Origin of the sequence: Methylohalobius crimeensis 10Ki, assembly GCF_000421465.1 — a bacterium.
GTDB lineage: Bacteria > Pseudomonadota > Gammaproteobacteria > Methylococcales > Methylothermaceae > Methylohalobius > Methylohalobius crimeensis.
Genome location: NZ_ATXB01000001.1, coordinates 1,653,980 through 1,709,093, shown reverse-complemented (window position 1 = coordinate 1,709,093; position 55,114 = coordinate 1,653,980). Strand labels below are relative to the sequence as shown.

Here is a 55,114-nt window from a genome sequence, read left to right as displayed (position 1 = left end):
CGCGCCTCCGGCCAGGACTTCGACGTACGCCGCAACGCGGCTTATCCCCCCTACGATCAGTTGACGGTCAAGGTGCCGGTGGAGGAAAGCGGGGATGTGGGTTCGCGTTTTTGGGTCCGCTACAAGGAGATCCGGATCGCGATGCGCCTGTTACGGGTCCTGCAGGGGCGGCTTCCCGACGGGGCGACCCGCACGAAATGGCGCCCCCCTGAGGCCGGCGCCGAAGGCTTGGGTATCGTGGAAGGCTGGCGGGGCGAAACCGTCGCCTATGTCCGCTTCGGCGAAGGCGGCCTGATCGACCGATATTTCCCGCGCGATCCCAGTTGGCTCAACTGGCCGGCCCTGGAACAGTTGATCCTGGACAACATCGTGCCGGACTTTCCGGTATGCAACAAATCGATCAACGGTTCCTATTCGGGCGCGGATTTGTAGAAAGAGTATCCAGGATCAATCAAGAGAACCCTCATGCGGCTACTTTACCCGAAAATCCTCAAGACCGGCATCAAGACCGAATCGGTCAAAAAGCTGTTGCGCGACCCGGAGGTGGAAACCCTGGGCATCGAAGTCAAACGCCGGGTGGACCGGAAATTCGCCGGCAGCCTGGCCATCCGCGAGGTGGATGCCGGCTCCTGCAACGGCTGTGAATTGGAAATCCACGCCCTCAATAACGTGTATTACGACATCGAACGCTTGGGGGTTCATTTTGTCGCCTCTCCTCGCCATGCCGACATCCTTTTGGTGACCGGGCCGGTTTCCCGGCATATGGAGGCGGCCCTCAAACGAGCCTACACCGCCATGCCCGCTCCCAAATGGGTGATCGCCTGTGGCGACTGCGCCGGGTGCGGCGGCGAATTCGGCGTCTCTTACGCCAGTTGCGGCGCGGTGGAAAACGTCATCCCGGTGGACGTCAAAATACCCGGATGCCCGCCTTCGCCTGCGACTTTACTGGCGGGAATACTTTCTGCGATCGACAACAACGGAAAGAAATGTGACCAACTTTTGGAAAAATCACTTGGGCCGTAAAATCGATTCATTTTTCAATCGATAATCTGGAACTCGTGAGACTTTTACTTTATCGGCCGATTCTGATCAGCGGCGCGATTCTAACCTTAGCGCTCCTGCTGGTGCTCACCGCCTTCGTCGCGTTGACCTGGCGCAATCTGGAACGAATCCACCAGGTCGAACAAACCGTCGGCCAAGTCAATCGCCTCCAAGCCATCGAACATCGTCTCCAGCAACTATCATCCGACACCATCCACTCAGCCGAACGGGACCGCCTGCAAGCCGAATTATCGAAATTGGCGAGGGGAAGGTTGCAACTACCGGTTTCGCCCATGCAACGCCTTCTGGAACGCCCCACCCAAGAGCGGCTGGAAGCGGCGATACAAGGTCTTCAAAACTTACTGGAACAGGAAAACACCAACGAACGCAACCTCTTGGCCAAGGTGGTTTACGATACCCACCTGGAACTGGAAGCAGCCTTGATGGGAACCGCCGCATTGATCGTGCTCCTGGGGCTGGGGATCCTGCTGGCCAAACATTGGGTGTTTACTCCCCTCAAAAAAATGAGCAAGCTCCTGCTCCGTCTCGAGGAAGGTCGCTTCGAACCGATCCCGATTCCGGAAAAGGTCCCGCCCTGGAGCACGCTCATCTCCAATTACAACCGCATGGTGACCCGCTTGGCCGCCCTGGAGCAGGCCCGTCAGGCACATACTCGCTCCCTGGAGGCGCAAGTCAGCGCCGCCGCCCGCACTTTGCTGGCCCAAAGCCAGGACCTGGCCCGGGCCGAGCGTCTGGCGGCGGTGGGCGAAGTGGCCGCCGGCATCGCGCATGAGCTGCGCAATCCCTTGGCCGGCATCCAATTGGCGCTCCACAATTTGCGCGCCGAGTGCGCCGACCCGGAAAACCAACAACGTTTCAATCTCATCATTACCGAACTGGATCGCCTGGGACGGCATCTGAATCAATTGCTGGATCAAGCCCGCCATCAACCCGAACCGATCAAGGAGATCCATATCGACTCGGTTATCCGCGAGATATTAGCGCTCCTTCGATACCAAGTCCCCGACGCAATCCGACTTCATTATAGCGGCATGCCGGAGGTAAAAGCCCGCCTGCCGGAGACCGGCCTGCGCCAGGCCTTGATCAATCTGGTGTTGAACGCCGCCCAGGTTCTGAATGAGAAACCGGGCAATATTTGGATCGAAACCCACCAAAACCAAGATCGACTGGTCCTTACCGTCAGCGACGACGGCCCCGGTTTCCCGGAAGAGCTATTAAAGAACGGTATTCGCTCCTTCGCCAGCGGTCGCGCCGGCGGCACCGGTCTCGGTCTGCTGATGGTCAAGCGATTCGTCTCCTCCCTTGACGGTCGCATGCAACTGGCTCCCTCTGAACCGCAAGGGGCTCGAGTCATCGTGGAGATACCATGCGCAATTCACTCCTGATCATCGAAGATGAAATCCTGCTCGGCAAAGAACTGGCGCACCATTATCGAAAGCTGGAGTGGGAGGTTTGGCTGACCCGAAATCTGCGCGAGGCCAGACAGCTGCTGGACGATCAACAACTTGAGCCCTTGGTGGTATTGTCGGACATGAATCTGCCGGACGGGAACGCCCTGGACTTTTTCGAGAAATTGGGCGGACACCATGCCGGATGCGAATGGATCTTTCTTACCGGTTACGGCACCGTCGCCGACTCGGTGCGCGCCTTACGCTTGGGCACCTACGATTTCCTGGAAAAACCCTGCGATCCCAGCCGCCTGCAGCTCCTGTTGGAGAGCGCCGCCCGCAGCGCTCACGCCCAACGGCGCCTTGCCTTCGAAGCCGCCCAAGGCAATGCCCGCTACACGCCGGCGGTGTTCGCCGGCGCCAGCCCCCGCACGGTAAAATTGCGCCAGTTGCTCGAACGTCTCGCCCAGCTTCCCTTCTCTTCCCTGGTCATCCAAGGCGAGACCGGGAGCGGTAAGGGGTTGGCGGCACGGGTGCTTCACCACAACGGACTGCGACGGCAGGGACCCTGGGTCGAGCTCAACTGCGCCGCCCTTCCTCGAGATCTGGTGGAATCGGAGCTTTTCGGTTACGAGCCCGGGGCCTTCACCGGTGCCAAAAACCGCCATCACGGCTTGCTGGAACAGGCCGACGGCGGCACTTTGTTTCTGGACGAAATCGGCGAGCTGGATCCGGGAATTCAGGCCAAATTGCTCAAGGCGGTGGAGGACAAACGCTTCCGGCTGCTGGGAGGCGAGCGGGATATCCAAGTGGACGTTCAGATCATCGCCGCTTCCAACCGGGATTTGGCCAAAGAAGTGGAAACCGGACATTTTCGAGGGGATTTATATCACCGCCTCACGGTCTTTCAAGTGGAAATCCCACCCCTCAGGGAACGCAAGGAAGACCTGCAAATACTGGTACCCATGCTGGTGGAAGAATTCAACGCCAAAGCCGGCAAACGCGTCCGAGAGATTCCGGAAGCCGCCTGGTCGGCCTTCGAACGTTACCATTGGCCCGGCAACGTGCGTGAACTTCGCAACCTGATCGAACGCTGCGTCCTCCTCGCCGAAGACGAAATTTTCCCCCACCAATGGCTGGGACTCCCGGGGACGACACCTCCCCTGGACGACGACAGTACCGTTCGCCTTCCCCTGGACGGCAGCCTGTCCCTGGATGAGATGGAACGGCGCATCATCGAAACCGCCCTGACTCAGACCTCCGGCAACGTCACCGCTGCCGCCCGCCTGCTTAAGACGACCCGCGAAACCCTGCGCTACCGAATTCAAAAATACCATTTGGAGCACGTCGTCAAGTGATCGCCTATTCGCCGGCTTAGAACCTGTTTACCGGCTCCTAGGCTCAATTTTTGTGGCTATCGCATAAATGACGTTGGTCTCAATCTCTGCTACTCGCTCTTCAAAGAGGCGGGACAAATTACCTTGGCGCACACGCTGGAAGGCATCCGTGTCCAGTTGCTCCAGCGTGCCCCGATAGCCGCTACCCATCGCGATCTTCCACCAATCTTCCGGTTCGTTCAAAGGATGCTTGCCGGATTCGGTCAGGAGGTCAACCTCATGTATCCCGGCTTCCGCCAGCATCTGTCTAAGGCCGTCCGGTTCCGAGATGCGATCCCAGGGATTGAAGGCTCGATGCAGATCGGGACGTTCGCCTGCAATGGCCTCCCAGAAAGCGCCGTTGGCCGGCTCGAACAAATTCGGTCCCCAGGTGGTGATAGCCAGCCGGCCACCCGGTTTAACCATACGCCATAATTCCCTGACCGCCTCGCTCATGTCCGGCACGAAGAAAATGCCGAATACGCAAACAACCGCATCGAAGCTGTGATCGGAATAGCCCAACGCCAGCATGTCGTCGACCCGAAATTCGATGTTGTTCAGGCGCTGGTCTTCGGCCTTGGCTCTGGCCAGATCGATCAGACGTCCGGCGAGATCGGCCGCCACTACGGCGCCGTCAACGCCAACCTTATTCGCCGCCGGTAGTGCCGAACCGCCGCTGCCGCAGCAAACATCCAGCACCCGTTCGCCGGCTTGTAGATCGAGCCGTTCGACCGTTCGCCGGCCAAAGCGGTGCCAAAACGAACTGACCGGATGGTCGAAGTGATCGGCGGCGGCATTGTAGGTCATTGCGGCTTTGGTTTTTGCGTCATCACTGTGCATGACGTTAGTCACGGTTTGACGAATCATTTTTTCTCCTTCGTGTTGAAAAACCCGGATGATTTTTTCGGTGTGCTTCATGCTCGTCAGTCTGGGTTTGAACTAGCGCACAGCGGGTATCAACAGCACTGGCACCGGCGCCTTGCGAACGATGTTGTGGCTGACGCTGCCGAGAAAGACTTCGGAGATGAAGCCGCGCCCCTGACTGCCCATCACAATCATTGAATAAGCGTTTTCCGCGACCACACGCAAGAGTTCCCGGGTTGCCGAGCCGTAAGGAATTTCGATGAAGACCTCTTCGGCGCCTTTTGCCAGCAAGCGTTCTTTCAAGCGCTCCATACGGGCTTGGTCGATCGCATTGAATTCAGCGAGTCTATCCTTCAAATATTTGTCGATCCGCTCTTGTTCCTGAACATGCAACAATGTGACTTTTTTGCAGCCGCTTTCGACCAGTTTTTCGACATAAGCGAAGGCTCTTTCGGCATTGTCGGAGAAATCGGTCGGATGAATAATATGCGTCAGCACTTCCTCGCAGACCAGCTCGCATTGGCCATGAGCCGTTTTCGCCTTCATCACCAGCACCGGTAGTTCGGCATGTTGAATGACTTCGTAAGCGACCCCGCCGACGAAGGTATCGTCGAACAATGACTCGCTGGTCATGTGCACGGCGATCAACGAAGCCTGCTTCTCGCGAGCGAGCCGGTTGATTTCATAAGCCGGAAAGCCCAGCAGCACTTCGATCTCGACCGAGAAGCCCATGTCTTCGAGGATTTTCTTTTGTTCTTCGAGCATGGGTTCGGCCATCTTGCGCAACTGGCTGTACAAACTGCCGACATCACGGATATTCATCGCATGGGCCAGAATGGCTTCCGTGGCGCCGGCCTGGCGCAGGTCTTTCAGGCAACACAGGGTTTTACTGGAAGTTTCGCTAAGGCTGGTGCCGACGATAATTTTGGAAAACATGGTTAATCTCCTCGACCGTAGCGGCTAACGCGCGCCGCTTGAATTAATATGATTTTGATTTTGTAAAATCCATTTTCATTGGGTGTTACTTCGAGCCGCCGGCTTGCGCTTCGATTCGCTCGACCAGCTCCACGACCGCCGCTTCGCCTTTCTCGTAGGCCGCATGAATTTCTTCGCGCGAAGGCACCTTCATTGTCGCCGCTTCGCGTTCGACCGGGCTGACCCAACCCGCCCCGGCTTCCTCGGCGCCGGCAAACCATCCTTTCGTTTTTTTGCAGAAACCGACCAAGGCCAGCATCAACGGCACTTCGATCAAGACGCCGACGACGGTCGCCAGCGCCGCGCCGGACGACAAGCCGAACAACATCACGGCGGTCGCGATCGCAACCTCGAAATGATTCGACGCGCCGATCAACGCCGATGGCGCCGCGTTTTGATAACTGAAACCCCACAGTTTCGCGGCCAGATAGGTGATCGCAAAGATCAGCACGGTGTGAATCGTCAGCGGAATCGCAATCCACAGAATCGTCAACGGATTCGCGGTGATCACCTCGCCCTTGAACGAGAACAACAAGATCAGCGTCAGCAGCAACGCACCGATCGTGACCGGCGTCAATAGATGCAAGAATTTCTGCTCGAACCAAACAAGCCCTTTGCTGGCTATAATCCATTTGCGCGAATAATAGCCGGCGAACAGCGGCAGCGCGACATATATACCGATCGACAGCAGCAGCGCTTCCCAAGGCACCGGCAATTCGCCGACGCCGAGCAAAAAGCCACCGATCAGGCCATACAGCACCAGCATCACCAACGAATTGATCGCGACCATCACCAGCGTGTGGCCGGCATTGCCGCGCGCCAGATAGCCCCAAACCAGCACCATCGCGGTACAAGGCGCGATGCCCAACAAGATGCAACCGGCCAGATAGCTGCGCCAGAGCGGCACTTCGAGCATCTTGACGCCGTCTTGCAACACCACGGTACTCGAACCGTATTCACTGCCGACCGGCAAATCCAGACCAAACGGCATCTTGACCAAATCGACCGCATCGGCGCCGATCAACTGCTGAAACAGCACGCCTAAAAATAGATAGGCAATTCCATACATGGTGAACGGCTTGATCGCCCAATTGACGAACAGCGTCAGCGACACCGGCTTGACGCTCTTGCCGGCCTTGACCACCTCGGCGAAATCGATCTTGACCATGATCGGATACATCATGAAGAACAGGCAGACGGCGATCGGAATGGAGACCACCGGCGCGCCGTTGACATCGATGCTCATGCCGTCCAGCGTCTCCGCGAATTCCGGCGCGAACGCGCCGAGCACAATGCCGGCGACGATGCACAGCGCCACCCACAGTGTCAAATAACGTTCGAAGAAGCCGATATCGTGTGTTTTTTCGGTCATAACCTCTCCTCGTCGGCTCTCAAGCCGTCAATTGGCCGATTTCGTTGAGTTTCCGGGTCAATTCATCGCGCGGCATCGTTTCCAACGGCAATTCCAGCAGGGTCTTGACGCGCAATTCCAGCGTCGCGAAGGTTTGCTCGAACGCGGCGATTTTTTCTTCCTCGGTGCCTTCGACATGCCCCGGATCGGACACGCCCCAATGCGCCCGCACCGCCTTGGTCAGATAGACCGGACAGGTTTCGCCGTGCGCACTGTCGCAAACCGTGATCACGATATCCATCGGCTGATGCTCGAAATCTTCCCAAGACTGGCTTTGATAGCCTTCGGTCGGCAAGCCGTGGCGTTTCAAAGTCGCCAGCGCGCCCTGGTTGATCCGGCCGATCGGATGACTGCCGGCCGAAAAGGCCCGAATGCGGCCCTGGCCGTGATGATTGAACAGGGCTTCGCCCATGACGCTGCGGCAGGAATTGCCGGTACAAATCACAAATACATTCAACATGCTGAATTCCTGGTTAGTTTAGATTTTGTAAGAATGCCTGCGTACAACGGCAACACGGCGCCAGAACACACCGCCAGCAAGGTGCCGGACTCGGTTTTCCAGAATGCATTCATGGGCTTATCCTCCGGCCGACAAGTGGAAATGACAGCCTGGTCTCTAGCCACAACAAGATGATTCGATATTTTCAGTCGTAGGATTGGGGCAACAGCTCGACGACGACTTTTCAGCCGGGCGGCACACGAATGGATTTTCGCCGTCGGAGGCGGCTTTCGCGTCGTTGAAAGTCGGAATCTCTCTCAAGGAATGAAAGGATTCCCAAGCAATGCCTTGCGGGTCGGTGACCCAGTATTTGTCGGATCGTGCATAGCAGCAGGCCGCGCCTTCCTGAGCCTCGATCGGCGCTTGCGTCGCGTCGAGCTGCCGCTTGATCGCCGCGAGTTCCTGCTCGTTCTCTGCTTGTATGCCTAGATGATCGAGACCGAGTTGTTGGCTGCGGTTCGAAATCGCGAAATTGACGCGCGGATCGTCGAGCAACCATTTTGCATAATCCTCGTGCCGCACGGCCGGCTCACTGCCGAATAGCGTGCTGTAAAACGCGATGTTTTTTTCCAGATCATCGACCGACAGGTGAATATGTAACCTTTTCATTGCAAATCCTCATTTTGATAAATTGATATTCGAATATGCATATATAATGAACAAAATTTTTAGCCGCAAACCGCCATGTCCGGACGGCAATCCATTTGCCTCAGGCGATCCAGATCGTTTCCGAAGGATTCACTCGCTTGCACCGCCTTCAATGCATCATCGAGCAGCGGATAGGCCCACCATGGCAAATTCGGGTTGATCCGGTAATAAACCCACTGCCCTTCGCGGCTGTCGAGCAACAGACTGGATTGACGCAACAAGGCCAAGTGCCGCGAGATTTTCGGCTGCGACAGAGCCAGCGCCGTCGTCAACTCGCAGACGCATAACTTACCTTCCTGATGCAGCAACGTCACGCAGCGCAGACGCGTATCGTCGGAAAGACATTTAAAAAATTGTACCAGTGACAGCATGGTAACTTATTTATTAATATACGGATATTCGAATATATCCACATATATACCCTATTGTCAATCTATAATATTCGCACTACGATGATTTAAAGGTTATCCACCGAAAGACCGAAATGGTCCATAATCTGATGGTCGTCCTATTTCAAATGAATCATTGTCAGTGGCCGATTTTGTCGAAAACCGTAAGTTTCTGTTCAAATGCTCCCGCTAGTCCAAGTCGCCGCTGTCATCCAGCAGTTTTTTGACATAGCTTGTTTTCCATGGAATACACAAGCCGGTAATTCCCGGTCCGCACGCGGTAAGTGTGATCGGTTCCCATGAGCTTTCTGGTTCCAGGCGAGTATGGGTTATCGGTGAGTAATTCGGCCAGAGCCACTAATCGGGCTATGGCGACTTTTGGCAGTTCACGTAATTCCCGTTCGGCGGATCGCTTCCAAATCAGCCTATAGGCGGCCATCGGCTTTGAGCCTGGCTACGACTTCGGCGTGATCGACCGTTTCTTCGTCGCGACGTTCATCGGCCGCAGCCAAATCCTCCAGGTCATCGAGCAACTCTTGGTATTCATCTAGGGGAAGGACCACGGAGACGCGATTGCCGGTTTCGTCGATGATGTACTGGTGGGACATGTGTTTCTGCCAATCTGCTTACACAGCGCTTACATGGCGTCTCAAGGCAAGAATGGTTGATCGGGAAACTTCATCTAACCCTTTGATCTAATTGGCGCGCCTGGCAGGACTTGAACCTGCAACCCTCGGCTTAGAAGGCCGATGCTCTATCCGGTTGAGCTACAGGCGCGGGAAATGGTCGGGGCAGAGGGATTTGAACCCCCGACATCCTGCTCCCAAAGCAGGCGCGCTACCAGACTGCGCTATGCCCCGTAAAGTAGCCAAGTAATTATATACTGTTTGGACTTCAGTTCAAATTAACCCCGCAGTTATGGGCGCTTACATTCCTTCTTCCTTCAAGCCGGCATGGTGGCTACCCTCCCCCCACTGCCAAACCCTTTGGCCGTTTTTGCTACGACGCATTGATGCGCCACCCCGCAGGCATGAGATCTATTCCACTCCGGACAGGGATGTATTGGAGCTGGAGTGGTGCGGGGATCGAGGTCCCTTGGTGTTGATTCTCCATGGATTGACCGGAAGCGCCGACTCTCATTATGTCAAAGGGCTGCAATGGGCTCTGCACAAGCAGGGTTGGCGCAGTGTGGTATTGAATTTCCGCGGCTGCGGCCGAACGCCCAACCGTACCGCCCTTTGTTATCATTCCGGCGAGACGGGCGATTTGAATTTGGTTTATCGAATGATCCGTCAACGCGAGCCGGAAACACCATTGGCTGTGGTGGGCTATTCGCTGGGCGGCAACGTGCTTTTGAAGTGGTTGGGAGAACATGGCGCGGAACTTGATTTATTCGCCGCCTGCGCGGTTTCCGTCCCGCTCTTATTGGATAAGTGCGCCACGGCCATGGACCGAGGGTTGGCCCGCATTTACCGCAATCATTTGTTATCGGAACTCAAGCGATACCTTCGAGCCAAGATTTCTTATTTGGAACGCTTGCAAATGCGGTCGGAAGCCAAAAAGCTCAAAGCGTTGGGGCATTTGGAATCCATCCGCTCATTCTGGAAATACGACGACCGGGTGATTGCCCAACTATATCCCTTCCATGATGTGCATGATTATTATGCGAAATGCAGTTCCCGACAATTTTTACCGCACATCGAAATTCCGACGCTAATCATCCAGGCACGTGACGATCCTTTCACAACCCCGGAAGTCATTCCCACGGCGGAGGAAACCGCCCCATCGGTATTATTGGAAATTACGCCCAGGGGTGGCCATGTGGGGTTTGTCGAAGGCCCGTTACCGGGCAAAGCGAAATACTGGTTGGAACGACGCATCCCCGAGTTTCTCGCAACCCAATTTATTTGGCGATCTTCTGATATTCCGGGACATCGGTCTCAACGATGAAATATTTCGCCTTTTTACCTTCGGGCAGATCGATCACATTGGTATAGGAACGCACTTCACCGCGCTCCAGGACATCCAGGGTGGGCACCCCCTCTTCATCCAAACCGATCACGGAACTGGCCACTTGAATCCCCAATTGATCGAAAAAAAGGACTTTAATAATGGGATGAACGGCGGTCAATTGTTCGTTTTTTACGCTGACTTTGTACTCGTAACTCCGATCCGATTCCTTGCCAATCAGGGTAAAAATAATGTTTCGGACGTACTTCTTCTCGACCGAAATCACCTTGTCGAACTCGAGGGGATAAAGCCCCGGCAATCGGCCCTGGACCAATTCGGAGAGCTCATCCTCGAGCTGCTGGATTTGCGGACGCAGTTGGACCAATTCCCGTTCCTGACTGTTCAGAATCATCGTCTGATCGTTGACTTCTTTCGCGTACATGCTGAGTTGAATCGCGGTGAACAAGAGCAGCAAAAAAAGTACGCCGGACACCGCCCCCAAACCGTAAATCAAACCTTTGTAGCGATGATGGTGGTAATGCCTGACACCGTTGGTCCGCCGGCGAGCGGTTTTGCGCCTTTCAGGCAACCCCGAGGCTACCGGATCATACGTTTCCGGTTTAACTGCTGCTGTACGATCTGATTTATTTTTATTCATAGCGCAAATCTTCAAGCAATCTCCGCGCCAAAAATAAAAACCATAGCACTGACAAACAGTTACAAAATTTCAACTGCGGGGGTCCGATGGCGCCGCGTAAATTGTAAAAATAGTTGACAATCGTAAAATAGAATCATCTTGCATCATACATTGAAATTCATGTCGACGCTCCCATCCCAACCCAATTGCACGGATTTCTTCGACCCCCGAACGATTTCGGTCACGACCGCGCTCAATCGCATTCTCGACCGCCTCCGACCGGTCAAGGGCTGTGAAACCGTTTCTTTGGATATTGCTTTGAATCGCGTCTTGGCCGAACCGTTGGTGTCTTCCTTCGACGTCCCCCTTCATACCAACGCCGCGGTGGACGGTTTCGCCATTCGAAGCCGGGATTTGCCGCCATCCGGCCAAACGGCCGTCTTCCAAGTCATCGGAGAAGCGCTGGCGGGCCACCCTTTTTCCGACGACATCGCCCCCGATCAGTCCGTGGCCATTATGACCGGCGCCCCCCTTCCCGACGAAACGGATACGATCTTAATGCAAGAGCACGTGAAAGCTCTAGAGGGAAATCGAATATTGGTGGGAGACCGTCACCATGCCGGTGAAAATGTGCGCCGGGCCGGCGAAGATATTCGCCAAGGAGAAACCGTCCTGAAACCGGGGAGATTGCTGACGCCTGCCGACTTGGGGTTGATCGCCTCCCTGGGCATCATCGAAATCAAAGTCAAACGCAAACTCAAAATAGCGGTCCTTTCCACGGGAGACGAAATCCTCCCTCAAGGCGTCCCTCGCAAGCCGGGAAAACTTTACGACAGCAACCGTTTCTCGCTCATGGCCGTTTTGCGAAAACTGCCGGTGGAAATTCTCGATTACGGCATCGTTCCGGATGATCCATCCCTTCTCCGCCAAGCCTTTGAGGATGCAATCGATCGCAGCGACGTGATCATCAGTTCCGGCGGCGTCTCGGTGGGTGAGGCCGATTACACCCAAAAAGTTCTCGCGGAACTGGGGACAATCGACTTTTGGAAAGTGGCGATCAAACCGGGGCGCCCCCTCGCCTTCGGCCAACCGGGCAATTCCGCTTTCTTCGGTTTGCCGGGCAACCCGGTGGCGGTGATGGTGACTTATTATCGGTTCGTTTTACCGGCGCTGTATCATATGGCCGGCACCGATTCCCCGCCGTTGATCCCCGCTTTTCCCGCACGCACCGTGGAAGCGCTTCGCAAAAAACCCGGCCGGACCGAATTCCAGCGCGGCATCTTGAGCGTCGACGCGGAAGGCCGCTGGCAAGTCGAAACCACGGGTCAGCAAGGTTCGGGAATCCTCAGCTCCATGAGCCTGGCTAATTGCTTTATCGTGCTGGAGCACGAACGGGCGCGGGTGGAAGCTGGCGAAACGGTCACGGTCTGGCCTTTTTCGGCGCTTATGTAGGAGAGATCAACCCTATTCTTCCAGCGCGCCGGCACTCAACATGATCATTTCGATCTCTTCGGTAATTTCTTCCTGGCGCAGGACGTTGCGGCGAATGGCGAGATTTCGGCAATTCTCATCGAGCCGGTCGATGGCGCCGGAAAGGTGCTGAACGCGCCGCTGGTGCTCGGCCAGCAAGGCTTCGAAAAACATCGTATTGAGCAGCGCAAATAGGTAGTGATCCACCAACCCTTCCAATAATACCCCCGGTTCCAGATACAAGAGAGGTTGCCCGGCTAAAGTTTCGGTTTTGGTCTTCAACTGCTGGAACGGCGGCAAAAGCGAGGTAAGCCGGGAGGAGAAGCTGCCGTCATTGTGACTGTCGCTATGATGCAAACCGAACCAGGCGGCCGGTTGCCCTTCTTTGTCCAAACGATTGATTACCGTCACCACCTCTTGGAGCACCTCGGGTACCTCTTCCGCCACCGTGGCCCCCGCCATGGAGTGAAGCAACCGGGAGTCTCCTCTCAATTGGTCTTCCAGGCGGCTTCCCACCGCCACCAACCGTGCCCGGCAGTGCATTCTCCGGCAGTGGTTCTCCACCGCTTCCAACAGCTTTTCGTTGTAATCGCCGCAGAAACCCCGCTCCGAGCCGATCACCACAAAAGCAATCCGGGTGGGAACGGATTGGGAAAAGTATTCCGGCCAGCCGCTCAAAAAATCCGTCGCCGCCCGTTCGATGGTCGCCACCGCAAGGCGCTGGTAATCCATGAACCGGCCAAGTTTGCGCGTTTCCATGAAGGCCAAATTCTTCATCGCCGCCATAATCTCGCGCATTTCCCCCAGGGCGGTCAGGCGGCTTTCCACCTCACGGCGACGGCTCATGCCAACCACCCCCTGAGATGGTGGAGCCACACTTCGCGATCGGTCTCCAATCCCAAACCGGAAGTTGCCACCGCTTTCTCCAGAGAAGCGATCCGTTCCGGCACCTGGTCCAATGCGATCGAGTCGATTAATCCTTCATTGAAGGCGATCAACCACGCCAGTTGAAATTCGATGGGCAAGGGATGCAAACGCTCTTGCTTCAGGATTTCCCGAAGTATGCGCCCGCGCCGGATCTTCCGCGCCACGCTTTCCTCCAACTTGGCCCCGAAGCGGGTGAAGGCTTCCAAGTCCAGAAACTGCAGATAATCCAGTTTCATTCGCCCTGCCTCGGCTTTGATTTTGGGATGCTGGGCTTTGCCGCCGATCCGGGAGACCGATTTGCCGATGTCGATGGCGGGGCGGAAACCGGCGGCGAACAACTGCTGATCCAGATACACCTGCCCGTCGGTAATGGAGATCAGATTGGTGGGAATGTAGGCGGCGATTTCCCCTTGCTTGGTTTCGACAACGGGGAGCGCCGACATACTCCCCCCTCCGTGGTCGGCATTCAGACGCGTGGACCGTTCCAAAAGGCGCGAATGAAGGTAAAACACATCCCCCGGATAGGCTTCGCGTCCGGGAGGGCGACGCAGGAGCAGGGACAATTCCCGGTAGGTCGCGGCATGGGTGCTGAGATCGTCGTATATCACCAGGGTATCGCGGCCACGTAGCATCCAATATTCGGCGATGGCGCAGCCGGCCATGGGCGCCAAATACTTCAAGCCGGGCAAGGCAAAGGCCTCCCCCACCACCACCACGGTATAGTCCATGGCGTCGAACCGGCGCAGGGTCTCGATGGTGGCGACCACGCTCGAGCGCTTCTGGCCGATCAGCACATAGACACAAAGGACATTTTGATGGCGCTGATGAATCACCGCATCCAGCGCCAGGGAGCTACGCCCGGTCCCCTCGTCGCCGATGATGAGCTGACGCTGACCGCGTCCGAGGGGGATCATGGTGTCGATGCTCTTGCAACCGCTATACAGGGGCGTCTCGACGAAATCCCGCGCGACGATCGGCGGCGACAAAGCGTCCAAGGGCCGACGAGCATGACAAGAAGGGGGCTCCAAGCCGTCCAGGGGATAGCCCAAAGGATCGATCACCCTTCCCAGAAGCGCCTGCCCCACCGGGATACTCAAGATCCTGCCGGCGCGCTGAACCGTGGTCCCGGCGGTCAAACGGTCGCTCTGCTCCAGAAGAATCGCTCCCACCCGATCGGCCCGCAAGTCGAATACCACGCCCCGGCTGCCTTCATCGAACTGGAGAAGATCGTCCAACGCCGCCGACGGCAGCCCCTGAATCCAGGTGATCCCGTCTCCCACCGAGACGACTTCCCCCTGCTCGGTCAGGTGCGGCTCGAATCGGTAACCCTCGAGCCGGTGGCGTAACGTTTCAAATGCGTCCCCGCCGGTGGACCAATCAATGGAATCTTTCATCACCGACGCTCGATTCTTCTCCATGGGCAAAAAATTTCAGCTCGTCGCGCAAATTGGCGCGCAGGATATATGCGCCCAAATCGACGTGTACCCCCGCGAGCAGATCGGTATCGACCGCAAATGTCGCTTCGGGTGCTTCATCCAAGAGCTGCTTCAAAAGGGTATGGATCGTGCGCCGACGGGTTTCTTCCAGAGGGAAAGCCGAGGTCACCGTGACCGGGACGGGATTATTGCGCCAACCTCGACGAAGCGACTCGATTCGATCGCCGGACCAGCTCTCGAGATCTTCCTTGAGAAGCTCTAATAGGCGATCCTGGAGATGCCGGTCGGCCAAACGCTCCAGCAATTTGGCGGTAAAGGAAGCGCCCAGATTCAGGGCTGCACGCTCCAAATGATGGTGCTGTTCCCTTTTTTCCTGCTCCCATAATTTTCGGGCTTTTGCGTGTTCGGCCGCGATCTCCTTTTCCAGCGCTTCGAGACGGCGTTGGCGTTCGCTCGTCAATTCCCGGCCCAAGGATTCGTAATGTTTTTGCTTTTCCTGCTCCCATTCCGCCAACCGGTTCTCGTAACGGGCTTGCATCTCCTCGGCCTCCTGATGCAAACGATCGGCCTCGGCCAACCGTTCTTCGATCGCTTTTCGTCGGCGATCCACGGTTTGGCGTACCGGCCGGTAAAGGAATCGGTGGATCAACCACACCAGGACCAGAAAGTTGACGATCTCCAAAACGAAGGTGGACCAGTTCAATTCCATCCCTTTTATCCCACCACATAACTCAGCAAGGGATTGCGAAACAAAATGATCAGAATGATCACCAGGCAATAAATCGCCAGGGATTCGATCATCGCCAGGCCGATGAACAACATCCGCAGCAGGGATTTCTCCGCCTCCGGCTGTCTGGCCAGCGCATCCAGGGCCTGCCCGATGGCGCGCCCCATGGCCATTCCCGGCCCCAACACGCCGATTCCGATCCCCAACGCCGCCGCCACCGTCGATGCGACGACGATCCAGGTCATATCATTTGTCATTGGCTATCCTCTTTGTCTTGTGGGTGGGACTCGAAACGCCGCGGCGAGGAATGAATCCCTCCGGCGATATACATCAAGGCGAGCATCCCGAAAATGTAAGTCTGCACCAGCGCCTCCACGATATGGAGCATGAGGATCGGCACCGGAACCAGAAATCCGGCCAGCATCAGCACGATCAAGGCCACCAGGTCGAGGCTCATCATATTGCCGAACAACCGCACCGCCAAGGCAACGGTTCGGGTGATTTCACTCACCAAATGAAACGGTAGCAAAAACGGAAACGGCTTTAGATAATGACTCAGATAGCCTTTCCAGCCTTCACTGCGAATGCCGAACCAATGAACCGACAAAAACACCAGCAGCGCCAGGGCCGAAGTAATGGAAAGATCGCGGGTGGGCGAATGGAGCCCCGGAATCAAGCCGATCAGATTGGCCAGAAGCAGAAACCACCAAAGCCCCATGATGAAAGGCCCCACCTGCGCCACATGGGCCGGCAGCACTTGCCGAATCGATGCCTCCATCGCCAGCACGATGCCTTCCACCGAGGTCTGTATCGGCCCGGGATCCTGCTTGAGTCGGCGGGAAAACAACACGCTTCCCAGCCAGATAACGACGGTCAGACCGAAAGCGGTCAGCAGGGTATCGGTCAGCTCCAATGGTCCCAAATGGAATACGACGATCGGGAAGATCTCTCCGTCCCGCACGCTTTATTCTCCCTTGAACAATAGCCAAAGATTGACCAGGCCGAGCACCAAGCCCAGAAAAATCAAACTCAGGGTCCATTGAATCGAATAACCGGGAAGCTTGCTGTCGATCCAATTACCCAAATAAGCACCGGCCACCATGGGCAATACCAACACCAACCCCGCGGTTCCCAGGTAAGCAAGCTGGGCCAAGAGGGTGCGCTCTTCATCCGAGGAGCGGCGAAAGTCGCGTACCTGGCGCCGGACTGCCACCAACCAGTCCCGGTGACGGGGCGCGATCATTTGCTTTCCCTCCCCAACTGCCACAAACGTTTAAACATCGCTTCCTCCATTTTACGCAACGAGGTTTTGATGTCCTTGAACTGGCGTTCCTCTTCGGAAATTTGTGTCTCGAGCGCCTGTTCAATGGTTTCCAGGTTTCGGCCCCGCACAAATTTCCGGCAGCTCAAAAATAATTGGCCTCCGGAGCGGCTGGATTCATCCGGGACGAAATACAATACCGCCCCCGGCAAAGCCAGATATTCCCAGCTTCCCTCCTCGCACCGGAAGCGGGCCAAACCCAATTCCAGCACGGTCAGCATTCGTACATGACCCGGCCAGATGGCGAAGGCGCCGGAGGCGTCCTTGCCCCAGAACGAGACGACGCCCTCGATACGATCGGACTGGGTCGCCCCCTGGAGATGAAGAATGAATGTGAGGCTCATTCGCTCATCGTGCCGCGCATGTAACAATCATCTTCGGATAAATCGTCATATTCGCCGTTCAGAAACGCCTCGCAATCGTTCAAGGTTTTTTCCAACGGCACCGATGCCCCCGGTATACCGGTGAATTGGGCGGTGACATGGAAAGGCTGGGTCAAATAACGCTGCAAGCGCCGCGCCCGATGCACGATTTGCCGGTCTTCCGGGGACAACTCTTCCAATCCGAGCATGGCGATCACATCCTGAAGTTCGGCATAACGGGCCAGATGCTCGCGCACCCCTTCGGCGATGGTGTAATGCCGGTCGCCGAGAAAATGCCGATCCATCATTTTGCTTCCGGAACGCAATGGATCAACCGCCGGATAAAGGCCTTGCGCGGCGATGGCGCGCGATAAAATGACGGTGGTATCCAAGTGGCTCAGGATGGTGCTCACGGCCGGATCGGTCATATCGTCGGCGGGCACGTAAACCGCCTGCACCGAGGTGACCGCCCCTTGGCGGGTGGACAGAATACGCTCCTCGATTTCCGCCACTTCGGTGCCCAAGGTCGGTTGATAGCCCACCGTGGCCGGCATCCTTCCCAGGAGGCTGGAAATCTCGCTACCGGCCTGGACGAAACGAAAAATATTGTCCACCAGGAAAAGGACTTCCTTGTGCAGGCGGTCGCGCAGATATTCGGCATAGGTCAAGGCGGTCAACCCGACGCGGAAACGCACCCCCGGCGATTCGTCCATCTGTCCGAATACCAGAAGGGACTTCTCCATGACTTCCGCCCGCTTCAGCTCCATCCACAGTTCATGACCTTCGCGGATCCTTTCGCCCACCCCGGCGAATACCGAGACCCCTTGATGGAGGGAAATCACCGCGTGCATGAACTCCATGATCAACACCGTCTTGCCCACCCCCGCGCCGCCGAACAAGCCGGTCTTGCCGCCACGCACGAAAGGGCACAACAGATCGATCACCTTGATTCCGGTTTCCAGAATCCCACTGATTCCGACCGCCTCGCTCAGGGGCGCGGGAAGGGAATGGATGTTGCGGTATTCCGTATCCTCCAGGGAAGCGCCGCCATCCAGGGGCTGGCCGAAAACATTCACCAACCGGCCGAGGCAGTGCTCGGTGACCGGGACGTGAAGCGGTGCGCCCGTATCGTACACCGGCATGCCTCTTCTAAGTCCCGAAGTCCGGTGCAAGGTGACGGCGCGGACGTGGGTTTCGTCCAAATGCTGATGGACCTCGAATATATATTCTTCGTGATCGAACGCCGCACTCAGCGCCTGGCGCAAAGCGGGCAGACGTTCGCAAGCGATCACCACCACCGGCCCGTGGACTTCGACGATCGTACCGATCTGACGGTCGCGTTTAGACATGGGAGCAACGGGAAAACATACTAAGGCTCTGGAGCGTCGCAATCCTCAAAAGGTTAGATTACCATGAAGCCATGTCAACCGGTTTACGCCGCACGGCTTTTAGTCTTCTCGTTCTGCTGGCGCTGGCCCTGGTCTTCTGGTACGCCAACCGTCCCCGCCCCATTCCGGTCCGGGTCCATACGGTCGCCTATGGAACGGTGGAAGAAACCGTCGCCAACACGCGCGTGGGCAGCGTCAAGGCTTGCCGGCGCAGCCGCCTTTCTCCCGAAATCGGCGGACAAATCGAACGCCTATGGGTCGAGGAAGGCGATTCGGTCAAGCAGGGTCAGCTCCTTTTGAGTCTGTGGAACCGGGATTTCCAGGCCCAAGTGGCCTTGGCCAAAAACGAAACCGAGGTGGCCCGCGCTTCGGCCGACGCCGCCTGCCTGCGTGCCGAAAACGCCCGTCGCCAAGCCGCCCGCTTGCCTCCCTTGTATAAACGCAACTTGGTCTCCGAAGAGGCGGTGGATCAGGCCGACACCGAAGCCAAGGCCTTGACCGAGGAATGCCGCGCGGCCAAAGCGGCCATCACTGTGCGGGAGGCGCGCCTGGCCTTGGCCGAAGCCCAACTGGCCAAGACGCTTCTTTATGCGCCTTTCGACGGCTTGGTGGCGGAAGTTTACGGCGAGGAAGGCGAATACGCCACCCCCTCGCCGCCCGCCGTTCCCACGCCGCCGGCGGTCGATCTGATCTCCGCGGAATGTTTTTATATCTCGGTCCCCATCGACGAAATCGACAGCGGACACCTGACCCCCGGTCTCGAGGCGCGCATTCACATCGACGCTTTCGGCGAGCGGCAATTTCCGGGCCGCCTCAGGCGCATCGCTCCCTATGTATCGGAAGTGGAAAAGCAAGCCCGCACGGTGGAGGTGGAAGTGGACTTCCTCCAGTCCGAAGACGAAGCGCTGCAACGCCCCGGCTACAGCGCCGACGTGGAAATCATCCTGGCTCGCCGGGGAAACACCTTGCGGATTCCCACCGAGGCGGTCAGGGAAGCCGATCAAGTGTTGGTATTGGAGCAGGATCGCCTGGTGGAACGCCGCCTCGAAACGGGCCTGAGCAATTGGGACTGGACCGAAGTTCGGCAAGGTCTCAGCGCCGGCGAAGAAGTGGTGCTTTCTCTCGATCGAGAAGGTGTGCAGGCCGGCGCCGAAGCCTATGCCGAGGAGAAATAATGCACGACTCGCATCGCCGCCAAGTGATATTACGGGATATCGAACGCACTTTCCAGGTGGGAGAGGCCATCGTCTACGGCCTCCGGAATGTCCATTTGAACATCGCCTCCGGGGAGTATCTTGCGGTGATGGGTCCATCCGGGTCCGGCAAGAGCACCCTCCTCAACGTGCTCGGTCTCCTCGACCGACCCGACCAGGGGAGCTATCGCCTCTCGGGTATCGAAACCACCTCTTTGGACGAAGAAAACCGTGCCCGCTTGCGGCGTGACCAAATCGGCTTCGTATTCCAGGTGTTTCACCTGATCCCGCGCCTGACCGCGGCGGAAAACATCGAGCTTCCCATGACCCTGGCCGGAATACTTCCCTCACAGCGACACCGGCGAGTGACCGAACTGTTGAATGCGCTGGGACTGGCCGATCGCGCCCGCCACCGCCCGGCCGAACTTTCCGGGGGACAGCGCCAGCGGGTGGCCATTGGTCGCGCGGTGGCCATGGAACCCGCCTTGATCCTCGCCGACGAACCCACCGGCAATCTAGATCAGGCTTCCGGTCGGGAAGTGATCGGCGTGCTCGAAAAATTGAACCGGCAGGGATTGACCTTGATCGTGGTCACCCACGACCGAGAATTGGGCGCCCGGGCCGCGCGCCGGATCGAAATGCGCGACGGCGCCATCATTCAGGATGCCAGGCAGTCATGAATTTACCCGACCGGTTTCGTTTCGCTTTCCAGGCGATCGCCGCCAACCCCTTGCGGAGCGGATTGACCTTGTTGGCCATGGGCATCGCTACTTGTGCGGTGATCTTGCTGACCGGCCTGGGCGACAGCACCCGCCGGTACGTGGTGGACCAGTTCGCCGGACTGGGGACCCATTTGCTGATCGTTCTGCCCGGACGCAACGAAACCCGCGGCGGCCCCCCGCCCTTATTGGGGGAAACACCGCGCGATCTGACCCTGGACGACGCCCTCGCTCTGCTCCGAAGCTCCGCCGTCGAGAAGGTCGCACCGATCGTGGTGGGCGCGGCGCCGGTTCAGTACCGGGGCCGCAGCCGGGAGGCCAATATCCTGGGGACCACCTCCCCTTTTTTGGCTATTCGGCATCTGGAGATGGCCCGAGGTCAATTCCTACCCCCGGACGATCCCCATCATGGGCGCCCGGTGGTAGTCCTGGGCCAAACCTTGAGACGAGAGCTGTTCGCGGGTGAATCGGCTTTGGGAAAATGGCTTCGCATCGGCGACCGCCGCTTCCGGGTCATCGGAATCCTCCAAAGCACCGGTCACGCCTTCGGCGAGGAAGTGGACGAGATCGCCCTGATCCCGGCGGCCTCGGCGCAAATGCTGTTCAACACCCCCGGATTATTTCGAATCGTGGCCCAGGCCCAAAGTCGAGCCGCCATTCCCCGGGCCCAACAGGACATCGAAACGATCATCCAAACCCGCCATGAAGGCGAAAAAGACATCACCGTTCTGACTCAGGACGCGATCCTATCCGCCTTCGGACAGATTCTCCAAAGCCTGACCCTGGCGGTGGGCGGAATCGCCGCCATCAGCCTGGTGGTGGCGGGTATCTTGATCATGAACGTGATGCTGGTGGCGGTGGCCCAGCGCACTTCGGAAATCGGTCTGCTCAAAGCATTGGGCGCATCCACCGGCGAGATATTGAAAATTTTTCTCGCCGAAGCGCTGCTGCTTTCCCTTCTGGGCACCGCCTGCGGAACCTTACTTGCGATGGTGGCGCTGGCCGGCCTCGACCGGCTTTGGCCGCAAATCTCCTTCCAGGTGGCGCCCTGGTCGCTGCCCGCCGCAGGCGCGGTGGCCATCGGCACCGGTTTGATCTTCGGTCTCCTGCCGGCGCGCCGCGCCGCCCGCCTGGACCCGGTGGTCGCGCTCCATCCTCACTAGCGAGGTGTTTGCATTGAGCAAATTCAAAGTCTGTTTCAAAACGCGTGCAAGGGTCAAGGTAATCGCGAATGCCATCATCTCCCTTGTATGTTTTGTGTTGCTGGACAGTGGTTGTTTGAGTAGGTTTATGTCTGGCCCGGTGCGGCAGTTCGAAACTCCCTTGGGACACCAAGCCCGTGGGAAAGCGATGAGCGTCGCACCGGTTTTCATGGATAACCCGGACGGTTGCTTGGGCAGATAAGCCCGTATTTTTGCAAGGTTGGGAATCATGAACGAAATGAATGCAGAACAGTTTGTTGGTATTGACGTGTCGAAAGCGACGCTGGATGGGGCGGTCGAGCCTCAAGGTCAGGTATGGCAGGTGGCCTACGATGCCAAGGGGATCGATCAGCTGGTTTTGCAGTTGCAAGAGATCGGGCCGACCTTGATCGTCATCGAGGCCACCGGCGGTTTGGAAACCCAGATTGCGTCTGCCTTGGCGGGTAAGGAATTGCCGGTGGCGGTGGTCAATCCGCGCCAGGTGCGCGACTTTGCCAAGGCCAGTGGCCGGCTGGCCAAGACCGATCGGGTGGATGCCGGGGTGCTGGCGGCGTTTGCCCGGGCCATCCGTCCCCAGGCGCGTCCGCTCAAGGATGCGGACACCCGCGCTTTGGACGATCTGGTGGATCGGCGGCGGCAGTTGATCGGCATCCGGGTTCAAGAGGTCCTCCGATTGAATGGGGCCACGACGAAACCGCTGCAAACCAGTCTGAAAAAGCATATCACCTGGCTGGACAAGCAGATTGACCAGAACGACCGGGACCTGACCCGGCGGTTGCGCGAGTCGGACGCCTGGCGGGCCAAGGACGATCTGCTCAAGAGCATTCCCGGCGTCGGTTCGGTGACCATTGTCACGTTGCTGGCAAAATGCCCGGAGCTGGGCACCCTCAACCGGCGCGAGATTGCCGCGCTGGTCGGCGTGGCGCCGATGGCCAACGACAGTGGCCAGTATCGCGGCAAGCGCTTCATCTGGGGTGGTCGCTCCGAGGTTCGCGCCGTGCTATACATGGCCACGATCTCGGCGATACGCTGTAATGCGGTCATCCGCGCCTTTGCAGAACGCCTCAAAAACGCCGGCAAACCGCCCAAGGTCGTCATCGTCGCCTGCATGAGGAAGTTGCTCACCATCATGAATGCCATGTTGAAAAATAATACCCCTTGGCAGCCACAAAACACTTGACTTTAAACACGGTTGCTCTCCCGCTGGCGGGAGAGGGTTTTCGAACCACCCTCAACCTTGCCTTCTCCCGCCAGCGGGAGAAGGGACTCTATTTGAGTCATTTGGTGCTTCGCCATTTCCGGCTCTTCCCGCAGATGCCGACAAAAGTAAATAATTCCTAATCCATGCGCTTCCCCGATTACCTTCACCTTGTTTCGGCTTCTCTTCGGGCTTACGGAGGCCGCAGCTTTTTGACTGGTCTGGGGATCGCCATCGGCATCGCCACGGTGGTGTTGCTCACCGCCATCGGCGGCGGCGTGCAACGCTTCGTGCTCAATCAATTCACCCAGTTCGGAAGCCATTTGATCGCGGTGACGCCGGGGCGTACCCAAACATTCGGCGTCTCCGGAGGACTGATCGGAACGGTCCGGCCCTTGACGGTGGCCGACGCCGCAGCGATCGGACGGCTTCCCCAAGTGCTGGGCGTGGTGCCGATGGTGATGGGCAACGTGGAGGTCAAGGGTGCCGGACGCAGTCGCCGCACCACCTTGTTCGGGGTGGGTCCCGACCTGCCCCGGGTCTGGCGCCTTCCCCCTACCGCCGGCCGCTTCCTCCCCCCCGGAAACCGCCCGTTCACCACCTTGGGCGCCACCGTCCGTCATGAATTGTTCGACAGCGGATCGGTGCTGGGTCGACGACTGACCATCGCCGGCGAGCGCTACCGTATCATCGGGATGATGACCCCCAAGGGAAGAATGCTCGGCTTCGACCTCGACGACGCGGTGTATGTGCCGGTGGAACGCGCCTTGGGATTGTTCAACCGGGAAGGGGTGATGGAAATCGACATTCTCTATGCCCCCGACGCCGACAGCGCCAAGGTGGCGGAAAAGATACGCGCGCTTTTGCAGCGTCGCCACGGACGCGAGGACTTCACCCTCATCACCCAGGATCAAATGCTGGAGACTTTGGGCTCGGTCTTGGAAGTCCTGACGCTGGCGGTGGGTGCCTTGGGCAGTATCTCCCTGATCGTCGGCGGCATCGGCATTCTCACCATCCAAACGGTCGCGGTCAGCGAACGGCGGGGCGAAATCGGCTTGCTGCGTGCATTGGGCGCCCGCCGCCGGCAGGTCATTTTCCTCTTCCTGGGGGAAGCCCTGCTGCTGGCGCTGCTGGGAGGAATCGCCGGACTGGTCCTGGGCGGGGGCGGCGCCTGGCTGATAGCCCTCTTGATTCCGGAACTGCCCGCCCGCATGCAATGGGATTACGCACTTTTGGCCGAGGCGGTCGCCGTCGCCGTGGGCCTTGCGGGGGGCGCGATTCCCGCCTGGCGGGCGGCAAGACTGGATCCCATCGTGGCGTTGCGCGCGGAATGAAATTGATATTTCTCAATGCCGCGCTTGATCCCGCCCACTACACTCGAAATCAATTTCCATCGAAAGGAGGCTGAATAAGGTGGCTAGCAATCCAAGAAAATCTTCCGAGTCGGTCTCCATGTTCGGGAGCTACCGCCTGTTTCGTCTCTTCGGTTTCGAGGTCAAGTTGGATCTGAGCTGGTTGCTTTTGGCGCTGCTCATTACCTGGACCTTGGCCGCGGGGATGTTTCCCGCCGATTATCCCGACCTTTCCAAAAAAACCTATTGGTGGATGGGCGTCGCCGGCGCGGTGGGCATTTTCTTCTCCATCGTGTTCCACGAACTGTCCCATTCGCTTGTCGCACGGCGCTACGACTTGCCGATCAGGGGGATTACTCTGTTCATCTTCGGCGGAGTCGCGCAAATGGAACACGAGCCTCCCAGCCCCAAGGCGGAATTTTTCATGGCGATCGCAGGTCCCCTGGCAAGTTTTCTGCTCGCGTTTCTTTTCTTCCAACTGGAAACTCTGGCCACTTCGGGAGCGTGGCCGACCGCGATCATCGGAATCGCCCACTACCTGGGGATCGTCAACATGGTGGTCGCGGTGTTCAACCTGGTGCCCGCCTTTCCTCTGGACGGCGGTCGCATGCTGCGCGCCTTGCTATGGCAATGGAAGAAGAATCTGCTGGATGCCACTCGCCTTTCCAGTCAGATCGGCGCCGGATTCGGGCTGGTGTTGATGATTCTGGGCGTTCTGGCCTTCATTCAAGGCAATTTCATCGGCGGCATGTGGTGGTTTTTGATCGGCGCTTTCCTGCGCGGCGCCGCCCGGACCTCATACCAGCAAATGGTTTTGCATGAAATGATTCAAGGGGAACCCGCCAGCCGGTTCATGCGGCGCGAACCGGTCACCGTCCCCCCCTCGATCAATGTGCGGCAATTGCTCGAAGATTACGTCTATCGCTATCATTTCAGGATGTTCCCGGTGGTGGAAGACGCCAAGCTGTTGGGTTGCATCACCCTGGAGGACGTTAAGAAAATACCTTCCGAACAATGGCCGCAAAAACAAGTAAGGGATCTGTCCACCCCCCCCTCGTCCGCCAACACAATCTCCCCCGATATGGATACCGCCAAGTTGTTGTCCGCCATGAATCGACCCGACGCACCCGTGTGTTTCATGGTGGCGGAAGATGAACGCCTGGTGGGCGTCATTTCGCTGCGGGATTTGAGGGAGATCATCGAACTCAAATTGGAGATCGAACAATCCCCCGGCTGAACACGTCTCCTCAACGCCGCCAATACACACGCAAGAGTCCGGCTTCATCGGTGTACTGGATTTCCAACTCCCCCTCGTAGGCACGCTCGATCGCCTCGCCCACGCCGCGCGGAAGATGGATATCGGTAAAGGTGATCACCGTCTCGCCATCCTGATCCTCGATAGCCATCAAGCGTTTCATGGGATGTTGGGCTTTCTGTTCTTCCACCTTATTGTGGACCAGATGGAGGATTTCATCCCGATGGGCATGGAAAAACTCCCCGCCCAAGGTTAAGAACCCCGCCGGCACTTTATCATGGACGCGCAGGCACGCCGGGCATACGGTGTCATGGATACCGGACGGCGGAGTGGATTGCCATTGCCACCTTCCGCCGCTGAATACCACGCCGCATTCCTTGCACACACTGGGCTCGGCCGGCTTGCTGCGCGTCATGTAAGGATCGTGGATCCGCTCCTTGATCAAGCGATCCCGCCGACCTTGCTTTCCGACATCACCTTCTTTTCCACTCATTTTTCACTCCCTCACAGAACCATCACAAAATTTCCCGTCTCAGCCGTCGATCTCAGCGGCTTCGTCCTCTTCCAAACACGCCCCTCAGACATTGGCATTACGCGGTTGATCGACATGCTGACCGGGCGCCAAATCGGTGCGGTCGGCCGTCACCAGACACTTCGGCTTACCGTTTTCGATGTCGAAGGTATTCTTCCAATGAAAGGGATACAAGTTGTCCCCAACGTCTCCGCCTCCGGCTTCCACGTTCTCGATCCTCCAACCGTATTCCAATTCCGAATTATATTGATGCCGGTTGAGCCACGCACCGCATTGATCCTGACGCCATTCGGTCGGATCCCGATCCGGGGTTACCCGGCCCTTTTCCCATACGGCCTGAATCTTGTTTTCGCTATATGCCATTCGTTTTGCCTGCCAGTTAATCCCTGGAAATACAATGATCAATCAGGTTTCTCACCTTATATTCAATCCAAAACGATAAAAGACGTCATTGCGATTCATCAATGAAAATTCCGCGCCGATGGTATATTTAAAAAATTGGCGTGAATGGGAAATACATATGCATCCGCTCCGCATCAAACGCGCTTATGATCCCCCGACCGAGGAAGACGGCGCGCGCTATCTAGTGGACCGCCTGTGGCCGCGGGGAAAACGCAAGGAGGCATTGCAATTGACGAGCTGGATCAAGGAAGCCGCCCCCTCCGCCGCGCTTCGGCGATGGTTCGGGCACGATCCCGACAGATGGGAAGCTTTCCAAAAGAAATATTTCGACGAACTCGAGCACAATCCGGAAAGCTGGCGCCCGCTATTGAACGCCTTGGAAAAAGGCGCCGTAACTCTGGTTTACGCCGCCAAGGATACCGACCGCAACAACGCGGCTGCGCTGAAAGCGTTCCTGGAGTCGCGCCTCAGCGATAAAACTCCACCTGAAACCGAACCGGGCCCATAGCTTCCACTTCGTGGGGCACCTCCGGTTCAATGACGCCGGGACGGTCCGGATCGAGCAGATGCTCCTCCGGTTTACCGGCGCCTTCCACCGGGTCCGGCAAAATCCGGTATTTAAGGGTGCCTTCCCGTACCCGAATGACGCCCCACACCCCGGCAGCCGTTCGATGAGAACGGGTCAATCCGGGCGGCATGGTTTGTTCGGTAAATTCCGGGGTTTTCTTGTAGCAGACAAGGCCATCGGGTAAGGGTCGCATGTCGCGCTCCTTTAAATAAAAAAGCAGGCTTCCCTGCCTGCTTTTTTAATATTTCCGGTCAGTCCTCGGACGCCTGTTTGACGCCTTTTTTGCTCAATCTCACCCTTCCCTGGCGATCGATTTCGAGTACCTTGACCCGGACCACGTCGCCTTCCTTGAGGACATCGCGGACGTTTTCCAAGCGCCGGTCGGTGATCTGGGAAATATGCAGAAGGCCGTCCCGGCCCGGCAAGATATTGACGAAGGCGCCGAAATCCATGATCCGGACCACCTTGCCTTCGTATTCCTTGCCCACCTCCACGTCGGCGATGATTTCCTCGATCCGGCGCCGCGCTTCTTCGCTGGCGCTCTTATCCACGGATGCGATCTTGACCATCCCGTCGTCGCTGATGTCGATGCTGACGCCGGTCTCTTCGGTGATGCTGCGGATGGTGGCGCCGCCCTTGCCGATCACGTCGCGGATCTTGTTCGGGTCGATCCGGAAGGTGGTGATGCGCGGCGCATAGTCGGACATTTCCTCGCGGTGCGACGGCAGGACTTCGTTCATCTTGCCGAGAATATGGAAACGTCCGGTCTTGGCCTGTTCCAGCGCGGTACGCATGATCTCGGGGGTAATCCCTTCGATCTTGATATCCATCTGCAGCGCGGTCACCCCGCTGTCGGTACCCGCCACTTTGAAGTCCATATCGCCCAGGTGATCCTCGTCGCCCATGATGTCGGACAGGACCGCGTACCGATCGTCTTCCTTGATCAGCCCCATGGCGATCCCCGCCACCGGCGCCTTGATGGGGACCCCCGCATCCATGAGCGCCAGGCTGGTGCCGCAGACGCTGGCCATGGAGCTGGAACCGTTGGACTCGGTGATTTCCGACACCACGCGGATCACGTAGGGAAATTCATCCTCGGTGGGCATCACCGCCACCAGCGCCCGTTTGGCCAGTCGACCGTGACCGATCTCGCGGCGTTTGGGCGCCCCCACGAAGCCCGTCTCTCCCACGCAGAAGGGCGGGAAATTATAGTGGAGCAAGAAAGATTCCAAATACTCCCCTTCGATGGCGTCGATCAACTGGGCGTCCCGTCCGGTTCCCAGGGTGGCGATCACCATGGCCTGGGTTTCGCCGCGGGTAAACAGGGCCGATCCGTGCGTGCGCGGCAGGACGCCGGGCCGAATGCTGATCGGCCGAATGTCTTCCAAGCCCCGCCCGTCGATGCGATCGCCGTCGCTGAGGATTCTTCCGCGGACCATTTTCTTTTCCAGGGTCTCCAACACGGATTTGACCTCAAGCGGCGTGTATTGCTCGTCCTCGGTCAATGCCTCGATCACCGCGCTGCGAATTTCCTTGAGCGTTTGGGAGCGGGCTTTCTTTTCCCGAACCCGATAGGCCTCCAGCAATCCTTCCCGAGCTTGGGCGGACACTTTTTCCTCCAACTCGGCATCGGTCTCCGGAGCGGTCCATTCCCAAACGCTGGGATTGACCTCGGCGGTCAATTCCTTGATCGCCTCGATGGCGGTCTGCATCTGTTCGTGGCCGAACAGAACCGCATCCAGCATGACGTCCTCGGGCAACTCCTTGGCCTCCGATTCCACCATGATGACCGCATGCTCGGTACCGGCTACCACCAAATCGAGTTGCGAATCAGCGAGTTCAGTGGCGGTGGGATTGAGCAGATATCGGCCGTCCCGATACCCGACCCGCGCCGCCCCGATGGGCCCCTGGAAGGGCAAACCGGCAACCGACAAGGCGGCCGACGCACCGATCAGCGCGGGAATGTCCCCATCCACTTCGGGATTGGAAGACAGCACCGTGGCGATGACTTGAACCTCGTTATGGAATCCGTCCGGAAACAAGGGACGGATGGGGCGGTCGATGAGGCGCGAAGTCAAGGTCTCCTTTTCCGAAGGTCGACCTTCGCGTTTGAAAAAGCCGCCGGGAATGCGTCCGGCGGCATAGGATTTTTCCTGGTAGTTGACGGTGAGGGGAAAAAAATCGGTGCCTGAGGCCGCTTCCTTTGCTCCCACCACCGTGACCAGCACCACCGTGCCGTCCATCTGAACCAGCACCGCGCCGTCGGCCTGACGGGCGATTTCGCCGGTTTCCAGAACGACCTCATGGTCACCGTATTGGAATGCTTTACGAATTGCGTTCATGCCGTACCTCCCTGCACGCCACCCTGCGGACGCACTAAAGTGCGTAAAAATTCTCTGTCCTGATAATGTTTCATCGGGAATATTACTTACGTAGTCCTAGACGTTCGATTAGATTGCGATAGCGTTCGATGTCTTTGCGTTTGAGATAACTCAGAAGCTTGCGCCGCTGATTGACCAACCGCAACAAGCCACGGCGAGAATGGACGTCTTTTTTATGCTGCTGGAAATGAGGGGTCAATTGCGTGATCCGGGCGGTCAGCAAGGCCACCTGCACCTCGGGGGAGCCGGTGTCCCCTTCGCCGCGTTGATAATCCTGCATGATCTGGCGTTTTTCTTCAGCGCTCAAAGGCATGGTTGTCACTCCTGATAGACTGATGGTTGAAAATTTTCAGCTACGCGGTTTGTTCCGTAGCGTTTCGATTCGGCCTCGAGAAGACCAGTTTGAACAAGCGGCGAGGCGCAACCCGACCATCATCGAGTACTTCGCCCACGCCCAGAAAGGTTCCCTCCCGATTATACAGGCGAACGCATCCCTGCGCCTTAAGTTTGGGAATCATGACCGGCTGCCCCCGCATGACGTAAAAGGCCATATCATCGGAAAGACTGACCGAAGGAAACGCAAGCACCGCCCGATCGATGGGAAGCAACAACCGGCGGCGCTCCTCCAAGGACATTGCCGTCAGCCGATCCAGGGTGACGGCGTCATCGATGACGAAATCCCCCACCCGCGTCCTTCGCAATGCCTCCACATGCCCGGCGGTGCCGAGTTCCTTGCCGATGTCCTCGGCCAATGTCCGGATGAACGTTCCCTTGGAGCAAAAAATTTCCAACTTGAGAAAATCCGAACCGAACTCCAATAACTCAAGCGAGTGGATGGCCACTCGCCGTGGCGGGCGTTCCACTTCGATCCCCTGCCGGGCCAAATCGTAGAGACGCTTGCCGCCCTGCTTGAGCGCCGAATACATGGGCGGAATCTGATCGATTTCTCCCCGGAAGCGCGCCAAAGCCGGTTCAATCGTCGGTTCATTCAGAGCCGGCACGGGACGGCGGTCGGTAATCTCTCCTTCCACATCGCCGGTCGCGGTCGCCGCTCCCAAGCGAACCGTCACCCGATAACGCTTGTCGCTGCCCAGCAGAAACGGCGAAATTTTGGTCGCCTCGCCGAGACAAATCGGCAAAAGTCCCGAAGCGACCGGATCCAGGCTGCCGGTGTGCCCCGCCTTGCGGGCACCGAGCAAGCGTTTGACCTTCTGCAGGGCATGATTGGAGGTCACTCCCTGCGGTTTGTCTAAAAGCAAAATGCCGTGGATATCGTCTCCCCGGCGGCGTCTGGGTTGCTTACTCATCCGATTCTCCTTCAGAGCCGGTCGGCTTCGAATCTTTCCTCCCCTCTTGCTCGGCAATTCGATCCAATAAGCGCGTCATTCTCAAGCCGCTTTCGATCGCGGTATCTCGATAAAAACGCAATTCCGGAATGAAACGCAGCCGCAGGACTTTGCCCAATTCCCGACGCAAGAAAGGCGCCGCAGACTTGAGCGCCTCGAGGGTCGCTTCCAGTTGACTCTCTTCGAGCGTACTGACATAAATCTTGGCCACCGATAAATCCCGACTCACGTCCACGTCGTCCACAGTCACCCACCCCAGGCGCGGATCCTTGAGCTCGTCGCGGATGAGCACCGCCAATTCTCTTTGCAGCTGCGAAGCCACCCGCCGAGCGCGCTCATATTCTTTGGTCATGGTTCAGCCTTCGGCCTCCACTTCCACCCGCTCGTAGACCTCGATCTGATCGCCTTCCCGGACGTCGTTGTAGTTCTTGACGCCGATCCCGCATTCCATGCCGGCCTTGACCTCGGCGACGTCGTCCTTGAAGCGGCGCAGGGACTCCAAATGACCTTCGTAGATCACCACATTGTCGCGCAACACGCGGATCGGGAGATTGCGACGCACGAAACCTTCCTTGACCATGCAGCCGGCAATCTGGCCCAGTTTGGGATGACGGAAGACCTGGCGCACCTCGGCCAAGCCGACGATCCGTTCCTTCATCTCCGGCGCCAACATCCCCTTGATGGATTTCTTGACGTCGTCGATGACGTCGTAAATCACGCTGTAATAGCGGATTTCCACCCCTCGTTCCTCGGCCAGCTTGCGACCGCCGGCATCGGCGCGAACATTGAAGCCGATGATAATCGCCTCGGAAGCCAAGGCCAGGTTGACGTCGCCCTCGTTGATCCCGCCGACGCCGCCGGAAATCACCCGGACTTGCACTTTCTCGGTGGACAACTTGGCGAGAGAATCGCGCAAGGCCTCCAGGCTTCCCTGCACATCGGCCTTGATGACCAGGTTGAGATCCACCGCCTCGCCTTCTTCCATCCGCGAGAACACCTGTTCCAACTTGGTCGCTTGTTGTGCCGCCAGTTTTTTGGAGCGGCTCTTCTCGGTGCGCAATTCGGCGATTTCTCTGGCGATTTTTTCATCTTCCATCGCGGTCAATTCGTCCCCCGCGTTGGGTACCCCGGAAAGCCCCAGGATTTCCACCGGCGCCGACGGTCCCGCCTCCTTGACCTGACGACCGTGCTCGTCGAACATCGCCCGAATCCTGCCGTAATGTTCGCCGCACAGCACCATGTCGCCCTTATTCAAGGTACCGGCCTGTACCAAGACGTCGGCCACCGGCCCGCGCCCCCGATCCAACCGGGATTCCAATACCACCCCGCGCGCACTGCCCTTGGTCGGCGCTTTCAGCTCCAACAATTCGGATTGCAATAAAATCGCTTCCAGCAGGTGATCGATCCCCTGACCGGTCATCGCCGACACCGGAACAAACTGGGTATCCCCGCCCCATTCTTCCGGCACCACTTTCAGGGCCGACAATTCATTTTTGATCCGATCGGGGTCGGTATCCGGCTTATCGATCTTATTGACGGCCACCACCAGCGGCACCCCCGCCGCGCGGGCGTGCTCCACCGCTTCCTTGGTCTGCGGCATCACGCCGTCGTCGGCGGCCACCACCAACACGACAATATCGGTCGCCTGGGCGCCGCGGGCCCGCATCGCGGTGAAAGCGGCGTGGCCGGGCGTGTCCAGGAAGGTAATCCGACCGTGATCGGCCTTTACCTGATAAGCGCCGATATGCTGGGTAATCCCGCCGGCTTCTCCGGCCGCCACTCGAGTCCGGCGAATATAGTCCAATAGGGAGGTCTTGCCGTGATCCACGTGTCCCATGATGGTCACCACCGGCGACCGGCTTTTCTCCTTGGACAAGGAAACGGTCGCCCGGGACAGAAGATCCCCTTCCAGATCCTCGGGACTTTGCAATTTGACCTTATGCCCCATTTCCTCGACGATGATCGCCGCCGTTTCCTGATCGAGATCCTGGTTGATGGTCGCCATGATGCCCAGTTTCATCAACTGCTTGATCACTTCGGTGGCTTTGACCGCCATGCGTTGGGCCAGATCGGAAACGGTGATCGATTCGGGGACCGCCACCTCGCGTACCGTTTGAGTGACCGGCGGACGCGGCTTTTCGGCCTTCGCCTTTTTCTTGCGGCGCGCCTTGGCGGCCAATACCTTCTCCGAAGCCTCCAGCTTTTTGCGTTCGGGGCGTTCCTTTTTCTTCGCCTTTTTCTCTTCCCGGGCTTTGCGGGAAGGCGCCGGCTTTTCCGCGGGAGGCGCCGTCTCGACGGGCGCTTTTTCCTTGGCTTCGACCTCAGCCGCCTCTTTGGCCGCTTTTTCCTCGCGGCGCGCCGCCTCCTCCGCTTCGCGGCGGACCTGCTCCTCGGCTTCCTGTCGACGACGCAACTCTTCCTCGCGGCGCTTGTCTTCCTCGGCGCGACGGGCGGCTTCGGCTTCCTCGCGGCGTTTGTCTTCTTCCAGGGCCTCCTGGCGGCGTTGCTCCTCCAATGCCTGGCGGGCCTTTTCCGCCTCCACCTGCTCCGGCGTCAAGCCGCTGACCGCGCTGCGCTTGACATAGGTGCGGCGTTTGCGCACCTCCACGCTGACGGTCTTGGTTCCGCGCCCCGGTACCCGACCTTGACGAAGCTCTTTGACTTCCCGGCGCTTCAGCGTCACCCGGCGCGGTTCCGCGGTTTCATCCGTGTCGCCCTTGCCGTGACTCTGGCGCAGATACGCCAATAAGCGCACCTTTTCGTCATCGTTCAAAATATCATTGGCATCGCTTTTAGGCAGGCCGGCTTCGGTCAATTGACTCAGCAGGCGTTCCGGTGGAATACCGATGGTATCGGCCAATTGTCTAACGGTCACTTCACTCATATATTCTCACCCCCTTTTTACTCACCTGCCTGACTTTGCTCCGCGAACCACGGTTCACGCGCCTTCATGATCAATTGCGCGGCCTTATCCTCGTCCAGACCGGCATTGACTTCCCGCAGTTCGTCCACCGACATTTCGGCCAGATCGTCCACGGAGACGACGCCGGTTTTCGCCAATTGATGCGCCAGCGCTTCGCTCATGCCTTCCAATGCCAGCAATTCGGGTTCCGGCGCTTGGGTGGCATCGGCCTGCTCCTCGGAGGCGATCGCCTTCAACAGCAAGGCATCGCGGGCACGCTTGCGCAACTCGTCCACCAACTCCTCGTCGAAGGCTTCGATCCCCAACAGTTCCTTGGCCGGTACGTAGGCCAATTCCTCCAGGGAAGTAAATCCTTCCTGGACGAGCGCATCGGAAAGATCCTCGTCGATATCCAGTTGCTCCATGAATTTTTGTTTGATCAATTCCGACTCGGAGCGGTGTTTTTCCTCCATTTCCGATGCCGACATCACATTCAGCTCCCAACCGGTCAGCAGGCTCGCCAAGCGCACGTTTTGCCCGCCCCGACCGATCGCCTGGGACAGATTTTCGTCGGCTACCGCGATATCCATGGCATGGGCGTCCTCGTCCACCACGATGGAAACGATATCGGCCGGCGCCATCGCATTGATGACAAATTGGGCTTCGTTTTCATCCCAGAGGATGATATCGACCCGTTCCCCGTTGAGTTCGTTGGAAACCGCCTGCACCCGAGAGCCGCGCATGCCGATGCAAGCGCCGATCGGATCCAGGCGCGGGTCATTGCTTTTCACCGCCAGCTTGGCCCGCACGCCGGGCTCGCGGGCGGCCCCCTTGATTTCGATCACATCCTCGCCGATTTCCGGCACTTCCAGCCGGAACAGCTCGATCAACAGTTCCGGCGCGGTGCGGCTGACGATCAACTGAGGACCGCGGCCTTCCTCGCGGACTTCCTTAAGATAACCGCGCACCCGATCCCCGATTCGGAAAGATTCGTGAGCAATGGTTTCCTCGCGGGGGATCAAGGCTTCCGCGTTTTCGCCCAAATCCAAATAAACGTTGCCCCGCTCGGTCCGTTTGACCACTCCGGTGACCAATTGCCCGACCCGGTCCTTATACGCTTCCACGACTTTGCGCCGCTCCGCTTCGCGCACCTTCTGCACGATGACCTGCTTGGCGGTTTGCGCGGCGATCCGGCCGAAGGCGATGGATTCGATGGGACGCTCCACGTATCCCCCCAGCTCGGACTCCGGGTCGATATCGCGAGCTTCTTCCAGGATTATTTCCCGCTCCGGATCTTCCAACTGATCCGATTCCACCACTTGCCAGCGACGGAAAGTTTTGTACTCGCCCGTTTCCCGATCGATCTCCACCCGCACATCGATTCCGCCTTCGCGCTTCTTGGTCGTGGCGGTGGCCAGGGCGGTTTCCAGGGCTTGAAAAATGGTCTCCTTGTCGATGTCCTTTTCGTGGGAAACCACGTCGACAACACGTAGAATCTCTTTGTTTGTCATCGGCTTTATCCTTTCAGTATCGCTTTGTAATCGGGCACCAAGCGGGCTTTATCAATGTTGTCAATCGGGAGGGCGATCTCATCGCCGCCGTCGGTTCTGAGAATCAAGCAATCGTCCTCGGTGCCGGCGATCACCCCTTTGAAGCGACGCTGGCCGTCCCGCGGTTGTCTGAGCCTGAGCTTTACGGCTTGATCGACGAAACGGCGGAAATGGTCCAAGGTAAACAAGGGACGGTCGATTCCCGGGGAGGAAACCTCCAGCAGATAACTTCCGGAGACCGGATCCTCTACATCCAATAGTGCGCTCACCTGGTTGCTGACCCGTTCGCAATCGTCGACGGTGATTCCATCCTCGGCATCGATATAGATGCGCATGACCCGATGTCCGCGGCTGTCGGAATCCCATTCGATCCCGATCAACTCGTATCCCAGGCCGGTAACCACCGGCGCCAGCAATTCGCTTAATTGATCTGACACCCTGCTCATAAAAATTCGATGAAACTCTCGGCCATAAAAAATGGGCCCAAGGCCCATTTTGTTGTTCTTCGCATCCTGCGCAAAATAAAAAGCCCCGCTTACGGGGGCTGAATTGGTTGCGGGGGCAGGATTTGAACCTGCGACCTTCGGGTTATGAGCCCGACGAGCTACCGAACTGCTCCACCCCGCGATCGATAAAAGTCATTATACAAACATCCGCCCGCCTTTGCAATGGCCATATTCAACTCCTGGCATTTCAATTAGGGCGATGCGTATAAATCGAAATAGTTGGTCGATAAAAACGCCAAAAAGTTCAATCCCAAAGCCGCCACGACGCCCGCGAGCAAGTCGTCCAGCATCACCCCGAGCCCGCCGGGGGTCTTTTTCTCGACCCAAGCGATCGGCCCGGGTTTCCAAATATCCAGCAAGCGGAACAGGACGAAGCCAAGCAGCATGTATTGCCATGTGAGGGGCGCTCCGAGCATGGCGACCCAATACCCGATCACTTCGTCCCACACGATCGCGGGGTGATCGTCTTGGCCCAGATCGTGAGCGACCCGGCTGCAAACGTACACCCCGGCCACCAAGCCCAAAACGATGGCCGCCAAATACAACTCCGGATCGATCGACTTGAGCCCCCAGTATAAAGGCATCGCCACCAGCGTTCCCACCGTACCCGGCGCCACCGGCGACAAACCGGCCCCAAACCCCAGCGCGAGCATATGATCCCAACGGGACCACTTGAACGTCAAAGCTATATTGGTCATATTAGAAATGGCGATAACCTGCGGAGGAAAAATCGATCAAACGCTTCCCTTTCCGCAATCGCAACCCTTGTTGTTGTTCTATCGTGCCTATACGATGCCATGTCAGATTATTCTTTTGCAAGCTTCGTTCCAATTCCGCACTTTTCTGGGGAGACACGGTAAAACACAATTCATAATCATCGCCGCCGCATAGCGGCAATCGCCAATCCCCGGTGTCCTCCATATAATCCCGCACCGCCGCCGACACGGGCAGCGCCGACCAATCGACGATCGCCCCCGCCCCGCTCGCGGAAAGCACATGGCCGAGATCCTGGGCCAGCCCGTCGGAAATATCGATACAGGCATGGGCCAATTCTCTTAATGCCACCCCTAACGCCACGCGCGGCACGGGCCGCAGCAAACGCTCAATGGCGCTTTCGTCCCGCCAAGCCACCTCTCCTTGGAGCATCTTCAGCCCCAAGCCGGCGTCTCCCAAAGGGCCGCTGACGCAGATCCAATCTCCCGGTCGCGCCGCCGACCGCCGCAACGCCTTTCCCTCGGGCACCCACCCCAAGGCCTGGACGGTGATCGCCAGAGGCCCCCGGGTGGTATCGCCGCCGACCAGATCGACCTTGTAAGATTCGGCCAACTCGAACCAACCGCGGGCGAACCCTTCCAGCCAATCCGAATCCGCCTCGGGGAGGGTCAGGGCCAGTAAAACCCACGCCGGTTCGGCGCCCATCGCCGCCAAATCGCTCAAGTTGACCGCCAACGCCTTATGCCCCAGGCTGACCGGGTCCACGTCCGGAAAAAAATGGACGCCCGAGACCAGCGTATCGACGCTGGCGGCCAGCGCTTGGCCCGGGGGTGCAACCAAAAGCGCGGCGTCGTCGCCGACCCCCAGTCGGGTTTGGCCGCGTAGCGGAGAACGGGTGAAAAAACGTCGGATGAGATCGAATTCGTCCAAGCGATCAAGCCAATTTTTGTCGTCGGGCGGCGGCCACTTCCTCGGCCCGCACTTCATGGGCGAGTTTATCCAGTACCCCGTTGACGTATTTATAGCTTTTGTGGGTGCCTCCGAAGGCCTTGCCCAAATTGATCGCCTCGTTCAGGACCGCCCGATAGGGCACTTCCCGACGGTACAGTAATTCGTACGCCCCCACCCTGAGAATCGCGCGTTCGATGGGATCGATTTCCGCCACCGGGCGGTCGGTAAATCGACCGAGCGCTGCGTCGATCGCTTCGCAATGGTCGGTCACGCCGTGGAGAATCTCGGCAAAATACGGGAGCCGCGCCCCGCCATCGGCCATTTCCTCCAGGAACTGACGCTCGATCTGGGCGGGCGAAAATCCGGTCACCTGCCATTGATACAAAGCTTGCAAGGCGCAGCGGCGCGCCCCGCTCCGGGTCGCTTTGGTTCTTTTCTCTGGAGAAGATTTTTCCATCACGCGTTATCCAATCTCCGTATGAGATCCACCATTTCGATCGCCGTCATCGCCGCCTCGAACCCCTTGTTCCCGGCTTTGGTACCGGCCCGCTCGACGGCCTGCTCGATGGTATCGGTGGTGAGAACGCCGAAGGCCACCGGAATTCGATGTTGAAGGGAGACCTGCGCCGTTCCCTTGACGCATTCGCCGGCGACGTAATCGAAATGAGGCGTCGCCCCCCGGATCACCGTTCCCAGGGCAATCACCGCATCCACCGCGCCGCGCCTGGCCACCGCCTCGATGGCCAGCGGCAACTCGAATGCACCGGGCACCTTGACTTCCTGAAGGGCGGACAGCTCCGCACCGTGGCGCAGCAAGGCGTCGATGGCTCCCTGCCGAAGTTGTTCGACGATGAATCCGTTAAAGCGGGAAACGACCAGGCAAAAGCGCATGCCGGCCGCGTTCAGATTTCCTTCGAAGGTTTGAATGTCACGCATGGTTAATCAAGTCTCCACATATTCGACCACTTCCAGGCCGAAGCCCGGCAGTCCCTTGAATTTTTTCGGCGTTCCCAACACCCGGAGTTTATGCACCCCCAGTTCGGCCAATATCTGGGCGCCGGTGCCGGTAGTACGCCAATCGTCCGGAAATTCTTCGGGCGGCATATCCACTCGATTGTCCTGTAAATGATAACGATGGATTTTTTCCACCAGGGATTGGGTATCCTCCTCGTTGCGAATCACCACCAAAATGCCGCGGCCCTCCTCGGCGATGCGCCGCATGGCGTAACGCAGGGGCATGCCGGGCTCGCGCTTGGAAGCCAACAGATCGCTGAGCAAATTGCGGGCGTGGACGCGCACCAGAACCGGCTCGTCGCCGGCCACGTCCCCCATGATCAGGGCCAAATGCAATTTATTATCGACGCCATCCTGAAAGGCGATCAAGCGGAAATCCCCGTATTCGGTCGGGAAGCGGCATTCGCTCACCTGCTCGACGGTCTTTTCATTTTCCAAGCGGTAGCGAATCAGATCGGCGATGGTGCCGATCTTGAGGCCGTGTTCGCGGGCGAATTGCTCCAACTGGGGACGCCGCGCCATGGAACCGTCCTCGTTGAGAATCTCGACGATCACCGCCGCCTCCTCCAAGCCCGCCAGGCGGGCCAGATCGCAGCCGGCCTCGGTGTGGCCGGCACGGCTCAGCACGCCGCCCGGATGGGCCATTAACGGAAAAATATGCCCGGGCTGGACCAGATCCGACGGCTTGGCATCGGGAGCGACCGCCACCTGGATGGTGCGCGCCCGGTCGGCGGCGGAAATCCCGGTGGTGATCCCCTCGGCGGCGTCGACCGAAACGGTGAAATTGGTCCGGTAGGGGGTTTGATTTTCGGTCACCATCAGCGGCAGACGCAGCTGCTGACAGCGCTCCCGCGGCAAAGTCAGGCAAATCAAGCCGCGCGCGTAGCGGGCCATGAAGTTGATGTCCTCGGGCCGGGTGAAACTGGCGGCCAGAATCAAATCCCCTTCATTCTCGCGCGCCTCGTCGTCCATGATGACGACCATGCGCCCCTGGCGCATATCGGCGATAATTTCCTCAATCGTGTTCATGGCGCACCTCCCTGTACGCCACCCTGCGGGCGCACTAAAGTGCGTGCAAATTCTCTGTCCTGATAATTTGTCATAACAAATTCATACAAATCCACTGCGTTTCAGCAATTCCAAGTCGACGCCGGTCTCCGCGGCTTTTTCCCCCAAAACCAAGCGCTCCAGATAACGGGCGATCACGTCCACCTCCAAATTCACCCGGGCGCCCTTATCGGTTGCCCCCAAGGTGGTCTCGGCCAGGGTATGGGGAACGATGTTGACTTCGAACGCGGCCCCTTCCACCCGGTTGACGGTCAAGCTGATGCCGTCCACGCAGATCGATCCCTTGGCGGCGATATAGCGCGCCAATTCCGACGGCGCCTCGATCCGAAAACGGACCGACCGGCCGTCGCTCCAGCGGGCGGTGACGATTCCGACCCCATCCACGTGGCCGGAGACGATGTGGCCGCCGAAGCGAGTCCGGGGCGTCATGGCCAATTCCAAATTCACCGCCGCCCCTGCCCGAACCTCTCCCAAGACGGTGTGACCCAGGGTCTCCCGGGAAACGTCGGCGACGAACGCACGCTCGGAAAGGGAAACGGCTGTCAGACAAACGCCGCCGACGGCGATGCTGTCGCCCAATTGCACCTGATCCAGGGGCAGCTTGCCCGAACCCACGGTCAAACGAACGTCGCCGCCTTTCGGGTCGATGGCTTCGATTTTGCCGATCGCTTGTATTATACCGGTAAACATTTCAGAGACCGCCTACAAAGTACGACATCGCCTTAACCCCCTCTCCGTCCGGAAATGACTTAAAAGGCATTTTCCTCTCATTAGATCCACCCTCTCCCGCCAGCGGGAGAGAGATAATAGCATCGCGATTACCCTGAACCTCACACGAGATTTGAAACAGACGCTGATTGAACCGCCAGAGGATGGCCGGGACTCGCCTGAAAGGCGTTTGCTTCCCCCCTCCCTTGCCCTCCCCCCGTTGGGGGGAGGGTTGGGTGGGGGGAAGCCCCCAGGGACGGGTTTACGGCGTCCCGGAAGGCGAGTCCCGGCCATCCTTTTCAAAAAACAGCAAACCAAATGATTATTCCTTTAAGGTCAAACGGATGCGAAGATCCGGGCCGATGCGGCGGACATCGCTCAACCGAAGATCGATCCGGTCGCGCATGGTCCGGATGCCAGGCAAATGAAACAACCCCCGCCCGGTATCGCCCAACAGGGTGGGCGCCAGATAGACCACCCAGTCGTCCACCAGCCGCTTTTCCGCCAAGGCGCCGTTGAGCCTGGACCCGGCTTCCACCAGCACTTGGTTGATCTCGCGGCGGCCCAAGCTCGCCAGCAAGGCGGTCAAATCCACTCGTCCATCGGTATCCGGCGGCAATACCGCCACCTCCGCCCCGGCCTCCTCCAGGCGGGCGCGCCGCCCGGCGTCTCCGGTCACGGTGGCCACCACGGTATGGCCCGGCAGCTCGAGCATCCGCGCCGTGGGCGGCATCCTCAAGGCGGAATCCAGCACCACCCGCAGCGGCTGAGAGACTTCTTCTTCAGTCTCCAAGCGCGCGGTCAGCGCCGGATCGTCCGCCAATACCGTCTCGATGCCGGTCAAAATAGCGGAACTGGCCGCCCTCAGGCGGTGCACGTCGCGCCGCGCCTCGGCGGAGGTGATCCAACGGCTCTCGCCGGAAGCCAATGCGGTGCGACCGTCCAGGCTCGCAGCCAGCTTGGCGATGACCCACGGATAGCCGGATTCCATCCGCCGACAAAACCCCCGGTTCAAGCGACGGGCTTCGGCTTCCAGCACGCCGCAACAGGTCTCGACGCCGGCGGCGCGCAACTGAGCCAATCCCTGACCGGCCACCCGGGGGTTGGGATCGATCATGGCCACCACCGCCCGGCGCACACCGGCTTGAATCAAGGCTTCGCTGCAAGGCGGCGTGCGGCCGTGGTGACAACACGGTTCCAGGGTGATGTAGCAATCGGCGCCGCGGGCTTTTTTCCCCGCCGCTTGCAAGGCCAAAATCTCGGCGTGGGGTTCCCCGGCGCGGCGGTGCCAACCTTCCCCCACCACTTCCCCGTCGCGCACCAGCACGCAGCCGACGCGGGGGTTGGGATCGGTGGTATACCAACCGCGCTCGGCCAAACGCAAGGCCCGGCCCATGTGGACGTAATCGTCGGAACGCTGGGTCATCAAGCGCCTTTTTCCAATCCCTCGATCACCGCCCTGAATTCGCTCACATCCTCGAAACTGCGATAGACCGAGGCGAAACGGACGTAGGCGACCCGGTCCAAGCGCTTCAGCTCTTCCATCACCATCTCGCCCAGCAGGCGCGAAGGGATCTCGCGCTCCCCGCGGCGCATCAAAGCCTGTTTGATGTGCTGCACGCTGGCGTCGATCCGCTCGCTTTCCACCGGCCGCTTTTCCAAGGCCCGCATCAACCCGCCCCGCAACTTCGTCTCGTCGAACATTTCCCGGCGGCCGTCGCGCTTGACCACCCGGGGAAGATTCAATTCCACGGTTTCATAAGTGGTGAATCGCTCCTTGCATCGGACACACTCCCGCCGCCGCCGAACCTTTCCGTCCGAGGTCAGGCGCGTATCGATCACGCGGGTATCGGGGGTATTGCAAAATGGACAATACATCGATTGGGTTTAACTTCCGTAGACCGGAAAACGCCGACAGAGTTGCACCACCTGATCCTTGACTCGCTCGATCGTCGCCTCGTTATCGATGTCGTCCAACACATCGCACATCCAGCCGGCCAATTCCCGGCATTCTTTGACCCCGAATCCACGCGTGGTCGCCGCGGGTGTACCGAGCCGAACGCCGCTGGTCACGAAGGGCGACTGGGGATCGTTGGGAACCGCGTTCTTGTTGACGGTGACATGGGCTTTTCCCAAGACGGCTTCGGCCTGTTTGCCGGTAATCCCCTTGCCTATCAGGTCCACCAAGAATAGATGATTGTCGGTACCGCCGGAGACGATCCGGTAGCCGCGCTCCGCGAAGGCGGCGGCCATGGCGCGCGCATTCTCCACCACCTGCCCTTGGTAATCGCGGAAATCGGCGCTCATCGCCTCCTTCAATGCCACCGCCTTGGCGGCGATCACATGCATCAAGGGGCCGCCCTGGATGCCGGGGAACACTGTGGAATTGAGCTTTTTCTCCACTTCCGGATTGGCCTTGGCCAAGATCAAACCGCCGCGGGGACCGCGCAAAGTCTTGTGAGTGGTGGTGGTGGTCACATCGGCGAAGGGCACCGGATTGGGATAAACCCCGGCGGCCACCAAGCCCGCCACGTGCGCCATATCCACCATCAACCAGGCGCCCACCGAATCGGCGATGGCGCGGAACTTTTCCCAATCCACCACCCGGGAATAGGCGGAAAAGCCGGCTACGATCATTTTCGGTTTGTACTCCGCGGCCAGTTCCGCCACCTGATCGTAGTCGATCTCGCCGGTATCGCTGCGGATACCGTACTGAACGGCGTTGAAGAGCTTGCCGGACAAGTTCACTTTGGCGCCGTGGGTCAAATGCCCGCCGTGGGCCAAACTCATTCCCAGAATCGTATCCCCCGGCTGCAGAAGGGCCAAATAGACCGCCTGATTGGCCTGGGAGCCGGAATGAGGCTGCACGTTGGCGTAATCCGCCCCGAACAGGGCCTTGGCACGCTCCATGGCCAGGGTCTCGGCGACGTCCACGTACTCGCAGCCGCCGTAGTAACGCTTGCCGGGATAGCCTTCGGCGTATTTGTTGGTGAGCACCGATCCTTGGGCCTCGAGCACCCGGGGGCTGGCGTAATTTTCGGAAGCGATCAATTCCACATGATCTTCCTGGCGTCGCTGCTCGGCTTGAATCGCCCCCCACAACTCCTCGTCGAAACCGGCAATCTCCATACCTTTGCTGAACATAAAATTCCTCCACCCGTCCAGATATACAGGCTAAAAATCGTTTTATTCTAAGGCTTGGCCGTCTTCGCAGCCAGTAAAATCGAGTACAATGGATTTTTGAATACTCAACCCATCGCGTCATCTTATGGCTCAATACATCTACACCATGCATCGGGTGAGCAAGGTCGTGCCGCCCAATCGAACTATTCTAAAGGACATTTCCCTGTCTTTCTTCCCCGGCGCCAAAATCGGGGTCCTCGGCCTCAACGGCTCGGGCAAATCCTCGCTGCTTCGGATCATGGCCGGCGTGGACACGGAGTTCGACGGCGAAGCCCGTCCCATGTCCGATATCCGCATTGGCTATCTGCCTCAGGAACCCGAACTCGACCCGGACCAAACCGTCCGGGAAACGGTCGAGGAAGGGGTCGCCCACGTGGTCGCCACCTTGCGGCGCTTCGAGGAAGTCAGCAGCGCCTTCGCCGACCCGGATGCCGACTACGAGCAACTCCTCGCCGAACAGGCCGAGCTGCAAGCCGAAATCGACGCCCACGACGCCTGGAACCTGGGGCGCCGACTGGAAATCGCCGCCGATGCCCTGAGGCTGCCGGATTGGGACACCAAGGTCGGCCCCCTCTCCGGGGGGGAAAAACGGCGCGTGGCGATCTGCCGCCTGCTCCTGTCCAATCCCGACATGCTGCTATTGGACGAACCCACCAACCATCTGGACGCCGAATCGGTGGCTTGGCTGGAACGCTATCTGCACGAATACACGGGCACCGTGGTGGCGGTCACCCACGACCGCTACTTCCTCGACAACGTGGCCGGCTGGATTCTGGAACTGGACCGCGGCCACGGCATCCCCTGGCAAGGCAACTACTCCTCCTGGTTGGAACAAAAGGAGCGCCGCCTGGAAACGGAGGAAAAGCAGGAAAGCGCCCGCATGCGGGCCATGAAAGCGGAACTGGAATGGGTGCGGAGCAACCCCAAAGGCCGCCACGCCAAGTCCAAGGCACGCCTGGCGCGGTTCGAGGAACTCTCCTCCCAGGAATTCCAAAAACGCAACGAAACCCGGGAAATCTACATTCCGCCCGGCCCGCGCCTGGGGGATGTGGTGGTGGAAGCCGAGCACCTCCGAAAAGGCTACGGCGACCGACTGCTCATCGACGATTTGAGCTTCAATCTCCCGCCGGGGGGAATCGTCGGCGTGATCGGCCCCAACGGCGTCGGCAAGACGACCTTGTTCCGGATGATCGCCGGCGAGGAAACCCCGGACGCCGGCACCATCCGGATCGGCGACACCGTCAAGCTGGCCTACGTGGATCAGAGCCGCGAAGCGCTCGATCCCGACAAAACCGTCTGGGAGGAAATTTCCGACGGACTGGACCTGATCGAGGTGGGCACCTACAAAACCCCCTCCCGCGCCTACGTGGGGCGCTTCAACATCAAGGGATCGGACCAGCAAAAGCGGATCGGCGATCTGTCCGGGGGGGAACGCAACCGGGTCCACCTGGCGAAGCTGCTCAAAAGCGGCGGCAACGTGCTGCTGTTGGACGAACCCACCAACGACCTGGACGTGGAAACCCTCCGCGCCCTGGAGGACGCCCTCCTGGCCTTCCCCGGCTGCGCCGTGGTGATCTCCCACGACCGCTGGTTCCTGGACCGGGTCGCGACCCATATCCTGGCCTTCGAAGGCAACAGCGAAGTGGAATGGTTCGAAGGCAACTACGCCGACTACGAAGCCGACCGCCGGCGGCGGCTCGGCGACGAGGCCATGCCGCACCGAATCAAGTACAAGCGGCTGGCGGATTAAGCGGCCAAAGCCGCGCGCCTTCGCTTGCCAGCCGCTCGCGAAAGCCATCGGAAAGACGCTGCCAATCGGCCACATCGACTCGAAACGGCAGCGTCGATTCCTCGAAGGCATCTTGAAGCCGAAACAAGCGCTGCAAGGAAAGCGGCTTGGCGCATTTGACCGCCAGATCCAAGTCCGAATAAGGCCGAGCCTTTCCGGTTACCCGGGAACCGAACGCCCAAACTTCGCATTCGGGGACATGGGCCGCCAAAATGCGACGCACAATGTCCAACTGCGCCGCTGTCAAATCAATCATTGCGTTGCTTGAGAGCAGCTAAAAGCGCTTCGGCGTCCGTTATGAAGTCAACCGCAACGTTAAATACCTCCCAAGCCGTTTCTTCGTGATAAGTATGGGAGGTCAAGTTGCGCGCCCGGTGATAAAACATCCAGCGATCCACACTTTCAATCAACTGGTGCTCGGCGGCCAACCTAAACAACTCGCGCCGGGAAACGCCATCCACGTAAGAGCGCCCCAAATTCTGCTCCAACCAGCGGCGCATCGACTTCCAGCACAGTTCATAGCTGAACTCGAAATGCTGGATCGCTCCGGCGCGAACCGCCTGCCGGGCAATCTTGTCCAACTTGTCCATGAAGGTGGCATCTTGGGCTTTGCTCGCCACCTTCCGATAAATATGTAATGCTTTTTCCAGACTACCGAGATCTAACATTGAATCCCATCCCTAAAATTTTTGAAGCAATTCAAGCTACCTCAAGGTTTTCCTGAAATCCATTTCCGCCACCGCCTGAATCCAGTGGGAACCCGGTATAACCACGACTCCAGCCAAGCCGCCCTCATTCCCCGCGACGACTTGGACGCGGTGGATAAAGCCAGTCCCTTATTTCGTTAAAGTTTCAAGCATTTCCAATTGCCATAGCGCTTCCCCCCGATTGTCACCGCATATCTGCGAATCCGCCTGAAATCGTTCGCAAACCGCCGGCCGCTCCGGCATGCCGAACAAACGGCAACGCCAATCGTCGGTGAGCTGCACGCAACGCACCCCGGCGGGCTTGCCCTCGGGCATGCCCGGAATCGGACTGGATATGGAAGGTGCGATGCAGCAGGCGCCGCAGCCGAACCGACAGGTCATGGTCATAGGAATATCCTCAAGCTACAATGCCAAAAACGGATGGATTCTACCCGCTCATGCACCAATTGCCCATCGCCGCCGACATCCTGCCGGCGGTTACTTCTGCCCTTTCATCACCAAACGGCCAGGGGATTGGACACCATAAGTGGATAGGGGTGCAAAGAATTATCCACAATAGTTGAGCCTGAGACCATGTTATTCAATTCCTACCAGTTCATCTTTGCATTTTTCCCACTGACCTTATTGGTATTTATCTTATTGCTTAGGAGGTTCAATAAAGAGCTAGCGCTAGGGTGGTTAGTAATTGCTTCCCTCTTTTTTTACGGATGGTGGAACCCTGCTTATTTGGGATTGATAATATTTTCCATATTAGCAAACTATACAATAGGAAAGATATTGTCAGACCCTTTAGGCAACGAGAAATCCAGGAGATTATTCCTGACGCTTGGAATTTGTCTGAACCTGGCTTTGCTTGGCTATTATAAGTATGCCAATTTTTTTATAACTAACATCAATGCTCTCACGGGATCCAAACTCCACATGCCTGAAATTTTCCTGCCGCTGGCAATATCATTTTTTACATTTCAACAGATTGCCTATTTAGTGGATGCATTTCGGGGGGTTGCACGCGAGCAAAGATTTCTTCATTACTCACTGTTCGTAACGTTTTTCCCTCAACTCATTGCGGGACCTATTGTGCATCACCAAGAAATGCTGCCGCAATTCATGCGCCGGACCTTGAACGTCCTGTGCTCAAAAAATCTGGCAATTGGAATCACGATTTTTTCTATTGGTTTATTTAAAAAGGGGGTTTTGGCTGACGGTGTAGCCGCCTATGCTTCGCCTGTATTTGATGACGCCCGAACTGGCGGGGCTATTTCCTTACTGACGGCCTGGAGCGGAGCCTTGGCCTATACCATGCAGTTGTATTTCGATTTTTCAGGGTATTCGGATATGGCCATTGGAGGTGCTCGCATGTTCGGAATCGTTTTGCCGCTTAATTTCAATTCTCCATATAAGGCAACCAGCATCATCGAATTTTGGAGGCGTTGGCATATTACGCTTTCTCGCTTTTTACGCGATTATCTTTATATTCCCCTCGGTGGTAATCGCAATGGTTCCGCGCGCCGTTATCTCAATTTAATGGTGACGATGCTGTTAGGGGGGCTGTGGCACGGAGCGGGCTGGACTTTCGTGGTGTGGGGCGGATTGCATGGATTTTATTTGTTCGTAAATCATGTCTGGCACAAATTCAAGCTTTTTCCGAACAAACCCAACACAATTTTGGCAAGATTTGGTCAAACGGTCTCTTGGCTACTGACCTTTTTCGCAGTGGTGGTGGGCTGGGTTTTCTTTCGTTCCGCCGACTTGCCGAGCGCCATGACGCTTTTATCAGGCATGTCCGGTGTGCATGGGGTAAGCTTACCGAACGCGATCGTCGTGCGTCTTGGATCCGCCGCTGACTTGCTGGAAAGCTGGGGTGTGGAACCCACTTTGGGCGGAGGCAGCCAATTCGTAAAGGCCTGGTCATGGATCATTGTGACGGGAATAATCGCCTTGTTTTTTCCGAATACTCAGGAGTGGTTGAGTGGCTACGACCCAAACTTCAGCTTTCGCCAGGATAAACGAACCCCACCCCGGAATCTTTGGTTGTGGAAACCAAGTATATCATGGGCAGTTGCCACGGGCGTTGTGACAGTTCTGGGCATTTTGACCCTTTCCGAAGTCTCTGAATTTCTCTATTTTCAGTTTTAATTCGAATGACAAAGTCGTATCTAATCACCTGGCTACTGACGGTTTGCCTTTGCCTCGTTGGCATTGGCGTCCTGAATTACTTGGTAGATCCTTATGGCTTGATAGAAACAATAAGAATTGATGGATTCAACGACGACAAACCCGCGGCGGCTAATCGCTCCTATCTTTTTAAACCCTATCAGGTGATTCGACGACAACCCGAAATACTTATTATCGGTAATTCGCGCCCGGAGATGGGTCTGAACCCGCGCCATGAATGTCTACGGAAACTCGGCAAAGTCTACAGCTTGACTTTTCCGGGCACCGACATGTATATGCAGGCCCGTTACTTGCAGCATGCTATTTCGGGAACCTCACCCCTTTTTGTTTTCATAGGCATCGATTTTTTGGATTTTCTAGTCCCTGCAGATAGCCTCGTCAACCCCATGCAATGGCCACCCCGGAGGTCGCCGCAGGAAAAAAGACTTCTAGTTACCGCAGAAGGCGACAGGAACCCGGATTATGGACTGGCGAAATTTGTGGACTATCGTAATAGTCTTATCTCCTTGACAGCACTGAGTGACAGCATTAAAACCCTAGGGTCCCAAAATACTCCTTACGCGGTTACCCGAACAGCCGAAGGCTTCAATCCGGCGGAGGGATACTATCGAAATATCATTCATACCGAAGGCCAAGGCGTCCTTTTTGCACAAAAAAAGCAACAGCTGGCTAATCGATTAAAAAGGAATTGGGGTTTAATGGAGGGCAAACACGACTGGTCTCGTCCCCTTGAAGCGTTAAAGCATATATTGCACTGGCTAAACGCTCGGGACGCCCGGGCCATTGTATTCATCAATCCTTACCACGCTGAATATTTAGAACTGATTCGGCAATCGGGACATTGGCCCTTGTTCGAGCGATGGAAGCAGCTTATTGTCAGATTGGTCACTCAAGAATACCAGGCAACTCTCTGGGATTTTTCCAATTTCAATAGATATACAACGGAGAAGCCCCCGCCCACGGGGGACCTTGTGAAGGAGCTAAAATGGTTTTGGGAGCCGGCACATTACCGGGATGAGTTAGGGCAATTGATACTTCAAACCATGCTGAGAGATTTTGGATGCAAGGTCGATGATTCCTTAACTAAGCCCGGCATTCAACTGACTCGGACCAACATCGATCAGCATCTGAAGAGTCAAAACCAGGCGCGTCTTCACTATGAAATGATTCATAGAGATCTTATCGCCGCAATCCGTCGGTTGTTTGATTCTTCCTAGCCGAGGCAATAGGAAACAATACCGCCGCCGATTCGGCTGATCATGGTCAGGAGATTTTCTGCACGTTACAATGCCGTAAACGGACGGACTGTACCCGATCATGTCCCAATCGCCCACCGCCGCCGATATCCTGGCCCACATTCCCGAGGCCAAACGCAAAAAGAAGGCGCTTGCCAAGCGCTTCCAGGGACTGGACTACTGTCATTACGTCGACGATTGGAAGCATATTCCCCGCGGCACCGCCGTATTCGGCGAAACGGTCATTGACGGCTACCCGCACATCGGCCGCGTGTTCGCCCTCGAGGCAGGCCTCAAGGCCCATTTCAAAAGACCTTTCTGGGCCGAGGAAAAAATCAACGGCTACAACGTCCGCATCGCCCGAATCGGCGATCAAGTCGTCGCCCTCACCCGCGGCGGTTTCGTCTGCCCCTTCACCACCGACCGCCTGGGGGATTTGATGCCGCTGGATATTTTCCAAGCGGAACCGGATAAAGTCGTTTGCGCCGAAGTGGCCGGTCCCGACAATCCCTATCTGGAAAGCACGCCGCCTTTCGTCGCGGAGGACGTGCAACTGTTCGTGTTCGATCTGATGACCCGGGGAAAAGCCGGCTTTCTGCCTTACCGGGAAAAACAAGCGTACCTTGACCGGTACGGCCTGCCCCCGGCCCCTCGGCACGGCTATTTCCAAATCGACGAGATCGAACAAATCAGCGCGGTGATTCTCCGCCTCCACGAAGAATGGCGCGAAGGGCTGGTGTTCAAGGAGGATTCGCCCCGCGACCACCGCGCCAAGTACGTCACCGGCAACAGCAACATCGACGACATCCAGGCCACCAGCGACAATCTGCTCGACCTGCCTCCCCACTATTTCACCAATCGCCTGCTGCGTTTGGGTTTGTTCATCGAGGAACACGACCTCCCCCCCACCCCTGAATTGAAACAGGCCTTGGGGGGCGCTTTCCTCGATGGACTGGGCGCGGCGATGACCCGCTATCGCCGAACCCACCACGTGAGCAAACACTTTCGTTGCCGCTTTCGAAACAAGGAAAACGCCGAAATGCTGTTCAAGCACCTCCATCGCGCCAGCCGCAGCGTCCAGATCATCCGCCGCGACCTGCGCCGGGAAGACGGCTATTGGCTGCTGGAATTCGAGCGCGTTTACCCCGCTCTGACCGGAATGTTGGGAGACCTGCTCGCGGGCAAGATGGTGTTCGATTGAAACAACCATCCGATGATCCCTCAGCGCAACCCTAAAATTCGAAGATCTCCGGCCTGCCTGCTCGCCGCCGTAATGCTCTTTTGCGTCTCCGGCGGCGGCTGGCCAGCCCGCTACGCCGCGACGCCCCGCAACTACGTCGCCGCCATTACAAAACTCGCCCCCGGCGACACCCTGAAACTGGCCCCCGGCGAATACCGCCGAGGACTGCGGCTCCAAAATATGCACGGCACTCGGGGCAAGCCGATTGTGATCGAGGGCCGATCTCGCGTCGGCGTGGTATTCTTCGCACAGCCCCGTCAGGATATGGTCGTTCTCCGAGATTCGAGCTTTGTTACCCTGCGGAACCTGGAGCTCGACGGGCGCGGCGAACTGGTGAACGCGGTCCGGGCATCGGGGCGGTTCGCCCACCATATTACGCTGGAAAATCTGCACATCCACGGTCTGGGCCGAAACCAGCAAATGGTGGGCATCTCCACCAAATGTCCGACCTGGGATTGGATCATACGCGGCAACGTCATCGACGGCGCCGGCACCGGTATGTACTTGGGCAACTCCGATGGGAGCGACCCGTTCATCGGCGGGCTCATCGAGGGGAACCTGGTCATGCACACCATGGGCTACAATCTGCAAATCAAGCACCAGAACCGGAGGCCGGAGATTCCCGGCATTCCCCAAAATCGGCGCAGCACGACCATCCGCTACAACGTGTTCAGCAAAGGGCCGGACAGCTCCACGGGGCCGGCGGCGCGCCCCAACGTGCTGGTGGGCCATCTTCCTCTCGAGGGCCCCGGGCGCCATGATCGCTATCTGATCTATGGAAACTTCTTTTACCAGAACCCCACCGAAGCCCTGTTCCAGGGGGAAGGCAATATCGCCCTCTACAACAACCTATTTTTCAACACCCACGCACCCCAGTTCCCCGCGGTGGCCATCCAGCCTCACAACGACATTCCCCGCAAGGTACGGATTTTTTTCAATACGGTGCTGAATCCCTGGAAAGGCATCCGGATACTCTACAAAGAAGATCAGAAAAACAAGGATCAGAAGGTCATCGCCAACGCGGTATTTTCGGAAACGCCTTTGCAAGGCGGCCAACAGTCTCGCAATATCACGGCTTCCTTCAACGCCGCAAAAGATCACCTCGTTTACCCCAACGGCCCGCTGGGGCAATTGGATTTCTATCCAATCCGTGGCAAGCTTCGATCGGAGCCCATCGACTGGCGGGAACTTGCCGACTACCCCCGGTCGCGCTGCGATTTCAACGGCACGCATCGCGATGGGACCTACCGGGGCGCCTATGCCGGAGCCGGTGTGAACCCAGGATGGCGGCCGGCGCTCGAGCGGCGGCCTGGCCCCGTATGTGGCAATCGGTAGGAGATCAATAGGAAATGCCTGTTTTGAACCACCCTCATCCTAGCCTTCTCCCGCCAGCGGGAGAAGGAACACGACTTGGGTACCCAAACATCATTACCCCCTCTCCCGCTGGCGGGAGAGGGCCAGGGTGAGGGTGGTATAATAATAATCAACTATCAGAGACCGGCTAACCCACCATGGCCTTGCCAGAGGAAAACTCGGATCAAATTCGCGAACTGGTCGAAAGGATCGTGGAAGAAAAATTCCGCGTCCTGCAACGCGACTACGAACTGGATTTGCGCGAACGCATCGTACGGGTGGAGGAAGAGCTCAAGCATCAGCGGGAACTGATGGAACAAGGCTTCCACCTCATGGAAAAGCGCTTCGAGCAAGTGGACAAGCGTTTTGAAATGCTGACCGAGCAAATGGAAAAGCGTTTTGAACAAGTCGATAAGCGTTTGGAATTACTAACCGACCAAATGAACAAGCGCTTCGAGCAAGTCGACAATCGCTTCGAACGGATCGAGCAGAATTTTCAGCTAGTAATCCGGCGTCTGGACCGATTCATGTTCTGGTCGCTGGGGCTGACGGTCACCGCGGTGTTCTTCGTGATCACCTTTCTGAAATAACCCTCAACCGCCATACTCCACCAAGGTTTCCATCACCTGCAGCAGATGATCGGGACGGATGATCTTCACCCCCACCTTATCGGCCCACTTGCGAAGCCCCTGATCGGCCGACAGCAGAATGCCGTCCATTTCGTAGGCCAGAAGCAGCACGTCCATGTCCTCGCGGCTGTCGATGATACCTTGTCTTAGCGCCTCCCGGTAGCGACCGCGCAGGCGGTTAATAACCTTTCCCTGCCCTTCGGGTTCGACTCTGTCCCACACCATCTTGGCGTGCTCCTCGGCGATTCGCAGCCCCCGATCGATGCGCGCGCGCACCTCCTCGATGAATTCATACAGAATCCCGGCGGGCACCATCATATTGAAGCGGCGCGGCGAACGGATGCGCACCACCGCCTCGAACTCCGGCGGAATGTCATCGCCTTTGATGAGACACAATTCATCGTAGACCGAGCTGGGCATGTACAATCTTACGCCGCTGCGGCGCGCCAAGTGCAGGAAGGCATCCATCGCCGCCTTCGGCGACTCGCCGAATTGACCGTAAACGTCGGGGTTGGTGAAGATACTGGTGTCCAGGACGAAACTATCCATCGCGATCACTCTCCGCTTGTATTCCAGGGTGCAAGCCGCTATATATTGACTATAACTATACTCTGGATTGAGAGGATTTTATGCCCACTTACGATTATCGGTGCCAAGCCAATCAGCGCATCGTCGAGGTTCGCCACGGCATGCAAACCAAGATCGCCACGTGGGGAGAGTTGTGCCGGCAGGCGAACATCTCGCCGGGCGACACGCCCGAAGACGCGCCGGTGGAAAAACTCATCACCGGGGGCAACGTGGTCTCCAGCCATAGTCTGAGAAACCCGGAGCCGGCTTGCGGCAATGGTGCCTGCGGCCAGACGATGCCGGCGGCGTGCTGCGGCGGCGGAGCTTGCTCGATGGAGGATTTTTAGATGCGAATTGGAGCGGGTGAGGGGAATCGAACCCCCGTCACGAGAATGGGAATCTCGGGTTCTACCACTGAACTACACCCGCGAAGAGATTTTCGATTATAGACACGAAACTCACAAAAACAAGTCTCATGATAGTCCCTCAAGCACGCATGACACTAAGCCGCACCAATTCATAAGACGACAATTCAGATACAGGCGGACACGAAATCGTGTGAGGAAAGAAACCGCGGGACATGTCAATGACAGCCTTAAACGTATGATCAACAACGCCGCCTGCCGAGTAATTGCAAAATAAGTAACGCAACGAAATACGACATTAGGAATCTACTGGAAATGAGCGGAGCAAAACAATGTTGAGGGTTCTAGCGTTAATAATCATAGGGGGCATCAGCAACCCCTCCTGGGCACTGCCTCCCTGGCCGGAAGCGATCCAGGGACATTGGACATCGATGTATACCCCGGAACCGATACCGCCTTTCTGCCGCGCGTCTAATCTTAACAACAACAAAACCTATAGAAAATATCATCGGGATATTCCAGGCATGAATCATTTCTGTGAGGCCAAGGTAAAACATCATATCTGCATAAAGTATCACAAAGACGATAGACAGGCCTGCCTTTTACGCCTTGCTTATAAAATAAATACCGCGGTAAAAGGTGCAGAAGGCAAAAACCCTAACCATCCGCTTGTACCATATTTATTAAAAGAATACGCTGATTTTTTATTTGAAGCTGGAAGACACCACGAAGCGATTAACGAATATCTCAAGGCAATTCGCAAAAACCAGCGATATTTACCGGCCTATGTAGAGCTTGCAAAAGCGTTTATTAAAACCGAACAATATGACAATGCAGAGAAAACACTCAAATACACCCTAAAGCTTAAAATGAACGATCGCCAAAAAAAATATATAAAAAACAAAATAAAAGAGGTTGGCAAGAAAACAAATCAACCAACAGCAATTAAATAGCACCAAAAAATTGAATGCGCCTCATTTTTAAATACAGCGATGAACAGGGACTTCAAACATGAACGAACAGGTCTTGGTTACAGGTGGCGCCGGTTTCTTGGGGTCCAATCTTTGCAGGAATCTCTTAGAATGCGGTTATGATGTACTATGCGTTGATAATTTCTATACCGGATCGAAAAAAAATTTATTGGACATACTGGATAATCCTTTTTTTGAAATTCTCAGACATGACATCACCTTCCCGCTTTATGTTGAAGTGGACCATATTTATAACCTAGCCTGCCCTGCCTCGCCCATTCATTATCAATTCGATCCCGTGCAAACCACCAAGACAAGCGTGCACGGTGCGATCAACATGCTGGGACTGGCCAAAAGGGTTAAAGCCAAAATATTCCAGGCGTCAACCAGCGAAGTTTACGGGGATCCTGAAATTCATCCCCAGATGGAAGAATACTGGGGACACACAAATCCGATAGGCGTTAGAGCTTGCTATGACGAAGGAAAGCGGTGTGCCGAGACATTATTCT

62 protein-coding genes and 4 tRNA genes (2 of these 66 cut by a window edge) are annotated in these 55,114 nt (G+C 57.5%); 22 read left to right on the top strand and 44 right to left on the bottom strand.

Annotated features, from left to right (window positions below):
- The 4 genes in view from H035_RS0108585 to H035_RS0108570 are tightly spaced (at most 35 nt apart) and all read left to right on the top strand, a layout consistent with a single transcriptional unit that may run on beyond the window.
- A protein-coding gene (locus H035_RS0108585) for a hydrogenase large subunit (protein WP_022948577.1) crosses the window boundary here: on the top strand, positions 1–432 show its 3' end. Its footprint begins 1,173 nt before the window's first position; only the last 432 of its 1,605 coding nucleotides appear in the window; its start codon lies off the left edge, out of view; it ends in the stop codon at positions 430–432.
- 33 nt (positions 433–465) lie between these two features.
- Positions 466–1,023 carry an NADH-quinone oxidoreductase subunit B family protein gene (locus H035_RS18905; RefSeq protein WP_022948576.1) on the top strand — a complete coding sequence of 186 codons (558 nt, stop codon included), beginning with the start codon at positions 466–468 and terminating at the stop codon, positions 1,021–1,023.
- A 35-nt stretch (positions 1,024–1,058) separates the two neighbouring features.
- Entirely contained in the window at positions 1,059–2,447 is a 1,389-nt protein-coding gene (locus H035_RS18900; protein WP_022948575.1) for a sensor histidine kinase, read from the top strand.
- A complete protein-coding gene (locus H035_RS0108570; RefSeq protein WP_022948574.1) occupies positions 2,429–3,808 on the top strand; it encodes a sigma-54-dependent transcriptional regulator in 1,380 nt (459 codons plus the stop codon). The genes H035_RS18900 and H035_RS0108570 overlap by 19 nt, the downstream gene beginning before the upstream one ends.
- A gap of 27 nt (positions 3,809–3,835) precedes the next feature.
- On the opposite strand, the gene H035_RS0108565 is transcribed toward H035_RS0108570, so the two are convergent.
- The 10 genes from H035_RS0108565 to H035_RS0108525 form a co-directional block, all read right to left on the bottom strand.
- Positions 3,836–4,693 (bottom strand): class I SAM-dependent methyltransferase, encoded by an 858-nt coding sequence (locus H035_RS0108565; protein WP_235044561.1) that lies wholly within the window; start codon positions 4,691–4,693, stop codon positions 3,836–3,838.
- A 72-nt stretch (positions 4,694–4,765) separates the two neighbouring features.
- Entirely contained in the window at positions 4,766–5,626 is an 861-nt protein-coding gene (locus H035_RS0108560) for a universal stress protein (protein ID WP_022948572.1), read from the bottom strand.
- 85 nt (positions 5,627–5,711) lie between these two features.
- Entirely contained in the window at positions 5,712–7,037 is a 1,326-nt protein-coding gene (gene arsB, locus H035_RS18895) for an ACR3 family arsenite efflux transporter (RefSeq protein WP_022948571.1), read from the bottom strand.
- Positions 7,038–7,056: 19 nt separating this feature from the next.
- On the bottom strand, positions 7,057–7,536 hold the full coding sequence (locus H035_RS0108550; protein WP_022948570.1) for an arsenate reductase ArsC: 480 nt from the start codon (positions 7,534–7,536) through the stop codon (positions 7,057–7,059).
- 156 nt (positions 7,537–7,692) lie between these two features.
- On the bottom strand, positions 7,693–8,184 hold the full coding sequence (locus tag H035_RS0108545; RefSeq protein WP_022948569.1) for an ArsI/CadI family heavy metal resistance metalloenzyme: 492 nt from the start codon (positions 8,182–8,184) through the stop codon (positions 7,693–7,695).
- A gap of 59 nt (positions 8,185–8,243) precedes the next feature.
- Entirely contained in the window at positions 8,244–8,594 is a 351-nt protein-coding gene (locus H035_RS0108540; RefSeq protein WP_022948568.1) for a metalloregulator ArsR/SmtB family transcription factor, read from the bottom strand.
- A 226-nt stretch (positions 8,595–8,820) separates the two neighbouring features.
- Positions 8,821–9,051: a type II toxin-antitoxin system RelE family toxin gene (locus H035_RS22740; RefSeq protein ID WP_084684862.1), complete on the bottom strand. Its 231-nt coding sequence runs from the start codon at positions 9,049–9,051 to the stop codon at positions 8,821–8,823.
- On the bottom strand, positions 9,038–9,220 hold the full coding sequence (locus H035_RS0108535; protein ID WP_022948567.1) for a hypothetical protein: 183 nt from the start codon (positions 9,218–9,220) through the stop codon (positions 9,038–9,040). Before H035_RS0108535 ends, H035_RS22740 begins: the two co-directional genes overlap by 14 nt.
- A 92-nt stretch (positions 9,221–9,312) precedes the next feature.
- Positions 9,313–9,389 (bottom strand) — tRNA-Arg (locus H035_RS0108530).
- A 6-nt stretch (positions 9,390–9,395) separates the two neighbouring features.
- Positions 9,396–9,472, bottom strand: a tRNA-Pro gene (locus tag H035_RS0108525).
- 58 nt (positions 9,473–9,530) lie between these two features.
- Here H035_RS0108525 and H035_RS0108520 point away from each other — a divergent pair.
- Positions 9,531–10,562 carry a hydrolase gene (locus H035_RS0108520; protein ID WP_022948566.1) on the top strand — a complete coding sequence of 344 codons (1,032 nt, stop codon included), beginning with the start codon at positions 9,531–9,533 and terminating at the stop codon, positions 10,560–10,562.
- Here the strand turns inward: H035_RS0108520 and H035_RS20780 are convergent.
- Positions 10,516–11,220 carry a hypothetical protein gene (locus H035_RS20780; protein WP_152485995.1) on the bottom strand — a complete coding sequence of 235 codons (705 nt, stop codon included), beginning with the start codon at positions 11,218–11,220 and terminating at the stop codon, positions 10,516–10,518. The two genes, H035_RS0108520 and H035_RS20780, sit on opposite strands and share 47 nt — an antisense overlap.
- A gap of 159 nt (positions 11,221–11,379) precedes the next feature.
- On the opposite strand from H035_RS20780, the gene moeA reads away from it, so the two are divergent.
- A complete protein-coding gene (gene moeA, locus H035_RS0108510; protein ID WP_022948564.1) occupies positions 11,380–12,651 on the top strand; it encodes a molybdopterin molybdotransferase MoeA in 1,272 nt (423 codons plus the stop codon).
- Positions 12,652–12,663: 12 nt separating this feature from the next.
- Here moeA and H035_RS0108505 read toward each other — a convergent pair whose 3' ends face one another.
- From H035_RS0108505 to atpD, 8 genes are read right to left on the bottom strand one after another with little or no spacing between them, the layout of a single operon-like run.
- Positions 12,664–13,515, bottom strand: coding sequence for a F0F1 ATP synthase subunit gamma (locus tag H035_RS0108505; protein WP_022948563.1), 852 nt, complete (start codon positions 13,513–13,515; stop codon positions 12,664–12,666).
- Positions 13,512–14,990 carry a F0F1 ATP synthase subunit alpha gene (locus tag H035_RS0108500; protein WP_022948562.1) on the bottom strand — a complete coding sequence of 493 codons (1,479 nt, stop codon included), beginning with the start codon at positions 14,988–14,990 and terminating at the stop codon, positions 13,512–13,514. Before H035_RS0108500 ends, H035_RS0108505 begins: the two co-directional genes overlap by 4 nt.
- Positions 14,974–15,741: a F0F1 ATP synthase subunit delta gene (locus H035_RS0108495; protein WP_022948561.1), complete on the bottom strand. Its 768-nt coding sequence runs from the start codon at positions 15,739–15,741 to the stop codon at positions 14,974–14,976. Before H035_RS0108495 ends, H035_RS0108500 begins: the two co-directional genes overlap by 17 nt.
- Before the next feature lie 5 nt (positions 15,742–15,746).
- Positions 15,747–16,016 carry a F0F1 ATP synthase subunit C gene (locus tag H035_RS0108490; protein ID WP_022948560.1) on the bottom strand — a complete coding sequence of 90 codons (270 nt, stop codon included), beginning with the start codon at positions 16,014–16,016 and terminating at the stop codon, positions 15,747–15,749.
- Positions 16,013–16,720, bottom strand: coding sequence for a F0F1 ATP synthase subunit A (locus H035_RS0108485; RefSeq protein WP_022948559.1), 708 nt, complete (start codon positions 16,718–16,720; stop codon positions 16,013–16,015). The genes H035_RS0108490 and H035_RS0108485 overlap by 4 nt, the downstream gene beginning before the upstream one ends.
- A 3-nt stretch (positions 16,721–16,723) precedes the next feature.
- Positions 16,724–17,002: an AtpZ/AtpI family protein gene (locus H035_RS0108480; RefSeq protein WP_022948558.1), complete on the bottom strand. Its 279-nt coding sequence runs from the start codon at positions 17,000–17,002 to the stop codon at positions 16,724–16,726.
- Positions 16,999–17,424, bottom strand: a complete 426-nt coding sequence (locus H035_RS0108475; RefSeq protein ID WP_022948557.1) for an ATP synthase F0F1 subunit epsilon — start codon at positions 17,422–17,424, stop codon at positions 16,999–17,001. The genes H035_RS0108480 and H035_RS0108475 overlap by 4 nt, the downstream gene beginning before the upstream one ends.
- A complete protein-coding gene (gene atpD / locus H035_RS0108470) occupies positions 17,421–18,791 on the bottom strand; it encodes a F0F1 ATP synthase subunit beta (RefSeq protein ID WP_022948556.1) in 1,371 nt (456 codons plus the stop codon). Before atpD ends, H035_RS0108475 begins: the two co-directional genes overlap by 4 nt.
- Before the next feature lie 71 nt (positions 18,792–18,862).
- Here atpD and H035_RS0108465 point away from each other — a divergent pair, with 71 nt between their 5' ends.
- The 6 genes from H035_RS0108465 (at position 18,863) to H035_RS0108435 (ending at position 25,731) form a co-directional block, all read left to right on the top strand.
- Positions 18,863–20,005 carry an efflux RND transporter periplasmic adaptor subunit gene (locus H035_RS0108465; RefSeq protein WP_022948555.1) on the top strand — a complete coding sequence of 381 codons (1,143 nt, stop codon included), beginning with the start codon at positions 18,863–18,865 and terminating at the stop codon, positions 20,003–20,005.
- Positions 20,005–20,703 (top strand): ABC transporter ATP-binding protein, encoded by a 699-nt coding sequence (locus H035_RS0108460; protein ID WP_022948554.1) that lies wholly within the window; start codon positions 20,005–20,007, stop codon positions 20,701–20,703. The genes H035_RS0108465 and H035_RS0108460 overlap by 1 nt, the downstream gene beginning before the upstream one ends.
- Positions 20,700–21,905 (top strand): ABC transporter permease, encoded by a 1,206-nt coding sequence (locus H035_RS0108455; RefSeq protein WP_022948553.1) that lies wholly within the window; start codon positions 20,700–20,702, stop codon positions 21,903–21,905. The genes H035_RS0108460 and H035_RS0108455 overlap by 4 nt, the downstream gene beginning before the upstream one ends.
- 277 nt (positions 21,906–22,182) lie before the next feature.
- Positions 22,183–23,124, top strand: coding sequence for an IS110 family RNA-guided transposase (locus H035_RS0108450; RefSeq protein ID WP_026596270.1), 942 nt, complete (start codon positions 22,183–22,185; stop codon positions 23,122–23,124).
- A gap of 230 nt (positions 23,125–23,354) precedes the next feature.
- On the top strand, positions 23,355–24,476 hold the full coding sequence (locus tag H035_RS0108440; RefSeq protein ID WP_235044560.1) for an ABC transporter permease: 1,122 nt from the start codon (positions 23,355–23,357) through the stop codon (positions 24,474–24,476).
- Positions 24,477–24,555: 79 nt separating this feature from the next.
- Positions 24,556–25,731, top strand: a complete 1,176-nt coding sequence (locus tag H035_RS0108435) for a site-2 protease family protein (protein WP_200861536.1) — start codon at positions 24,556–24,558, stop codon at positions 25,729–25,731.
- A gap of 10 nt (positions 25,732–25,741) precedes the next feature.
- On the opposite strand, the gene H035_RS0108430 is transcribed toward H035_RS0108435, so the two are convergent.
- Both H035_RS0108430 and H035_RS18885 read right to left on the bottom strand, forming a co-directional pair.
- Positions 25,742–26,242, bottom strand: coding sequence for a BCAM0308 family protein (locus tag H035_RS0108430; RefSeq protein ID WP_022948549.1), 501 nt, complete (start codon positions 26,240–26,242; stop codon positions 25,742–25,744).
- A gap of 84 nt (positions 26,243–26,326) precedes the next feature.
- Positions 26,327–26,644: a hypothetical protein gene (locus H035_RS18885; RefSeq protein WP_022948548.1), complete on the bottom strand. Its 318-nt coding sequence runs from the start codon at positions 26,642–26,644 to the stop codon at positions 26,327–26,329.
- A gap of 157 nt (positions 26,645–26,801) precedes the next feature.
- Here H035_RS18885 and H035_RS0108420 point away from each other — a divergent pair, with 157 nt between their 5' ends.
- Complete coding sequence (locus tag H035_RS0108420) at positions 26,802–27,191, top strand: DUF488 domain-containing protein (protein ID WP_026596411.1); 390 nt, start codon at positions 26,802–26,804, stop codon at positions 27,189–27,191.
- On the opposite strand, the gene H035_RS0108415 is transcribed toward H035_RS0108420, so the two are convergent.
- The 18 genes from H035_RS0108415 to glyA form a co-directional block, all read right to left on the bottom strand.
- On the bottom strand, positions 27,151–27,444 hold the full coding sequence (locus H035_RS0108415) for a DUF1971 domain-containing protein (protein ID WP_022948546.1): 294 nt from the start codon (positions 27,442–27,444) through the stop codon (positions 27,151–27,153). The genes H035_RS0108420 and H035_RS0108415 overlap by 41 nt on opposite strands.
- Before the next feature lie 58 nt (positions 27,445–27,502).
- Positions 27,503–29,593 (bottom strand): polyribonucleotide nucleotidyltransferase, encoded by a 2,091-nt coding sequence (gene pnp, locus H035_RS0108410; RefSeq protein WP_022948545.1) that lies wholly within the window; start codon positions 29,591–29,593, stop codon positions 27,503–27,505.
- 82 nt (positions 29,594–29,675) lie between these two features.
- Positions 29,676–29,945 carry a 30S ribosomal protein S15 gene (rpsO, locus tag H035_RS0108405; protein WP_022948544.1) on the bottom strand — a complete coding sequence of 90 codons (270 nt, stop codon included), beginning with the start codon at positions 29,943–29,945 and terminating at the stop codon, positions 29,676–29,678.
- Positions 29,946–29,985: 40 nt separating this feature from the next.
- A complete protein-coding gene (gene truB, locus H035_RS0108400) occupies positions 29,986–30,939 on the bottom strand; it encodes a tRNA pseudouridine(55) synthase TruB (protein WP_022948543.1) in 954 nt (317 codons plus the stop codon).
- Complete coding sequence (gene rbfA, locus H035_RS0108395; RefSeq protein ID WP_022948542.1) at positions 30,932–31,330, bottom strand: 30S ribosome-binding factor RbfA; 399 nt, start codon at positions 31,328–31,330, stop codon at positions 30,932–30,934. The genes truB and rbfA overlap by 8 nt, the downstream gene beginning before the upstream one ends.
- Positions 31,331–31,333: 3 nt before the next feature.
- Complete coding sequence (infB, locus tag H035_RS0108390; RefSeq protein ID WP_022948541.1) at positions 31,334–33,862, bottom strand: translation initiation factor IF-2; 2,529 nt, start codon at positions 33,860–33,862, stop codon at positions 31,334–31,336.
- 17 nt (positions 33,863–33,879) lie between these two features.
- Positions 33,880–35,391: a transcription termination factor NusA gene (gene nusA, locus H035_RS0108385; RefSeq protein WP_022948540.1), complete on the bottom strand. Its 1,512-nt coding sequence runs from the start codon at positions 35,389–35,391 to the stop codon at positions 33,880–33,882.
- Between the two features lie 5 nt (positions 35,392–35,396).
- Positions 35,397–35,876, bottom strand: coding sequence for a ribosome maturation factor RimP (gene rimP, locus H035_RS0108380; RefSeq protein WP_040574808.1), 480 nt, complete (start codon positions 35,874–35,876; stop codon positions 35,397–35,399).
- 104 nt (positions 35,877–35,980) lie between these two features.
- Positions 35,981–36,057: transfer RNA gene (locus H035_RS0108375), tRNA-Met, on the bottom strand.
- Positions 36,058–36,127: 70 nt separating this feature from the next.
- Positions 36,128–36,634: a phosphatidylglycerophosphatase A family protein gene (locus tag H035_RS18880; protein ID WP_022948539.1), complete on the bottom strand. Its 507-nt coding sequence runs from the start codon at positions 36,632–36,634 to the stop codon at positions 36,128–36,130.
- A gap of 1 nt (position 36,635) precedes the next feature.
- The gene (thiL, locus tag H035_RS0108365) at positions 36,636–37,637 is read right to left on the bottom strand and encodes a thiamine-phosphate kinase (RefSeq protein WP_051149759.1); all 1,002 of its coding nucleotides are present in this window, start codon (positions 37,635–37,637) and stop codon (positions 36,636–36,638) included.
- Positions 37,585–38,058, bottom strand: a complete 474-nt coding sequence (gene nusB, locus H035_RS0108360) for a transcription antitermination factor NusB (protein WP_022948537.1) — start codon at positions 38,056–38,058, stop codon at positions 37,585–37,587. Before nusB ends, thiL begins: the two co-directional genes overlap by 53 nt.
- Entirely contained in the window at positions 38,058–38,537 is a 480-nt protein-coding gene (gene ribH, locus H035_RS0108355; protein WP_022948536.1) for a 6,7-dimethyl-8-ribityllumazine synthase, read from the bottom strand. Before ribH ends, nusB begins: the two co-directional genes overlap by 1 nt.
- A 6-nt stretch (positions 38,538–38,543) precedes the next feature.
- Positions 38,544–39,644 (bottom strand): bifunctional 3,4-dihydroxy-2-butanone-4-phosphate synthase/GTP cyclohydrolase II, encoded by a 1,101-nt coding sequence (ribBA, locus tag H035_RS0108350; RefSeq protein WP_022948535.1) that lies wholly within the window; start codon positions 39,642–39,644, stop codon positions 38,544–38,546.
- An 81-nt stretch (positions 39,645–39,725) separates the two neighbouring features.
- The gene (locus H035_RS0108345; protein ID WP_022948534.1) at positions 39,726–40,373 is read right to left on the bottom strand and encodes a riboflavin synthase; all 648 of its coding nucleotides are present in this window, start codon (positions 40,371–40,373) and stop codon (positions 39,726–39,728) included.
- Between the two features lie 340 nt (positions 40,374–40,713).
- Positions 40,714–41,817 (bottom strand): bifunctional diaminohydroxyphosphoribosylaminopyrimidine deaminase/5-amino-6-(5-phosphoribosylamino)uracil reductase RibD, encoded by a 1,104-nt coding sequence (gene ribD, locus H035_RS0108340; RefSeq protein WP_022948533.1) that lies wholly within the window; start codon positions 41,815–41,817, stop codon positions 40,714–40,716.
- On the bottom strand, positions 41,817–42,269 hold the full coding sequence (gene nrdR, locus H035_RS0108335) for a transcriptional regulator NrdR (protein WP_022948532.1): 453 nt from the start codon (positions 42,267–42,269) through the stop codon (positions 41,817–41,819). Before nrdR ends, ribD begins: the two co-directional genes overlap by 1 nt.
- Positions 42,270–42,278: 9 nt before the next feature.
- Entirely contained in the window at positions 42,279–43,535 is a 1,257-nt protein-coding gene (glyA, locus tag H035_RS0108330) for a serine hydroxymethyltransferase (protein WP_022948531.1), read from the bottom strand.
- Positions 43,536–43,659: 124 nt separating this feature from the next.
- Here glyA and ettA point away from each other — a divergent pair, with 124 nt between their 5' ends.
- Entirely contained in the window at positions 43,660–45,324 is a 1,665-nt protein-coding gene (gene ettA / locus H035_RS0108325; RefSeq protein ID WP_022948530.1) for an energy-dependent translational throttle protein EttA, read from the top strand.
- Here ettA and H035_RS18875 read toward each other — a convergent pair.
- From H035_RS18875 to H035_RS0108305, 3 genes are all read right to left on the bottom strand, one after another.
- Complete coding sequence (locus tag H035_RS18875) at positions 45,299–45,619, bottom strand: nucleotidyltransferase family protein (RefSeq protein WP_022948529.1); 321 nt, start codon at positions 45,617–45,619, stop codon at positions 45,299–45,301. The two genes, ettA and H035_RS18875, sit on opposite strands and share 26 nt — an antisense overlap.
- Positions 45,612–46,031: an HI0074 family nucleotidyltransferase substrate-binding subunit gene (locus tag H035_RS0108315; RefSeq protein WP_022948528.1), complete on the bottom strand. Its 420-nt coding sequence runs from the start codon at positions 46,029–46,031 to the stop codon at positions 45,612–45,614. Before H035_RS0108315 ends, H035_RS18875 begins: the two co-directional genes overlap by 8 nt.
- A 168-nt stretch (positions 46,032–46,199) precedes the next feature.
- Entirely contained in the window at positions 46,200–46,457 is a 258-nt protein-coding gene (locus H035_RS0108305; RefSeq protein ID WP_022948526.1) for a YkgJ family cysteine cluster protein, read from the bottom strand.
- A 186-nt stretch (positions 46,458–46,643) separates the two neighbouring features.
- Here H035_RS0108305 and H035_RS0108300 point away from each other — a divergent pair, with 186 nt between their 5' ends.
- The 5 genes from H035_RS0108300 to H035_RS0108280 all read left to right on the top strand — a co-directional run bounded on the left by H035_RS0108300 (position 46,644) and on the right by H035_RS0108280 (position 52,663).
- On the top strand, positions 46,644–48,206 hold the full coding sequence (locus H035_RS0108300) for an MBOAT family O-acyltransferase (protein WP_022948525.1): 1,563 nt from the start codon (positions 46,644–46,646) through the stop codon (positions 48,204–48,206).
- 5 nt (positions 48,207–48,211) lie between these two features.
- Complete coding sequence (locus tag H035_RS0108295) at positions 48,212–49,462, top strand: hypothetical protein (RefSeq protein WP_022948524.1); 1,251 nt, start codon at positions 48,212–48,214, stop codon at positions 49,460–49,462.
- 100 nt (positions 49,463–49,562) lie between these two features.
- Positions 49,563–50,681, top strand: coding sequence for an RNA ligase (locus tag H035_RS0108290; protein ID WP_022948523.1), 1,119 nt, complete (start codon positions 49,563–49,565; stop codon positions 50,679–50,681).
- Positions 50,682–50,693: 12 nt separating this feature from the next.
- Complete coding sequence (locus H035_RS18870) at positions 50,694–52,055, top strand: right-handed parallel beta-helix repeat-containing protein (protein WP_051149758.1); 1,362 nt, start codon at positions 50,694–50,696, stop codon at positions 52,053–52,055.
- A 176-nt stretch (positions 52,056–52,231) separates the two neighbouring features.
- Entirely contained in the window at positions 52,232–52,663 is a 432-nt protein-coding gene (locus tag H035_RS0108280; protein WP_022948521.1) for a hypothetical protein, read from the top strand.
- Positions 52,664–52,666: 3 nt separating this feature from the next.
- Here the strand turns inward: H035_RS0108280 and H035_RS0108275 are convergent, their stop codons facing one another.
- A complete protein-coding gene (locus tag H035_RS0108275; RefSeq protein WP_022948520.1) occupies positions 52,667–53,251 on the bottom strand; it encodes an RNA ligase partner protein in 585 nt (194 codons plus the stop codon).
- Between the two features lie 80 nt (positions 53,252–53,331).
- Between H035_RS0108275 and H035_RS0108270 the strand changes: the two genes are divergently transcribed.
- Positions 53,332–53,616, top strand: a complete 285-nt coding sequence (locus H035_RS0108270; RefSeq protein ID WP_022948519.1) for a hypothetical protein — start codon at positions 53,332–53,334, stop codon at positions 53,614–53,616.
- An 8-nt stretch (positions 53,617–53,624) separates the two neighbouring features.
- Here H035_RS0108270 and H035_RS0108265 read toward each other — a convergent pair.
- A tRNA-Gly gene (locus tag H035_RS0108265) sits at positions 53,625–53,698 on the bottom strand.
- A 268-nt stretch (positions 53,699–53,966) separates the two neighbouring features.
- On the opposite strand from H035_RS0108265, the gene H035_RS0108260 reads away from it, so the two are divergent.
- Positions 53,967–54,587, top strand: coding sequence for a tetratricopeptide repeat protein (locus H035_RS0108260; protein WP_022948518.1), 621 nt, complete (start codon positions 53,967–53,969; stop codon positions 54,585–54,587).
- A gap of 58 nt (positions 54,588–54,645) precedes the next feature.
- A protein-coding gene (locus H035_RS0108255) for a UDP-glucuronic acid decarboxylase family protein (protein ID WP_022948517.1) crosses the window boundary here: on the top strand, positions 54,646–55,114 show its beginning. It continues 485 nt past the right edge of the window; the window shows 469 of its 954 coding nt (coding positions 1–469); its start codon is at positions 54,646–54,648; its stop codon lies beyond the right edge, outside the window.

Bases quoted from the DNA above. Each gene is read 5' to 3' on its own strand.
- H035_RS18905 (WP_022948576.1), top strand. From the start codon at position 466: ATGCGGCTACTTTACCCGAAAATCCTCAAGACCGGCATCAAGACCGAA.
- H035_RS0108570 (WP_022948574.1), top strand. From the start codon at position 2,429: ATGCGCAATTCACTCCTGATCATCGAAGATGAAATCCTGCTCGGCAAA.
- H035_RS0108565 (WP_235044561.1), bottom strand. From the start codon at position 4,693: ATGATTCGTCAAACCGTGACTAACGTCATGCACAGTGATGACGCAAAA.
- H035_RS0108560 (WP_022948572.1), bottom strand. From the start codon at position 5,626: ATGTTTTCCAAAATTATCGTCGGCACCAGCCTTAGCGAAACTTCCAGT.
- arsB (WP_022948571.1), bottom strand. From the start codon at position 7,037: ATGACCGAAAAAACACACGATATCGGCTTCTTCGAACGTTATTTGACA.
- H035_RS0108550 (WP_022948570.1), bottom strand. From the start codon at position 7,536: ATGTTGAATGTATTTGTGATTTGTACCGGCAATTCCTGCCGCAGCGTC.
- H035_RS0108545 (WP_022948569.1), bottom strand. From the start codon at position 8,184: ATGAAAAGGTTACATATTCACCTGTCGGTCGATGATCTGGAAAAAAAC.
- H035_RS0108540 (WP_022948568.1), bottom strand. From the start codon at position 8,594: ATGCTGTCACTGGTACAATTTTTTAAATGTCTTTCCGACGATACGCGT.
- H035_RS22740 (WP_084684862.1), bottom strand. From the start codon at position 9,051: ATGGCCGCCTATAGGCTGATTTGGAAGCGATCCGCCGAACGGGAATTA.
- H035_RS0108535 (WP_022948567.1), bottom strand. From the start codon at position 9,220: ATGTCCCACCAGTACATCATCGACGAAACCGGCAATCGCGTCTCCGTG.
- H035_RS0108520 (WP_022948566.1), top strand. From the start codon at position 9,531: ATGGGCGCTTACATTCCTTCTTCCTTCAAGCCGGCATGGTGGCTACCC.
- H035_RS20780 (WP_152485995.1), bottom strand. From the start codon at position 11,220: ATGAATAAAAATAAATCAGATCGTACAGCAGCAGTTAAACCGGAAACG.
- moeA (WP_022948564.1), top strand. From the start codon at position 11,380: ATGTCGACGCTCCCATCCCAACCCAATTGCACGGATTTCTTCGACCCC.
- H035_RS0108505 (WP_022948563.1), bottom strand. From the start codon at position 13,515: ATGAGCCGTCGCCGTGAGGTGGAAAGCCGCCTGACCGCCCTGGGGGAA.
- H035_RS0108500 (WP_022948562.1), bottom strand. From the start codon at position 14,990: ATGAAAGATTCCATTGATTGGTCCACCGGCGGGGACGCATTTGAAACG.
- H035_RS0108495 (WP_022948561.1), bottom strand. From the start codon at position 15,741: ATGGAATTGAACTGGTCCACCTTCGTTTTGGAGATCGTCAACTTTCTG.
- H035_RS0108490 (WP_022948560.1), bottom strand. From the start codon at position 16,016: ATGACAAATGATATGACCTGGATCGTCGTCGCATCGACGGTGGCGGCG.
- H035_RS0108480 (WP_022948558.1), bottom strand. From the start codon at position 17,002: ATGATCGCGCCCCGTCACCGGGACTGGTTGGTGGCAGTCCGGCGCCAG.
- H035_RS0108475 (WP_022948557.1), bottom strand. From the start codon at position 17,424: ATGAGCCTCACATTCATTCTTCATCTCCAGGGGGCGACCCAGTCCGAT.
- atpD (WP_022948556.1), bottom strand. From the start codon at position 18,791: ATGTCTAAACGCGACCGTCAGATCGGTACGATCGTCGAAGTCCACGGG.
- H035_RS0108465 (WP_022948555.1), top strand. From the start codon at position 18,863: ATGTCAACCGGTTTACGCCGCACGGCTTTTAGTCTTCTCGTTCTGCTG.
- H035_RS0108460 (WP_022948554.1), top strand. From the start codon at position 20,005: ATGCACGACTCGCATCGCCGCCAAGTGATATTACGGGATATCGAACGC.
- H035_RS0108455 (WP_022948553.1), top strand. From the start codon at position 20,700: ATGAATTTACCCGACCGGTTTCGTTTCGCTTTCCAGGCGATCGCCGCC.
- H035_RS0108450 (WP_026596270.1), top strand. From the start codon at position 22,183: ATGAATGCAGAACAGTTTGTTGGTATTGACGTGTCGAAAGCGACGCTG.
- H035_RS0108430 (WP_022948549.1), bottom strand. From the start codon at position 26,242: ATGAGTGGAAAAGAAGGTGATGTCGGAAAGCAAGGTCGGCGGGATCGC.
- H035_RS18885 (WP_022948548.1), bottom strand. From the start codon at position 26,644: ATGGCATATAGCGAAAACAAGATTCAGGCCGTATGGGAAAAGGGCCGG.
- H035_RS0108420 (WP_026596411.1), top strand. From the start codon at position 26,802: ATGCATCCGCTCCGCATCAAACGCGCTTATGATCCCCCGACCGAGGAA.
- H035_RS0108415 (WP_022948546.1), bottom strand. From the start codon at position 27,444: ATGCGACCCTTACCCGATGGCCTTGTCTGCTACAAGAAAACCCCGGAA.
- pnp (WP_022948545.1), bottom strand. From the start codon at position 29,593: ATGAACGCAATTCGTAAAGCATTCCAATACGGTGACCATGAGGTCGTT.
- rpsO (WP_022948544.1), bottom strand. From the start codon at position 29,945: ATGCCTTTGAGCGCTGAAGAAAAACGCCAGATCATGCAGGATTATCAA.
- truB (WP_022948543.1), bottom strand. From the start codon at position 30,939: ATGAGTAAGCAACCCAGACGCCGCCGGGGAGACGATATCCACGGCATT.
- rbfA (WP_022948542.1), bottom strand. From the start codon at position 31,330: ATGACCAAAGAATATGAGCGCGCTCGGCGGGTGGCTTCGCAGCTGCAA.
- infB (WP_022948541.1), bottom strand. From the start codon at position 33,862: ATGAGTGAAGTGACCGTTAGACAATTGGCCGATACCATCGGTATTCCA.
- nusA (WP_022948540.1), bottom strand. From the start codon at position 35,391: ATGACAAACAAAGAGATTCTACGTGTTGTCGACGTGGTTTCCCACGAA.
- rimP (WP_040574808.1), bottom strand. From the start codon at position 35,876: ATGAGCAGGGTGTCAGATCAATTAAGCGAATTGCTGGCGCCGGTGGTT.
- H035_RS18880 (WP_022948539.1), bottom strand. From the start codon at position 36,634: ATGACCAATATAGCTTTGACGTTCAAGTGGTCCCGTTGGGATCATATG.
- thiL (WP_051149759.1), bottom strand. From the start codon at position 37,637: ATGAAGTGCGGGCCGAGGAAGTGGCCGCCGCCCGACGACAAAAATTGG.
- nusB (WP_022948537.1), bottom strand. From the start codon at position 38,058: ATGGAAAAATCTTCTCCAGAGAAAAGAACCAAAGCGACCCGGAGCGGG.
- ribH (WP_022948536.1), bottom strand. From the start codon at position 38,537: ATGCGTGACATTCAAACCTTCGAAGGAAATCTGAACGCGGCCGGCATG.
- ribBA (WP_022948535.1), bottom strand. From the start codon at position 39,644: ATGAACACGATTGAGGAAATTATCGCCGATATGCGCCAGGGGCGCATG.
- H035_RS0108345 (WP_022948534.1), bottom strand. From the start codon at position 40,373: ATGTTTACCGGTATAATACAAGCGATCGGCAAAATCGAAGCCATCGAC.
- ribD (WP_022948533.1), bottom strand. From the start codon at position 41,817: ATGACCCAGCGTTCCGACGATTACGTCCACATGGGCCGGGCCTTGCGT.
- nrdR (WP_022948532.1), bottom strand. From the start codon at position 42,269: ATGTATTGTCCATTTTGCAATACCCCCGATACCCGCGTGATCGATACG.
- glyA (WP_022948531.1), bottom strand. From the start codon at position 43,535: ATGTTCAGCAAAGGTATGGAGATTGCCGGTTTCGACGAGGAGTTGTGG.
- ettA (WP_022948530.1), top strand. From the start codon at position 43,660: ATGGCTCAATACATCTACACCATGCATCGGGTGAGCAAGGTCGTGCCG.
- H035_RS18875 (WP_022948529.1), bottom strand. From the start codon at position 45,619: ATGATTGATTTGACAGCGGCGCAGTTGGACATTGTGCGTCGCATTTTG.
- H035_RS0108315 (WP_022948528.1), bottom strand. From the start codon at position 46,031: ATGTTAGATCTCGGTAGTCTGGAAAAAGCATTACATATTTATCGGAAG.
- H035_RS0108305 (WP_022948526.1), bottom strand. From the start codon at position 46,457: ATGACCATGACCTGTCGGTTCGGCTGCGGCGCCTGCTGCATCGCACCT.
- H035_RS0108300 (WP_022948525.1), top strand. From the start codon at position 46,644: ATGTTATTCAATTCCTACCAGTTCATCTTTGCATTTTTCCCACTGACC.
- H035_RS0108295 (WP_022948524.1), top strand. From the start codon at position 48,212: ATGACAAAGTCGTATCTAATCACCTGGCTACTGACGGTTTGCCTTTGC.
- H035_RS0108290 (WP_022948523.1), top strand. From the start codon at position 49,563: ATGTCCCAATCGCCCACCGCCGCCGATATCCTGGCCCACATTCCCGAG.
- H035_RS18870 (WP_051149758.1), top strand. From the start codon at position 50,694: ATGATCCCTCAGCGCAACCCTAAAATTCGAAGATCTCCGGCCTGCCTG.
- H035_RS0108280 (WP_022948521.1), top strand. From the start codon at position 52,232: ATGGCCTTGCCAGAGGAAAACTCGGATCAAATTCGCGAACTGGTCGAA.
- H035_RS0108275 (WP_022948520.1), bottom strand. From the start codon at position 53,251: ATGGATAGTTTCGTCCTGGACACCAGTATCTTCACCAACCCCGACGTT.
- H035_RS0108270 (WP_022948519.1), top strand. From the start codon at position 53,332: ATGCCCACTTACGATTATCGGTGCCAAGCCAATCAGCGCATCGTCGAG.
- H035_RS0108260 (WP_022948518.1), top strand. From the start codon at position 53,967: ATGTTGAGGGTTCTAGCGTTAATAATCATAGGGGGCATCAGCAACCCC.